The sequence below is a fragment of the Lysinibacillus sp. JK80 genome, from assembly GCF_027557635.1.
Taxonomy (GTDB): Bacteria; Bacillota; Bacilli; order Bacillales_A; family Planococcaceae; genus Lysinibacillus; species Lysinibacillus capsici.
Map to the genome: position 1 here is coordinate 381,804 of NZ_CP058997.1, position 57,671 is coordinate 439,474.

The window sequence follows — 57,671 nt, forward strand, 5'->3', positions numbered from 1 at the left end:
CATCAATTACGCCTCTTTTCTAAGGATATCAAACACTTGTCGTAAGTCTGCCATTAAATCTTCTGCTTCCTCAATGCCAACAGAGAAGCGTAATAAACGATCACAAACGCCACGCTCCACACGCTCTTCATAAGGCATATCTGCATGTGTTTGTGTAGCAGGATACGTAATAAAGCTTTCGACACCGCCAAGACTTTCAGCAAAAGTAATTAACTTTAAGTTACGAAGGAATGGGTCAATCCACTCAGGCTTTTGCAAGCGGAATGACAGCATGCCACCTTTTCCAGTATAAAGGACATCGGTCACTAACTCTTCTTCCTCTAAGTAAGCAGCAATCGCCTTCGCATTGGCATCATGTTGCTTTAAGCGTAGATGCATTGTTTTTAGACCACGAATAAGTAACCATGAATCCATAGCTCCTAGCACCATGCCACTACCATTATGAATAAAGCCAATGCGTTCGGCTAATTCTGTGCCTTTAGCAACCACTAGCCCAGCTAAAACATCATTATGACCACCAATATACTTCGTTGCAGAATGAAGCACAATATCTGCGCCTAATTCAATAGGGCGTTGGAAGTAAGGCGTATAAAAAGTATTATCCACAATTAACCATGCCCCATGCTTATGTGCTAACTCCGCATACACTTGTAAATCAAACTCCTGCATAAGTGGATTTGTTGGTGTTTCAATAAATATTGCACGTGTATTTTCATTCATTAATGCTTCCACCTGTTCAACCGATTCAAATTTTGAATAAACAGGCTTAATATTATAAGTATCTTGGAAGAAATTAAAAAGTCTATATGTACCACCATATAAATCATCTGGCACGACTAATTCATCGCCTGGTTTAAATAGGGATAACACCAATTGAATGGCAGCCATCCCGGAACTACAGGCAAAGCCCATATCGCCACCCTCTAAATCAGCAATTCCTGCTTCTAAAAGAGCACGTGTTGGATTTTTTGTACGTGTATAGTCAAAACCAGTAGATTCACCAATCCCAGTATGTTTATAAGCAGTCGATAAATGAATGGGTGGGCTCACAGCTCCTGTTGCTGGGTCACTTAAATTACCAAGTTGTACAAGCTTTGTTTCAATACTTCTGTTTAATGTCATGACGTCACTCTTTTCTTCAATATTATTAAAAGCAACAACTTTTGCTTTCAATTTAATAGTATTCTCAATAATTGTTACCAATTTAACATGGATACTAAAGAAGAACAAGGTGATTTCTGAAAATTAGCTAGATTATTTATAGTTAATCACCTAGGAATAGTAGGAGATTCCAGGATAAAGATAGAGCTAAAGAGAGGATAGTTTCAAGTTAGCGGATACAAGATAGAAAGTAGCGGATAGAACGTGAAAAGTGGCGAATAGAGCAGACAAAGTGGGGGATAGGTTCTGAAGTAGCGGTTAGAACGTGAAAAGTAGCGGATACAACGTAAAAAATGAGGGATAGAGCGGACAAAGTGAGGGATAGGTTTTGAAGTAGCGGTTAGAACGTGAAAAGTAGCGGATACAACGTGAAAAATGGTGGATAGAGCAGACAAAGTGAGGGATAGGTTCTGAAGTAGCGGTTAGAACACAAAAAATAAAGGAGACAAAATAAAAACATCTGCCTCCTTTGAGAGACAGATGCTTTAACAACATGTTAGGCTTGTTCTTTTTTTAGCAAGTCGCGAATTTCTTTGAGAAGCTCTTCTTTGGCATCGAGTTCAGGTGCTGGTTCTTCCACGACTGCTTCTTCTTTTTTACGTGTGAGCTTTGTCATAATTCGTAAGGCCATAAAAATGGCAAATGCTATGATTAAAAAATCAATGATGGATTGTAGAAATACACCAAAATTGATTTGGGCTTCACCTGAGCCAAAAACAAAACTCTTTGTTAAATCAATACCACCTGTTAAAACACCGACTAATGGCATGATGATATTTTCAACTAAGGAGGTAACAATTTTACCGAAAGCACCACCAATGACTACTGCTACTGCTAGATCGACAATATTGCCTTTCATCGCAAATTCTTTAAAGTCTTTCCACAAAATAAATTCCTCCCTATTATTATCCAATAAACGAATCAATCTGTATTTTACTATATTTTTAGCAAACCTTTCAACTGCTTTCATGGTGGAAATGATGTACTTTCATAGATGTGGAAGACTTCATTCTTTCAAAATGAAAAGATATACTGCACATTACGGAAAATTTGGTAATATAGAAAAAGAATACTAGATTAGGTGTGACGTATGGCAAAGAAAAAGAATAACAAACCTCTGTTATCACCCGCGACAAAATTGGGTATGATAGCATTATTGATTCCAATTGCAATTACCGTGTATGTTCTCACATTTTTTGCTTGGAAGGAGCTTCAAACATTACCGATATTCGAAAAGCTTGTCCAGCAAAAGGCAATTGAGGAGATTCAACAGCATTTCGATATGAAAATTCCTGAGCAATACATTCCCGTTTATGTAGCTGCAGAAGAAAAATATGGTGTACCCTGGACATTACTTGCTGCGCATCATCGTATTGAAACACGGTTTTCTACGGTAAAATCAATGGTATCCTCTGCTGGGGCGGAGGGGCATATGCAATTCATGCCCTGTACATTCGTTGGCTGGCAGCATCCCACATGCTCAGGTTTGGGAAAAGGAAGCATCACAAAAACTGAATTGATGAGTCCTGAGACGATTGCTAAATATGGAGGATATGGCGTTGACGCAAATGGGGATGGAATAGCTGATCCCTATGATATTGAGGATGCAGTATTTAGTGCTGCGAATTACTTATCCAAATACGGTGCTGCGACAGGGAATATTAAGAAAGCTGTTTATCAATACAACCATAGCGAGAAATATGTTGAGGATGTGTTATATTACTACCAGTTGTATGATGATTTTCACGATGAACTCCAAGCAGCTGTTCTCTTACATGAAAAAAAATAAAGAGCCATCACATTGGATGGCTCTTCATTACATATTTAAGTTGCTTTACGCATACCTTTTAAAATAAGGCTGACGATAAAGATCAACACGATGGCACCGATTAGTGCTGGGAACACGTAGAAATCACTTACTCTCCAGCCCCAGTTCCCTAAAACCATACTACCAATCCAAGAACCGACAATCCCTGCAATAATATTCCCGATGATGCCGCCTGGTACATCTTTACCTAAAATGACGCCAGCTAGCCATCCAAGAATTCCTCCAATAATTAAATACCAAATGAAACTAATCATTACTTTCATCTCCTTAAATTTAAGATATAATGGCGATTACTTAGTTATACCCTGAATGGAGTAGATTAAACACTGTGATTTTGTTTAGTAATTATTACATGTTGTAAATAAGGCTGTAGACAAGTGAATGCAGCTCCTTTGCTGTGCTCACTTTATAGCTAATCCACCTGCATAAACTACCGTGAAAATGTCCACATTAACTACAATTACTTCTATATTGTACATACACCGATTATCGCTTACTTCTATAGTATGTTCATGTATTCAATTCGTACCAGAAATGCATGCAACGCCCAATCGCCAGTAACAATAAAAAAACAGCCATTTAACTAAATTATTTACTACAATAACCTTTTCATTCGTGAAAAAATACATTATTTTTTATTGAAACAGAATGTCAATTCTATGTGCAATTCCTTATTTCTTTGGGAGAATTTTTTGTGTAGAAAAAGAAAAATAGGTAAATTTCCACTTTTTAATAGTTTGAAAATTCTGTATAAAGGGATTATAATGTAGAAAAGGAGCGTGGTCATATGAATATGGCTGTTATGAAACGTCTAAATCGTCAAGGCTTTTTAATTGCTGGTTTGCATTTATTAGTAATGCTAAATCTTGCAGCTGATTTCTTATACGCATCGTAACCAATTTAATAGAAAGGTGAATGAAATGTTTATCCCATATTAAAACAACCGTGTAGTCTTATTGTAAAACAGGCTCACGGTTGTTTTATTTTGCTTAATTAACTGAAAAAAGGAATTATTCTGCTAAATGTCAAATACATAGTTTATACAAGGGAGTGATGAAATGACGTCAAGATTGGATCAAGCATTTTGTGATTTGGAAAGACCATTTGCATGGTTAGATTTAGATGCACTAGATAAAAATATACAAATGGTTCAAGATGCTTGTGGGGGAAAACAAATTCGTATTGCAACAAAATCGATTCGTTCTATTGAGGTCCTTCGTTATATACAGAAAAAACTTGTGAATGTTGTGGGGTTTATGACATTTACTGCAGCAGAGACCCTTTTTTTATTAGAGCAGCAGTTTGATGACTTATTGCTTGGCTATCCAGTAATGGAGGAAGCAACGATTCGTCGATTGTTGCATTTTGTAAAGGAAGGAAAAATCGTCACCTTTATGGTAGACAGACAAGAACATATCCAACTATTGGCGAAATTAGGACAAGAGATTGGCGTACGTGTACAGGTTTGTATTGATCTTAATGTTTCTAATGATTTTAAAGTATTGTATTTTGGAACAAAACGTTCGTCATTGTCTTCTCTTGAAACGTTGACACCTTTTTTACAAACCATTCAAAACACCCCTGTAATTGAAGTGGTAGGAGCGATGGGCTATGAGGCTCAAATAGCAGGGGTTGGCAATCGTCCTGCAAATGCTTTAAAAGGTAGAGTCATAGAAGCCATGCAAGTACAAGCCAAAAAGCAAGTAACGCAGTTTCGTCGATTAGCGATCGCCCATATCAAGGCTTATTTTCCAAATCTACGCTTTGTTAATGGTGGAGGATCAGGAAGTATGACGTACACCAATCAACAGAAGGAAGTAACGGAAATTACAGTTGGCTCGGCTTTTTATGCACCAGCATTGTTCGATCAATTTACACATTTACAGCTAGAAAAGGCTGCTGGATTTGCCTTACGTGTAACAAGAATGCCTGAAAAAAATATCGTTGTTTGTCATGGGGGAGGCTATACGGCTTCTGGAGCCATTGGGATGGATCGTTTGCCTGTATTCTATGACCCTACCACTTTTGCATATCTTAGCCTAGAAGGCGCAGGGGAAGTGCAAACACCTATTAAGGTCAAAGGGAAGAGTATCCATATTGGCGATACCATTTATTTTCGACATGCGAAGGCTGGAGAGCTTTGTGAGCGTTTTCAGGTCCTGCATGCTATTCGCGGGGACAAGTATGCAGGACATTACACAACATATAGGGGGGATGGACAATGTTTTCTATAGAAAAATGGCGAAATGGTGAAAAGTGGACAAACTGGGCTGGGAATGTTATTTCCTATCCGAGTGAAATGTATTTACCACACTCTATTGATGAAGTTTCAGCAATTGTGAAGCATGCGTGTCAATCAGGAAAGACAATCCGTGTCACAGGTGCTGCTCATTCTTTTAGCGCTGTGGCTATGCCTGAGCATATAGCAATTTCCTTACATAATCTGCGTGGATTAATCGCTGTGAATGAGGAAAGGCAGGAGGCAACATTATGGGCGGGGACCTACCTATATGAAATTGGACCAATGCTAGCGAAACACGGTTTTGCGTTAATCAATATGGGCGATATACAGGAGCAAACCATTGCAGGGGCGGTGTCAACTGGCACACATGGCACAGGGGTTACACTTGGTTCTCTATCGTCAGCTGTCCAGGCATGGGGATTTGTAGACGGTACTGGTACTTATCAGGAACATAGGAGAGGTATGGATGATTTATCTGAAGCGCTGCATGTATCTCTTGGGATGCTAGGTGTTCTGGTCAAAGTAACGATTAAGGTCGTACCACTATATGGTTTGCATTATGTGGGGGCAAGAGAAACATTGACAAATGGTCTCTCGTTATTTGCGGAGGATATTCGTCAACATCGTCATGTGGAGTGGTTTTATTTCCCTGGTAGTGAAACAATTCAAGTAAAACGGATGAATGCGGTCGCGCCTGTTTTTCAAAGTGAATGGAATAAAAAAATAGAAACGTTAAAGCTACAAATAGTAGAAAACGGGGCTTTCTTTGCGATGTCAGAGCTTTGTAAGTGGAAACCTGGTTTAAGTAGTGCCATGAGCAAGATAGCGGCTGCCAATGTGGTAGAAAGTGAAAAAGTAGGGATAAGCTATGAAATTTATCCCTCACCTCGTAGCGTGAAGTTTCAAGAAAGTGAATATGCCATCCCTTTATCACAGTTTGAAGCTTGTTTGGAGGAAATCCATGCAACCTTTAAAAAAGGGACTTTTAATGTTCATTTTCCTTTAGAGTGTCGAACAACTGCAGGCGAAGCAGGTTTTTTAAGTCCAACACAAGGGCGTGAGTCGGCTTTTATAGCCTTTCATATGTATAAGGGAAAGGCAGAAGAGCCTTACTTTAAATGGGTGCATACATTGATGCAAAAATATGAAGGTCGTCCTCACTGGGGAAAACAACATCATTTAACAGCGCAAACGGTCTATGCGTTGTATCCAGAGATTGAAAAGTTTTTAAGCATTCGACACCAATATGATCCTGAACAAATATTTTTTACAGGATACTTAAAAAAGTTGTTTCTATTGTAAGCGTTATCTCTAGGATTGGATAACTTAGCTTATTCAAATATATGGAAATTTTTTATTTATCCATTTTTGTTTATTATTAAAAAATTAAAATTTGAACGAAATGTCAAAATTTTTATCAAAGCGAGATAAAACTGATGCTTAATCAGCATGTAAACGATTTCAATTTTGACAGATTTTTTGAATTGTTTAAACAATTCAAAAAATAGTGTTGACGAGACCTTTTTTTCGTACTATGATAACAACAATTTAACACGTTCGTTACAGCAGTAGTCGTCTAAGAGACTATTACTCTATAAACAAAAATTAAAAAGACAGAACATTTTGTCTATAGCAACGAACATAGTATGGATAGCAATGAGGGGCGTTTAAAATGAGAAGTGACATGATTAAAGTAGGCGTAGATCGAGCGCCACATCGAAGTCTTTTATATGCAACAGGCAAAGTAAAAGCAAAAGATCTAGGCAAACCATTTATTGGGGTTTGTAACTCTTATATCGACATAATACCAGGTCACGTTCATTTACGTACGTTCGCTGATGTAGTGAAAGAAGCTATTATTGAAGCGGGTGGTATTCCATTCGAATTTAATACAATTGGTGTCGATGATGGTATTGCAATGGGGCATATTGGTATGCGTTATTCCTTACCAAGTCGTGAAATTATAGCAGACTCTGCTGAAACAGTTATTAATGCACATTGGTTTGATGGCGTATTTTATATTCCAAACTGTGACAAAATTACACCAGGAATGCTTATGGCAGCAGTTCGTACGAATGTACCATCTATCTTTGTTTCAGGTGGTCCAATGGAGGCAGGAACTTCTGCAGCAGGGAAACAGCTTTCCTTAACATCTGTGTTTGAAGGTGTAGGAGCACACAAATCAGGAAAAATGTCTGCGGAAGAGCTGTTGGATATTGAGAATAATGCTTGTCCGACGTGTGGTTCATGCTCAGGCATGTTTACAGCAAATTCCATGAACTGCTTAATGGAAATGCTTGGTGTTGCTTTACCTGGAAATGGTACAATCGTTGCCACTTCTGAAGAGCGTCACAAGCTGATTAAAGAAGCAGCTAAGCAATTAATTCGCATGGTCAAGGAAGACGTTAAACCTCGCGATATTATTACAAAAGAGGCAATTGATGATGCTTTTGCTCTTGATATGGCAATGGGGGGCTCCACAAATACAGTTCTTCATACATTAGCAATTGCCAATGAAGCCGAAATAGATTACAACATTGAAGATATTAATAAAGTAGCGGAAAGAGTGCCTTATTTAGCAAAAATCATGCCTGCTTCAGATATTTCAATGGATGATATTAATAAAGCGGGTGGAGTAAGTGCCATTATTAATGAATTAACATCTATTCCAGGTGCTATTCATCCAGACCGTCCAACCGTAGCAGGCGTTACAATGGGTGAGCTTGTCAAAGATTATCACATCACGAATGATCAAGTCATTCGAACAAAAGACAATCCGTATAGTGCTGTAGGTGGATTATCAGTTTTATTCGGTAACATCGCACCAGATGGCTCTGTTATTAAAGTAGGGGCCGTTGATCCTTCTATTAAAGTATTCAAGGGCGAGGCAATTGTCTTTGATTCACAAGAAGCAGCACAAGAAAACATTGATAATGGAACGGTGAAAGAGGGCCATGTAGTCGTCATTCGCTATGAAGGACCTAAGGGTGGCCCAGGGATGCCAGAAATGCTTGCACCAACATCTGCCATTCAAGGTCGAGGCCTTGGTACAAAGGTTGCATTAATTACAGATGGTCGTTTCTCAGGTGCATCTCGTGGTATTTCAATTGGCCATATTTCACCAGAAGCTGCTGAAGGCGGTCCAATCGCTTTAGTAGAAAACGGAGATATTATCGAAATTGATCTACCAAATCGTACGATTAATTTACAAGTTTCAGATGAAGTTTTAGCTGAACGTCGTGCAAAATTACCAGTCTTTGAGCCAAAAATCAAACGTGGTTGGTTAGCAAGATATTCAAAATTAGTGACGAGCGCTTCCACTGGAGGCGTAATGAAAATTTAACAACTAGATAAATAAAAACGTTGATGAGGTTAAAGGTTCTAGAGCCTTGTATCTACCAGAGAGCCGGTCGTGCTGGAAGCCGGCGATACAACTAGATCCGACATCCCCTCGGAGTGGGCTATTAAACGTGTTTACACCATTAGATAGCTCCGGGCATAGTCGAAAGTGCTCGTTATTAATGAATAAATGTTTTATGGCACTATATTGGATGCGATGTCTTTCGCATTGGTGCATAAATGCTGTCATTTATTCGCGAGGTAGCAATTATTTGCTATAAAAAAGGGTGGTACCATGGAAAGTCTTTTTCATCCCTACGTAAGGTAGTTCTTTGCGTGTGGAGAAAAAGGCTTTTTATTATTTTCACGATGCAATTGAACAGCCTCTCAACGAAAAGGATGAGAGGAATAGTCAATCCAGCTATTGACACTTCACTAATCTACAACACTGATGTGTGAGTTTGAAAGAAATGAAGGAGGCATAATTTGATGAGTGCGAATGTTTCAATCAATGAACAAGAACAATTAGCTACAACAGCAACAGCTGAACAAACCTATCAAGCGAAGGACGGTGCAGATGTATTAGTGCAGGCATTGCACGATCAAGGGGTTGAAATTGTCTTTGGCTATCCAGGAGGAGCCGTATTACAAATTTATGATGCGATGTATAAAAACCCAATTCGCCATATTTTAACAAGACATGAACAGGGTGCTATTCATGCGGCGGAAGGCTATGCTCGTGTTTCAGGTAAAACGGGCGTTGTTATTGCCACAAGTGGACCTGGTGCAACAAACCTTGTAACAGGTATTGCGGATGCCATGATCGACTCTATTCCATTGGTTGTTTTTACAGGACAGGTTGCGACATCTGTGATCGGAACAGATGCTTTCCAAGAAGCCGATATTATGGGGATTACAACACCGATTACAAAGCACAACTATCAGGTGCAGGATGTCAATGATATTCCCCGTATTGTGAAGGAAGCTTTCCATATCGCTAGCACAGGTCGTAAGGGACCAGTTGTCGTGGATTTCCCAAAAAACGTTTCCCAAATGTTGTTTGATGTAGAGAATCCACCGCAAGCACCTGATGAAATTTATTTACCAGGCTATCAGCCAACATATAAACCAAATTATTTACAAGTCCAAAAGGCGATTCAAGCCATTTCATTGGCAAAAAACCCAATCATCTTAGCGGGTGCAGGTGTTCTTTTTGCGGATGCACGTGAGGAATTAACGACTTTCGCAGAAAAATATCGTATTCCAGTAACGAACACATTGCTAGGATTGGGCTCCATCCATGGTGAACATGACTTATTCCTTGGGATGGCTGGGATGCATGGTACAGCTACAGCAAATACAGCGATCACAAAATCGGATTTATTACTCAATATTGGGGCACGATTTGATGATCGTCTAACAGGTAATCTAGCTACATTTGCACCAAATGCAACGATTATCCATATCGATATTGATCCTGCTGAAATTGGCAAAAATGTACCGACAGATATTCCAATTGTTGCTGATGCCAAGGAGGCTTTAAAAGCACTATTGAAAAAGGATTTCCAAGGTCCTGATACAGCCGATTGGTTAGCTTATTTAAGGAATCATGCGATGGAATATCCATTATGGTATTGCAAGGATACAAATACGCAAGAAATCCTACCACAAGAGGCATTGCAATTAGTGCACAAGGTAACTGAAGGTAATGCCATTGTGACGACAGATGTTGGGCAGCATCAAATGTGGGCAGCACAATATTATCATTTAAATAATGATCATTCATGGGTAACGTCTGGTGGACTTGGTACGATGGGCTTCGGCTTCCCGGCCGCAATTGGCGCCCAATTTGCGAAGCCAGACAAAAAAGTTATTTCGATTGTAGGAGATGCAGGATTCCAAATGACGGCACAGGAGCTATCCATCCTACAGGAATTTAACTTACCAGTAAAAATAGTGATTTTGAATAATAGCTGTCTTGGCATGGTACGTCAATGGCAACAAACATTCTATGAAGAGCGCTATTCATCATCACTTATGCCGATCCAACCAGATTTTGTTAAGTTAGCTGATGCTTATAACATTAAAGGTTATCGTATTAACACAATCGATGAAGCAGAGTCTATTTTCCGTGAGGCACTTCTGTCTGATGAGCCAGTATTAATTGACTGTCGAGTGAAACAGCTTGAATGTGTTTACCCAATGGTAGCACCTGGCACAGGCTTACATGAAATGATTGGGGTGAAAAAAAATTGAAGCGAGTAATTACCGTAACTGTGATTAACCAAAGTGGTGTATTAAACCGTTTGACAGGTTTATTGATGAAGCGTCAGTTCAATATAGAATCGATTACAGTAGGTCATACGGAGCAACCGAATTTTTCAAAGATGACCTTCGTTGTCAACATAGAGGACGAACGCAAAATTGAGCAACTAGTGAAACAGTTATCCAAGCAAATTGATGTGTTAAAGGTCAATGACATTACCGATAAATCGATTGTTCTGCGAGAGCTAGCACTAGTAAAGGTGATTTCCCCACCAAATTTACGTTTGGAAATGAATTCAATTGTTGAACCGTTCCGCGCCCAAATTATTGATACAGCCAAAAATGTTGTGACGTATCAAGTAGTAGGGCATCCAGAGAAGATTGATGCCTTTATCGAACTCATTCGACCATATGGCATTAAAGAACTTACACGTACAGGGGCAACTGCCTCCGTTCGTGAAACACAAAAAGTATCAAACCCGCAGCTCTCTATTTTAAAATAGTTTGCATATAAAAATGAATAGCTTTATAGACAGAGCAAGTATCTAAAGCTATAAAAAACAAAACATATTCTAGGAGGAAATTAACAATGGCTACAATGTACTATGAGCAAAATATCAACGAGGACGTATTAAAAGGAAAGAAAATCGCAATTATCGGTTACGGTTCACAAGGTCATGCACATGCTTTAAACCTTAAAGAATCAGGTTTTGACGTGGTAGTAGGGGTTCGTCCAGGTGGATCCTTCGATGCGGCAAAAGCAGATGGTATTGACGTGAAAACAGTGGCTGAAGCAGCACAAGAAGCAGATGTTATCCAAATTCTACTACCAGATGAGCGCCAAAAAGCAGTTTATGAAGCGGAAATTGCGCCACATTTACAAGCTGGTAAAGCATTGATGTTTGCACACGGCTTCAATATCCATTTCGGTCAAATTACACCACCAGCAGACGTTGACGTATTTTTAGTAGCACCAAAAGGACCAGGACATCTAGTTCGTCGTCAATTCCAAGAAGGTGCTGGGGTACCAGGACTATTCGCTATTCACCAAGATGCTACAGGCCAAGCAAAAGATTTAGCGCTTGCGTATGGTAAAGGAATCGGTGCTGCACGTGGTGGGCTTCTTGAAACAACATTCAAAGAAGAAACAGAGACAGATTTATTCGGTGAACAAGCGGTACTTTGTGGTGGTGCAACACAGCTAGTAAGAGCAGGATTCGAAACATTAGTAGAAGCTGGTTATCAACCAGAATTAGCCTACTTTGAAACACTACATGAGCTTAAATTAATTGTTGACCTAATGTTTGAGGGCGGTATGGCAACAATGCGCTACTCAGTTTCAGATACAGCAGAGTGGGGAGATTATGTTGCAGGACCACGCATTATCGATGAGTCTGTAAAAGCTCGTATGAAAGACGTATTAACAGATATCCAAGATGGTACATTTGCTCGTCGTTGGATTCAAGAAAATGAAAATGGTCGTCCAGAATATACAAAATTCAAAGAAGCTGGTGCGAACCATCAAATCGAAGAAGTAGGCGCAAAACTACGTGCTATGATGCCATTCATCAACGAAGGTAAAGAAAAAGTTGTGAGAGAAGTGGCGACAAGTGCGAAAAATTGATATTTTCGATACTACGCTTCGGGATGGTGAACAATCTGCTGGGATCAACTTAAACACAGCCGAGAAGATTGAAATTGCCAAACAATTAGAGCGCCTTGGTGTGACAATTATAGAAGCAGGATTTCCTGCTTCGTCACCCGGTGACTTTGATGCAGTCCATCGCATTGCAGGTACAGTAAAAAATTCCATTGTGACGGGGTTAGCTCGCTGTATCCAAAAGGATATTGATGCTACATGGGAAGCGATAAAAGTAGCACAACAGCCACATATTCACATTTTTCTAGCCACATCACCTATTCATATGGAATACAAATTAAAAAAATCCCCTGAGCAAGTGGTGGAGCAAGCGGTAGAGGCTGTTAAATACGCTAAAAAGTACTTCCCACTTGTACAATGGTCTGCCGAGGATGCATTCCGCTCTGATCGTGAATTTTTAGTGCGAATTATGAACGAAGTGGTTGCTGCTGGTGCAACAACGATTAATGTTCCAGACACTGTAGGGTATGCATCCCCGCAAGAATATGGTGCATTATTTAAGTTCCTACTGGAAAATGTCAAAGGTGCTGACAAAGTGAAATTCTCTGCCCATTGTCATGATGATTTAGGGATGGCAACAGCTAACACGATTGCCGCAATAGAAAATGGTGCTGCACAAGTCGAAGGAACAATTAATGGTATCGGCGAACGCGCAGGTAATGTGGCACTCGAGGAAATTGCTGTAGCACTTCATATTCGCAAGGATATTTATCAGGTGCAAACGGGCATTCAGTTGCAAGAAATTAAACGTACGTCTCAATTAGTCAGTAAATTGACAAATGTTGTGATTCAGCCAAATAAAGCAATTGTAGGAAGAAATGCATTTGCACACGAATCGGGCATCCATCAAGACGGTGTCTTAAAAAATCCAGAAACCTATGAAATTATTTCACCTGCTTTAATCGGCGAAGGTGAGATTCCATTAGTTCTCGGGAAACATTCTGGTCGTGCAGCCTTCCGTGATCGTGCGGAAACAATGGGCTTCCATCTTTCTGATGAAAAGTTGAACAAAGCATTTGTGGAATTTAAAAAATTGGCTGATCGTAAAAAAGAAATTACAGAGGAAGATTTACTTACTCTTCTTACTGAGCAACAAGTTCAAGTAGAAGATGTACCACTCTTTGAGTTGAAAATGGTGCAGGTGCAATATGGTACTGAAAATATTCCTACAGCTACAGCCATTGTGCTTACACCTGAGGGACTAGAAAAAACCGTTGTAGCTACTGGCTCTGGTTCTGTAGAAGCAATTTTTAATACACTGGAGCAACTTGTACCTGGAGCTGTACATGTCATTGATTACCGTGTGACTTCGGTTGGCAAAGGACGAGATGCACTGGGTGAAGCGGTTATTAATATTCGCTATGATGAGGTTTCGACTACAGGCCGTAATTCCTCTCAAGATGTTTTAGAAGCATCGGCAAAAGCTTATTTAAATGCTATTAACCGTCATTTAATTCAAGCAAGCCTTCGCGCACATCCTGTATAGGTTTCTGAGGTAGTGAATTGTATGAAGTACCATTCACAAGTCGGATGCAATGATGTCATGGCGTATTGTATCAATTAACCAAAAATTACGCTTAGACGTAATGACTACGCTCACCTCGATAAAAGGTAGGTGAGCGTCTTTACTAAATTAGCGAATACGCTATACAAAGAAAGGTGTTTTGACGATGGAGAGAAAAATTACAGTACTTCCCGGTGATGGAATTGGGCCAGAGGTTGTTGCTTCTGCTGTACGTGTATTACAGGTGATTGGTAAACGATTTAATCATACATTTCATTTAGGATATGCAACAATTGGTGGTGCTGCGATTGACCAGCATAATAATCCATTACCTGATGAAACAATCGAGATGTGTGAAAATAGTGATGCGATTTTATTAGGAGCTGTAGGTGGTCCAAAGTGGGATCAAAACCCTCCTGAATTGCGCCCAGAGAAAGGGTTACTACGAATTCGGAAACACTTCGATTTATTTGCCAATCTACGTCCAGTAAAGGCGTTCCCGAGTTTACTAGATGCTTCACCATTAAAGCGTGAAGTGGCTGAAAACGTTGATTTAATGATTGTACGTGAACTAACAGGCGGCGTATACTTCGGGGAACCACGTATGCGTACTGAAAATGGCGCAATTGATACAACGGTTTACTCTAAAGCAGAGGTAGAGCGTATCGTTGAAAATGCCTTTGAACTAGCACGTTTACGTGGTGGCAAATTATGCTCTGTTGACAAGGCGAATGTGCTTGAAACAAGTCGCTTATGGCGTGAAGTTGTAGAAGCAAAGAAAAAAGAGTATCCAGATGTAATCGTAGAACATAACCTAGTAGACTCTGTCGCAATGAAACTTATTACAAATCCTGGACACTATGATGTAGTCGTTACTGAAAATATGTTTGGTGATATTTTAAGTGATGAAGCATCTGTTATTACTGGTTCTCTAGGTGTTTTACCATCAGCATCCATTCGTGGTGATAATTTTGGCTTATATGAACCAGTACATGGCTCCGCACCAGAAATTGCAGGGCAAGGTGTAGCAAATCCTGCTGCAACCATTTTATCCGTAGCGATGATGCTGCAATATTCATTTGGCTTAAAAGAAGAAGCAGCAGAAATTGAACGCGCGGTAAGTGCAGTATTTGATGATGGCTACTTTACAGCAGATCTTGCTCGTGACGGCAGTCGTATTTTATCAACTAATGAATGGACAGATAAGGTAATTAACGAAATTGATACTAGCTTTGTATCACAAAGTATTATGACAACATATATTTAAAGAAATAGGTGAAGACAATGGGTAAAAATATAATTGAAAAGATTTGGGATAAACATGTTGTTTATCAGGAAGAGGGCAAACCGGACCTGTTATATATTGATCTTCATTTAATTCATGAAGTAACATCTCCGCAAGCTTTTGAAGGGTTACGCATGAACGGACGTAAAGTGCGTCGTCCTGATTTAAGCTTTGCGACAATGGATCATAACGTACCAACAAAAAATTTACCAACTATCCATGATCCCATTGCGCGCAATCAAATCGAAACATTAGCTAAAAATGCTGAGGAATTTGGCGTTGAGTTAGCAGGCATGGGTCACCCTGACCAAGGGATTGTCCATGTGATTGGGCCAGAGCTTGGATTAACACAGCCTGGTAAAACCATTGTTTGTGGTGATTCTCATACATCGACTCACGGTGCCTTCGGGGCCATTGCATTTGGTATTGGAACATCAGAGGTGGAGCATGTATTATCGACGCAAACATTATGGCAAAATAAGCCGAAAACGATGGAGATTCGTGTTGAAGGGGAGCTACCAGTTGGGGTAGCGGCAAAGGATATTATTCTAGCCATCATTGCCAAGTTCGGAATAGGTGTTGGTACAGGACATATTGTGGAATTCACTGGAGAGGCTATCCACAAACTATCTATGGAAGAACGCATGACGATTTGTAATATGTCAATTGAAGCAGGCGCAAAAGCAGGGCTTATCTCACCTGACCAAACAACAGTCGATTATATTCGTGGACGCAAATATGCACCGCAGGGAGAAAAATTGGAAGAAGCAGCCGCTTACTGGTTAAGTCTTGCTTCAGACGAAGATGCAACGTACGATACGGTTCGTATTATAAAAGCTGAAGAAATTGAACCAATCATTACGTGGGGAACAAACCCATCGATGGGTACTGGTGTTTCTGGGCATGTTCCAACACAAGCAGATTATGAGGATGAATCAGACAAGGCGGCACTTCAAAAAGCACTTGCCTATATGGGCTTAGAGGAAGGCCAGCCATTAACATCCATTGACATCCAGCATGTCTTCATTGGCTCCTGTACAAACTCACGCATTAGTGATTTGCGTGCAGCTGCTGATGTCATCAAAGGGCGTAAGGTGCATGACAAGGTCACAGCCATCGTTGTCCCAGGCTCACATACAACGAAAAAACAAGCAGAGGCAGAAGGTTTAGATAAAATATTTATGGATGCAGGCTTTGAATGGCGAGAGTCTGGTTGCTCGATGTGTCTTGCGATGAATGATGACGTCGTACCAGCTGGAGAACGCTGTGCCTCTACCTCAAACCGCAACTTTGAAGGACGTCAGGGCGCTGGAGCTCGTACACATTTAGTGTCACCACCAATGGCAGCAGCCGCTGCGATTGCAGGTCACTTCGTCGATGTACGTGAATTTGTGAAGGAAACAGTGTAAGTCTTGCTTTACTCGGGAAGGGATGATTGAAAAATGGAACCAATTAATATCGTAAATAGTGTCATCACACCACTTGATCGAAAAAATGTTGATACCGATCAAATTATTTCAAAAGAATTTCTAAAACGTATTGAGCGCACAGGTTTTGGACAGTTTTTATTTTACCATTGGCGTTTCGATGCACAAGGGAATGAAATAGCTGACTTTGTATTAAATAAACCTGAATTTAAAGAATCTAAAATTCTAGTGGCGCAAGATAATTTCGGCTGTGGCTCCTCTCGTGAACATGCGCCATGGGCAATTTTAGATTACGGTTTTAACGTTGTGATTGCACCTTCTTTTGCAGATATTTTCCATAATAACTGCTTCAAAAACGGTATCTTACCGATTAAGCTAACAGAATCGGAATGTGATGCTATTTTAGCAAAAGGCTTAGCAAAGCCCTATAGTATGGAAGTAAATCTTGCAGAGCAAACCGTAACAGGGGAAGATGGTATAGTCTATCATTTTACAATTGACCCATACTATAAAGAAACGTTACTGAATGGCTGGGATGAAATCGCCTTAACCTTTAAATATGAGGACCACATTGCCGCATATGAGGCGAAGCGAGTAGCCTATTAATTGATAGGACTGAAGACAAGTTTTATGTTGTCTTCAGTTTTTTTGTGTTTGTAGTGCATTTCCTATATGAAATTATTTATAATAAAGGAAACATCAAATGCGAAGGTGGCACTATGTTATCATTATAAAAATATTTGTATATTAAAGGACAAATCCAGCCAGTTTTTGAAAGCGTCATCTCAAGCATTGCTTCGCATAACAGGAAGATAGCCTGAGTGACTAGATCGTTTTCATTTAACGAGTAAAAGAAGCTCGTATCGATTTACAGTAAGTGAAAGAATTTAGGGCATCCATAAAACAGTCGATAGGTTTTTAGTTTATACGAATTTTTATATTGTTAAGCTACTGAAATGATACTGCTCATTTCAGTTGTTTTTTGTTTGATCAAAAGATGAAAGGTGGAATTCCATGATTACAGTTATAGGAAGTTTAAATATGGATTTAGTTGTACAAATGAATGCTTTTCCAAAGCAGGGGGAAACCATTCTAGGTAACTCGTTTCAAACAGTTCCAGGAGGAAAAGGGGCTAATCAAGCAGTTGCCGCAGCTCGTCTTGGCAGTGAGGTGGCGATGGTTGGCTGTTTAGGGAATGATCATTTTGGTGAGACATTACATGCCGCTTTACAGCAAGAGCAGATTCAGACAAACGCCATTGCAAAAAGCACCACTGCTCCTACAGGCATTGCTAATATACTTATTTACAATAACGATAATCGAATTGTTGTCGTACCTGGAGCTAATTATGACCTAAGCATATCCCATCTTGAAGCTTCAAAAGAGTTGATACAAAAAAGTCACTTGGTAATTATACAGCTTGAAATCCCTAAAGAGACGACAGCCCATGCCATTCATTTATGTAAAGAAGCGGGTGTTCCGATACTGTTAAACCCTGCTCCAGCAGCCAATTTTGATGTGCAGTGGATGGACGATATTACCTATTTAACACCTAACGAGACAGAATGTGCTGAAATTTTTAACGAGCCAGTGGAACAAGTTTTAGAAAAATATCCTAATAAATTAATCGTGACGCTAGGAAGTGATGGTGCACGTTATTTCGATGGCTCCTATCCAATTCATGTTCCAGGTTATATGACAACAGTCGTGGATACAACGGGCGCAGGTGATACCTTTAATGGTGCTTTAGCCTATGCTTTAGTAGAAGGGCAATCGTTGGATGAGGCTGTATATTTTGCTAATATCGCTGCTTCCTTATCTGTAGAGAAACTAGGTGCCCAAGGTGGAATGCCATTACTTGGAGCTGTTTATGCACGTATGGCTGGTTTGGAGGGATAGGACAAAGGTCAGCTATTCAGCAACCTTGGAGAGAAATCTCCAAGCCTAATACTTCTAAACTCATAGCTGGGACTATTCCCTTTAGTCTGTGTAGCAATCATATATGAAGCATACAGGAAATAGGTGTAAGGATGAATTCCTATTTGTCGTATAAACGTATAAGTATATTGTCCTCTTTTCATCAATCCATGTATTAGAAAAGCCATAGTTTCATTTATAATGGTCTTATAGATACATACGAAAAGAGGTTTTGAGGATGACGAACATTGACAATACGCCAATCGAAAATACAACCTCAGCGAATAATATTTTGCCCCAATTTGTTGACCAACTACGACACTTGTATGGCATCATCGTCCAAAATACATATGTGAAAGATACAGCAAAACATTTAAATCGAATCATTCAAGATGCCAATAACCAGACGATGATTTTAATAGTTGGAAAAGAGCGGGTGGGCAAAACAACACTTGTGAATGGACTTCTAGGACGCGAAATATTATCGGTAGATGATCAGCATCCAACAAGTGTAAATACGTTTATACGCTACGGCGAGCAAGAAGAGATTAAAGCTTATTTTTTAGATGGTGTTGTCGCTGTATTTGATCTCAGTAAATTAGAGCTACTAACAACTGGCGATACGTTTGCTTCCCAGATTTTACGTGAACACTTAGATTATCTAGAAGTCTATTTGAAAAATGATTTATTAAAATCCGTGACAATAATTGATTCTGTGTCATTAGAAGCAGGCGGAGGAGAAATGGCTTATTTTTCAGAGGCGCTTATGAACCGTGTTGATGAAATTTTCTGGGTGTTACGCGCTGGTTCAATGGCAATGGATGCTGAACTTCTCTTGATTGAAACGTTAAAGAATAAAGGTGTTGAACCTTTATGTGTCATCAACGGCATCGATGATGAGGAACATGCTACAGCATTTATGGACTCTGAACAACAACGTATTGGTCATTTGATGAGTGATTTTATAGGGATTTCAGCAATTAATGCACTAGTAGCCAAACAAACAGACAGTCATGAGCTTTGGCAAAAAAGTCAGTATGATCAATTAATTGCTCACATTCATCGTGTGGCTGAAAATAGTGATAAAAAAACATATGCCATCCTAATTCGCTTCTTACAATGGCTTGAACGATTCCGCTTCGAATTAACTGTAATTCCACAACGAGATCCATTTCAATCTGCTGTAGAGAATATAGAAAAATATGCAGGCGATACCCAATATGAATATTCTCGCTATCAACGTGACTTAGCAATTGTCAAAGAATATGAGCAAGAATATGAACAGGTAGCGAACACGTTTAAACAGGTTCAAACACTGTATCAGCTATTACAAACGATAGCGCAACATGATTATTTACACGATTCCAAGGTGGAAGAATTTACTGAAATTGCTGTGCACTATCAACAAATGTTGCGTGAATACCGCAACATGCACAGTGAGTATTTACGCGAATATGAGCGTTTAGATGCACAACATAAAAAAATTCATGGTAAAGGTCTTATGAAAGCTTTCTTTGGCCAACATACGCAAAATGAATTTTTCAAAGAGCGTGTTCAAAAACTCAATGAGCAGCAAGAGGTTTGTGTCGCCCAATATGCCAAGGTACAACAAGCAGAGGTTTCAATGCTACAGGCGATTCGAGATACACAGCCTTTTTTGATTGATTTAGTGAAAGTACGCATGAGCCGTATTGAACAAAAGGTACAGAAACTAAATCAACAGCGTGCAAAAGATAAGCGTCAGTTAAAGCGCTATGCTGAAAAATTAAATGAATTTTCTTGCTTAATCGAAGCACAGGGTTATATAAAAGAGCATCTTCAACCATTTTTAATGAATGAGCAAATGCCGTTGAAATCGAAGGATACTGCCATGCTTGAGGAAACTGTGCAGGCTATTTTAGCCATTGATTTATCAAACAATGGCTTACTCGCAAGAAGTCAAATGAATAATAAAATGGAAAGTATTGCAATACCTTTTGAGGTGCAAGAAAAATATCCCCTGCAAATGCTTGACTTAAGGGAAGAAGATGTAAAATCAAATGATATACCCGAAATACCTAAAAAATTAGTTGTACAATATGAAGATTAGGTTTTCACCAAACGTTCTAAAAGTAGCATGCTTTTAGAACGTTTTCTTTATGATATGAAACAAATCATTCCAGTTTTACGTATAAGTAGTAAGGAGGGATACACTTGATTGAAATAAATGGACGCTTCACGAATGCAAAAATCTTTGCGCAAACAGCATTACAAACAGCTGTTGATCAGATTCAAGAATTAACAGACCAGGCTTTTATGGCAGGCACTAAAGTACGTATTATGCCAGATTATCATGCGGGTAAAGGATGTGTCATTGGCACGACCATCCAATTGCAAGACCGTGTTGTACCCAATCTTGTCGGCATTGATGTGGGGTGTGGTGTATTTGTAGCACAACTTGACGTAACAACAGTTGATTTTGCTCAACTCGATGCCATCATTCGCACATATGTACCAAGTGGGCAGGATATTCATAAAGAAGTATCGCCAAGCCGACATTTTGTAGAGTTTGAAGGTAAACAATTTCGAGCAAGCGGCTTGAAAGACGACTATACGAACTTGTCATTAGGTACACTTGGGGGAGGCAACCATTTTATTGAACTTGCCAAAGATGAAGATGATCAGCACTATTTGCTCATCCATACGGGGTCACGCTATGTAGGGGCAAAGGTTGCTAATTGGCATCAAAAAAGAGCTTATGAAAATTTACGTCGAGAAGATTTGACAGAAAAAATAGAGGCAATGAAACAGCAAGGACGACAACAAGAGATTCAATCCATGATACAAGCCTATAAAGAACAAAGACCGTTCGTTCCGAAAGACTTGTCATATTTAGAGGGGGAAGCTTTCCATGATTATATCCATGATATGAAGATTGCACAGCAATTTGCACGGATGAATCGTTGGACCATTGCAGAAACCATTGCTAAACAGATGGATTGGCATTTTACAGATACGTTTGATACGATTCATAACTATATCGATACAGAAACGATGACGCTTCGCAAAGGGGCTGTTCGTGCAAATAAAGATGAAAAGCTAGTTATTCCAATGAATATGCGGGATGGATCTCTGATTTGTATAGGGAAAGGCAATGCGGAATGGAATTATTCAGCCCCCCATGGAGCAGGACGCATGTTTTCACGACGCGCAGCGAAAAAAGCTTTGAATATGGCCGATTTTAAAGATACGATGCAGGGGATTTGGACAACATCAGTCAATGAAGAAACATTGGATGAGGCACCAATGGCCTATAAGCCGATGACAGAAATTACTTCTGCGATTAGGGAAACTGTAGATATTGTCAAAGTTATTAAACCTGTTTATAACTTTAAAGCGAGTGAAGCTGCAAAGCCATATGAGCGAAAGCGTTAAGGTCGAGAAGGAATCATCACTATAATCAGTATTCTATAGATGATATAATATAGCTTCACAATGATGAAATGGGTGGTTTTTTTGGTATCTTCAAAAGATGTGGCGAAGCATGCTGGTGTCTCACAAACAACTGTATCTAGAGTATTGAATACACCAGAGCTTGTAAAGCCAAAAACAATTGAAAAAGTAATGCAGGCGATAGAGGAACTAAACTATGTGCCAAATGATATAGCAAGATCGCTTGTTCAGAAAAAAACAGGTATTATTACATTGATTTCGGGGCCCTTACACAACCCTTTTTTTGTTGATACAACTACAGCCATCGTGAATTATGTTAATGCACGTGGCTATAAAGTTAATGTCTATTTTGGCACAGAGGATAATCTTAATTCAATCTACAATGCCGTTTTAGAAACGAAAGCAGACGCAATTATATTGTCTTCTATGTTGTATCAAGATGATTTATTTTATAAACTAGAAAAACTAGCTATTCCATTTATTATGTTTAACCGTAAGCATAAAGAGAATAGACATTTTGTAGAAATTGATAATGTTCAAGCAGGTTACCTTGCGACCAAGCATGTCCTATCATTAGGGCATGACTCTTTATGTTGGATAGGGGGTCCACATCAAATGAGTACCTTCTATGGACGCTATCTGGGATTTGAACAAGCTTTACAGGATTATGGGCTAGATGCAAAATTAGTGCCTACTTTTTTAACGAACACCAATAAAATGGATATTGAACGTGCGTTTGCAGAGCTTTTACAACTCGAAAAAAGACCAACAGCTATTTGTGCTGCTACGGATGCCATTGCCATTGAAATATTGAATCTTTGTTTAGAGAGAGGTTTTCAGGTTCCGAGAGATTTTAATATCATTGGTATTGATAATGTAGAGCTTAGTAAACATCACTCTATTGCCTTAACAACAGTAGGTTTAACATCAGAAGAGAACTTAGGTTTTATTGCTATCGAAAAATTATTTGAGGTAATGGAGAAAAAAAGTACTTGCATTAGACAAACAGAGTCTGTTAAGATTTTCCCAAGAAATACAACGTGTAAAATAAACTGATAGACCATCAGTTTATTTTTTACACCAAAATGGTTACGTATTCATTTCTTTATTTTCTGAAATGAATACGTAACCATAAAAAGAAAGGAGTGAATTACGATTGAAAAAGGGCTTATGGATTAATGGAGAATGGAAGATGACTGCTGAATGGATGGAGATCCATGCTCCCTATTCACAAGAGGTATTGGCACACTTTGCGATGGCCACTGAAAAAGATGTACAGGAGGCCATTGAAAGTGCGCATGCTGCAGCTCCTCAAATGGCTGCATTAACTGCTTTTCAACGAGCAGAGATATTAGAGCAGTTATCCACCCTTTTTGCAGAAAATAGAGATGAAGCAGCAAGTATCATAGCAATGGAATCAGCCAAACCGTTAAAGTATGCTTACGCTGAAATTGATCGCACAGTTGAAACCTATAAATTTGCGGCAGAAGAAGCAAAGCGACTTACTGGTGAAATGGTTCCAATGGATGCATCAAAAAATGGAGAGGGGCGCTTTGCTTATACATTAAGAGAGCCAATCGGTGTTGTGGCTGCGATTACACCATTTAACTTTCCGCAAAATCTAGTAGCACACAAAGTTGGGCCAGCATTAGCTGCAGGCAATACGATTGTATTGAAACCTGCCACACAAACAGCATTATCCGCCCATTTTTTGGCAAAATTATTGGCGCAAACAAATTTACCAGCAGGTGCCTTTAATCTTGTAACTGGACAAGGTAAATTAGTAGGCGATGCATTTTTAGCACATCCAAATGTTAAGATGATAACGTTTACAGGAAGTCCAGCGGTAGGGATTTCTCTACGCAATCGTGCAGGCTTGAAGAAAGTAACCTTAGAATTAGGTTCCAATGCAGGCGTAATTATCGATGAAGGGGTACAGCTAGAGCGTATTATGGATCGCATTGTGATGGGGGCCTTTTCCAACCAAGGTCAAGTCTGTATTTCTTTACAACGTATCTATGTCATGGAAAGTATGGTGGAGGAATTTTTAATACGGCTGAAGGAAAAAATAGAGCAGCTTACAATTGGTGATCCAATGGATAATCAAACAGATCTTGCTATGATGATTTCACAAGCTGAACAACAGCGTGCTTATCAATGGATTGAAGAGGCAGTAGCTGAAGGGGCACAAGTAATTACAGGTGGTCACATTGACAATCATATTTTATTGCCCACTGTTTTATATAATGTTCAACCACAGAGTCGTGTATCCTGTGAAGAAATTTTTGCACCTGTTGTTATCGTCAATACGGTATCCACCATTGATGAAGGGATAGCGGCTATCAATGATTCTCACTATGGCCTACAGGCAGGCATCTTCACTCCTTCTATTCAGACAGCTTTTCAGGCTACAAAAGCATTGCACGTTGGTGGAGTCATCATTAATGATGTACCTACTTATCGAGTAGATCACATGCCATATGGTGGTGTAAAGGAAAGCGGCACAGGCCGTGAAGGCATTAAATATGCGTTAGAAGAAATGACGGAAATGAAGCTAGTAATTTGGAATAACCAATAACTAATAATCACGAATGGAGATGGGAAAATGAAAATGATTAAACAACATCCAAAATTGTATGTGATGGACAATGGTACGATGCGAATGGATAAAAATTATATGATTGCGATGCACAATCCCGCAACCATCGATCATCCAAACCAGCCAAATGAATTTGTTGAATTCCCTGTTTATACAGTATTGATTGATCATCCAGAAGGCAAAATTCTATTTGATACTGCATGCAATCCAAACTCGATGGGTCCAGAAGGGCGATGGGGTGAATTTACGCAAAAAGCATTTCCTATTAATATGCCAGAAGAATGCTATTTACATCATCGTCTAGAAGAATTAAATGTTCGTCCAGAGGATATCAAATATGTTGTTGCTTCCCATTTGCATCTCGACCATGCAGGGTGCTTAGAACTCTTTACAAATGCCACAATTATTGTACAGGAAGATGAGTTTAATGGCACATTACAAACATATGCTAGAAACGTGAAAGACGGTGCCTATGTTTGGGGTGACATTGATATGTGGATTAAAAACAATCTACAATGGCGCTTAATCAAACGTGGCGAGGATCATGTAAAACTAGCTGAAGGGATACAAGTATTAAATTTTGGTAGTGGTCATGCTTGGGGAATGCTAGGTTTGCATATTCAAATGCCTGACACAGGTGGTATTATTTTAGCCTCAGATGCCATTTATACGGCAGAAAGCTTTGGGCCTCCTGTCAAGCCACCAGGCATTATCTACGATTCTGTAGGCTATAATTCAACAGTGGAACGGATTCGAAGACTAGCAAATGAAACAAATTCACAGGTATGGTTTGGCCATGATCCTATTCAATTTAAATCATTTAGAAAATCAACGGAAGGCTATTATGAATAGATAGGAGTAGAGAAGCCATGCATAAATTAACCTTTACGCCTGCTAGCTATACTGGCTGGGGCTGTTTGAGTCAGCTTCTGCTAGAGGTAAAGAAGTTTAACGCTCACAATATTTTGATCGTGACAGATCCATTATTAAAAGAAATAGGTCTAACGGACAATGTTGAAAAGCCTTTGATTGAGAAAGGCTATACAACGACCATTTATACGGATATTGCACCAGAGCCTCCGCTTGCAATTGGCGAAAAACTGGTTGATTTTACGAGAAAGCATCCATTTGATTTGGTGATTGGTGTAGGTGGGGGCAGTGCACTGGATTTAGCGAAGCTTGCCGCCGTATTAGCAAAACATGATGGAAAAGTTGCAGATTATTTAAACCTAACAGGAACGAAAACATTAGATAATAAAGGGTTACCTAAAATCTTAATTCCTACCACTTCTGGGACAGGCTCGGAGGTAACAAATATTTCTGTGCTATCACTGGATACAACCAAGGATGTCGTGACACATGATTATTTATTAGCGGATGTAGCGATTGTAGATCCTGCCTTAACGATTTCCTTACCATCGAAGGTGACAGCGGCGACTGGGGTAGACGCGTTAACTCATGCGATAGAAGCCTACGTATCAGTAAATGCGAATGCAGTAACGGATGCACTTGCACTACAAGCTATCCGATTAATTAGCCAGTCAATCCGAACAGCTGTCCATAATGGACAAGACAAGCAAGCGCGCACAGATATGAGTTATGGCAGCTATTTAGCAGGATTAGCCTTTTTCAATGCCGGTGTAGCAGGCGTCCATGCTTTAGCCTATCCCCTGGGAGGTCAGTTCCATATAGCTCATGGTGATTCCAATGCAGTACTATTACCATATGTCATGGGGTATATTCGTCAAAGCTGTGAAAAACGAATGAAAGATATTTTAGATGCCATGGGAATATCATCATCCTATTTATCGCAAGAAGAGGCTTCCTATAAATGTGTTGATGCCTTACAACAACTCGTTCAAGATGTGAAAATTCCCTCAACATTACAAGGATTCAATATCCCTGCATCAGCACTTGAACAGCTAACAGAGGATGCTACAAAACAAACGCGTATTTTAGCGCGAAGTCCAATGCCATTAGAGCGTGAAGATATCTATCAAATCTATCAAGCTGCCTTTGATGGAGTGGTAAGAGAACCATAAAGAACCTGAGAAACGTTGATTTTTCAACGTTTCTCTTTTATTGCATCTTTTGAAAATCCCACAAGCAAGATAGATACCTAAAAAAATCTGCCTTAATGGCAGATTTTTTTATAAGAAATATTATGCTTCTGTATCTGGTGTAAATGTACGTGTAGCCAATTCTGCATCTAGCATAAAGATTGCGTTTGAGTCAGTTTCGATACGCTCGATTTTACGAATTAATGTATCAAATGTAGATTCTTCTTCTACTTGCTCGTCGATAAACCATTTTAAGAAGGCCATTGTCGCATGCTCACGTTCATCTAAAGCAATGTCTGATAAATTGTAAATACGGCGTGTTACTTCTTTTTCGTGTGATAGAGCCGTTTTAAAGGCATCTAAAATGGATTCGAAATGATTGCCTGGGCTTTCAAAACCTTGAATTGTTGCGCGGTAGCCCATATCACTTAAGAAATTATAAAATTTCATGGCATGGAAGCGTTCTTCTTCTGCTTGTACTAAAAAGAAGTTAGCGAAGCCATCATAATCTTGATCTGTGCAATAGGCTGCCATTGCCATATAGGCATGCGCAGAGTAGAATTCAAAATTCATTTGTTCATTAAGAGCTGTGTGTAGTTTTTCAGATAACATAAAAGTTTTCCTCCTTTTGCAGTAAATGACTTCCTTACTAGTATACAGCGTAGAGGCAGTAACATACAAAAAATTTAATTTTTAAAGCAATTCATGCAAAAAAATAATTGATATTCGTTCTCAATTAGAAAATAACTTCTTTTATATTTTTAAGAAAATAAAAAAATCGCCCCGATCGTAATCGAAGCGATTTTTCATTCTTATTGTTCTTGTTTCTTTTGATTTTTGACACCGATTAGGTAGCCACCTAATGCGATAGCAATTAAGACAATCCAGAAAATAGCTTTCCAAAGAGTGGAGTGGGGGAATTCGTGTGGAATCACACCCAATTTTTCATGTGCTAATGTTAATACAGCTAATTTTACACCAACCCAGCCGACAATTAGGAAAGCAGCTGTTTCAAGTGATGGGAATTTGTCGAGAACCTTTACAAACCAACGAGCTGCGAAACGCATCATGATGACACCAATAATACCACCTAAGAACATTACTGCGAACTGACCTGCGTTAATACCGCCAATATCAAAATCACCGATATGTGGAAGTGTGACAGCAATGGCGACCGCCGCAAGAATAGAATCCACAGCAAATGCGATATCAGCAAGTTCTACTTTTACAACCGTCATCCAGAAGCCAGATTGTTTTTTCGGCTCTTGAATTTCTTCGGAGTTTTGAGATGCTTTCCGCGAATCATAAATATGCTTAATAGACATAAACAGTAGATAAGCTGCACCTATTGCTTGAATCTGCCAGAAATTAACGAGCGTTGTAATAAGGAATAATGCGGCAAAACGGAAAACAAATGCCCCCACCAATCCATACAATAAAGCTTTTTGTTGTTGTGCCTTTGGTAAATGCTTAACCATAACAGCCATTACGACGGCGTTGTCTGCTGCTAACAAACCTTCTAGTACAATTAATACGACAAGTACCCATGCGTATTCTAAAAATATTGCCTCCAAATTTATTGCCTCCTTTAATTGTTGAACAGAAATGAATGGCTTGCTAACTTATTCTTTCCCTATTTTAAGCAAAAGAAAAAGACCCCTGCCTAAAAAATAGGCAAAGGTCTTGCTAAGCAATTAACTGTTCGTTGCACAGAAAGTGTTCTGTGTGACAAGAAATGCCATCACACCCGATGGTAATATACCATGTAATGACGAATGTGAATCAGATGCTTCGATCGCATCTGCTAGCTACTCCCCTTTGACAATAAAGTCAAAAGCTATTCAATTCTTACTAACATAGTAACATGCAACATTTTAAAAGTAAATAAAAATATACTGCTATGGAGAAAAAATACTTTTCCGTTACGTTTGCACAAATGGTACTATTAAAAGATAGGCAAAATTTTTACAACTTAGAGAGGAGACAAACATGTATAGAAAATTTTTTTCCTACTACAAGCCACATAAACGATTGTTTGTCATCGATTTTTCGAGTGCCATTATTGTAGCAATCTTAGAGCTTGCGTTTCCATTGGCTGTTCAATGGTTTATCGATGAGTTATTGCCAACAGGGGATTGGGGCATGATCGTGAAAATAAGTGTCCTATTACTGCTTGTTTATGCCATTAGTACATTATTGAACTTTATCGTTAACTATTTAGGGCATAAACTAGGCATAAATATCGAAACGGATATGCGTCAGGAATTATTTACGCATGTACAAAGGCAATCTTTCCGATTCTTTGATAATACGAAAACAGGTCATATTATGAGTCGTATTACCAATGATTTGTTTGATATAGGCGAGTTTGCCCATCATGGACCAGAGGATCTCTTTATTGCGATCATGACCTTTGTTGGGGCCTTTGCCATTATGTTTAATGTCAATCCAACACTCGCTTTGATTGCAGCGATTATGGTGCCATTTTTAACATGGCTTGTGACATTTAGTAATATAAAAATGAACAATGCTTGGAAAACGATGTATGGCAAAATTGCTGATGTGAACGGACGTGTAGAGGATAGTGTATCTGGTGTCCGTGTTGTGAAATCCTTTACAAATGAAGATTTTGAAATTAAACGCTTTAAGGAGCAAAATGGATTTTTCCGTACGGCTAAATTATATGCCTATAAAATTATGGCAGGGACACACTCCAGTATTTACATGATGACGCGCCTCCTTACATTAATGGTGTTAGTGGTCGGCGCTTGGCTAAGCTTTAATGGGAAATTATCTTATGGGGAGCTAGTGAGCTTTGTTTTATATACGAATGTCCTGATTAAACCAATTGATAAAATTAGTGCTTTATTAGAGCTTTATCCGAAAGGAATGGCTGGCTTTAAGCGCTTCCGTGAATTAATTGAACAGGAGCCAGAAATTCAAGATCGTGAGGATGCAAAGGTTATAAAACATTTAGATGGAAATATTGCCTTCAATCACGTTCATTTTAATTATGATGCATCCAAACAGGTTTTACATGATATATCATTTGATGTAAAAGCTGGCCAAACCATTGCCTTTGTAGGGCCTTCGGGTGCTGGTAAAACTACAATCTGCTCATTGATTCCTCGATTTTATGAGGTGACAAAAGGCGCTATTACGATTGATGGTATCGATATACGTAATATGACACAAGCGTCATTACGTGCTCAAATTGGTATCGTACAGCAGGACGTCTTTTTATTTACAGGTACGATTCGTGAAAACATTGCCTATGGAAAATTAGATGCAAGTGAAGCGGAAATTCGAGAGGCAGCGAAAAAAGCACATCTAGAGGCATTTATTGCAGAGCTGCCCGATGGCTATGATACACAAATAGGTGAACGTGGCTTAAAATTATCAGGAGGACAAAAGCAACGACTAGCGATTGCTCGTATGTTCCTAAAGAACCCGCCTATCTTAATTTTAGACGAGGCAACCTCTGCCTTAGATACAGAAACAGAAATGATTATTCAGCAATCGTTAACAGAGCTTGCTGAAAATCGTACAACACTAGTTATTGCCCATCGACTGGCAACTATTCGCAATGCTGATCGTGTATTAGTTGTGACACCGAAGGGCATTGAAGAGGATGGTACCTATGATGAGCTAGTGGCTCAAAATGGGATTTTTGCAAAGCTTCATCATATTCAATTTCGCAAGGGACAAATAGAACAAAGCGTTCAGAAAGAGTTTGTGGAATTGACGTAAATGAAGGAGGGGGAGATTGTTTTTTAAAACAATCTCCCTTTTTTGGTTGCTTCCCTTAGTTACTTGTACAACTGCTCATGTGGTAGCCAAAGGACACTGACATGCATAGTGAAGGTTTATGTGGAAAGAGGGAATCGATTGAAGGTAATGCCATCGAATATGCATAGGGTAACAGGTCAAATCTTTAATATGGAAAATGGAACATTCATTTATGAATCATAGAAGGAATGTTTAGCAGGTAAATCGAATAGAACATTACAGTTCACAATAAAGGTCATAAAATAGAGGTGAAGCAATGGATAACGAAAAAATTATCGGTCAAACGAAAAGTGTGGGTTTTCAAATTGGGGTTAGAAGGACATTTCCAATTTCGCAGGAGCAAGCATGGGCATTGATTACGACAACAGAAGGAGTACGTACATGGCTGGGGGAAGACACTTCAGTTATATTCGAACCTGGGTACAAATATCATTCAAAGACAGGGACAGGCGAAATCAGGATTGTTAAACCATTAGAGCAGCTTCGATTGACTTGGCAAAAGGAAGAGTGGTCAAAACCATCTACCGTACAAATCCGTATTTTACCCAAGGAGCATAATAAAACAACCATTAGCTTTCATCAAGAACATCTTTCTAATCAGACAGTACGAGAAGAAATGAAAGGTCATTGGGAAAGTGTACTGAACCTTATAAAAGAAAGAGTCCAAAATAGTTGAGCGAATAAAAATAGCATCCCTTCACAATCGATAGGGATGCTATTTGTTTTTATGTGGAGAATCTTTGTTCTCATGCCCTTTTGAAGTTCGTGTATAATCCTGAGGAGCAAGCGCTTTGTTCCGCTCTGTATAGCCTTTGGGTGATAATCGAAAGATGGATTTTTTAATGGTTGCCCAATTTAGATCTGTTGCTAGATTCATGTAAGAGTAGCCGTAAATTCGAATATTACTTAAATAAAGCAGTGTCAGGTATAAAGAAACAAAGAAGCCAAATAACCCGAAAAAGGCACTAGCAAAGATAAAGGCAACGCGTAATATGCTAACTGAAGTAACAAGTGACTGATTCACTAATGTAAAGGAAGCAATGGTAGAAATGGCGATGACAACGATCATTTCAGGACTCGTTACACCTGCTCGAATGGCTGCATCCCCAATAATTAATCCACCTACAACACTGATGGTCCCACCAATAACGGAAGGGAGACGCAAGCCTGCTTCACGAAATAATTCAAACATCAGCAACATCAGTAACATTTCAAGCGAAGAGGGGAGCGGTAAGCCAGCCTTCGCTTGCACGACGGTTGCGAGTAGTTGAAGCGGCAATTGGTTTTGGTGATAGGTTGTCAAGGCAAGCCAGAATGCAGGAAGTAGTAAGCCGATTAAAATACCAAATATTCTTAATAATCGTTCGAGTGAACTGAAAATAATAGGATATTCATTATCCTCAGCTGATTTCAGTAAGAGAAACAAATTGACAGGGTAATGATGGCATAGGCGACGCCATCTACAAAAATAATAAAGCGTCCTCTTGCTAAGGCCTGAACCGCATAATCAGGTCGTCCAGTATAATCAAACTTCGGAAAAAGCTTGGAATTTTTATTCACCCGTTCCATCAATAAATCGCCACTAAAAACAATATCTGTATCAACAGCAGCAAGCTGCTTTTTGATGCCATGTAAAATATCCATATCCACAATATCATCAAAATAAAGAATGGCTATCGTAGTTTTTGATCGTTTCCCAAGCTCCACTTTTTCCACACAAAATGAATTGGTCGGCAAACGTTTTCTTATGAGTGCGATATTGACGCGAATATCTTCAATGAAATTATCTCTGGGCCCTTTAACAAGAACCTCCATGCGCGTTTCTTCAGGCTGGCGATTCGGCTTTTGGGCAATATTGCTTGCATATAAAAGATTGTCTTCGTCAAAATACAACAACAAGAAGCCACTATAGACAAAAGTTATCAGCTGTTCCTTGTCTTGTACTTTTTGAATACTTGGAACATGAAGATGCCTTGCGATATTCTCTTCAAAGGGAACCTCATCCAAATGATCATATAAATATTGAATACGTTGAATAATCACTTCATTAAGCATTTGTTGATCAATCATAGCATCACACGTAATAAAGTGTACTTTCTGCTGATTAAACATATATTCCTGAAATTGAATATCTGCTGATTTTTGAAATAATTTTCTGAGCGTACTAAGATCTAGCGCTTGTTCTTGCTGAGGCATTATGATTCACCACTTTTCTTATCTTGTTTTTCAGTTTTCCCCTTTTTAGAAGATTTATCCGACAAGAAAGCTACGACTACGAAAAATATTGACAGTAAAAAGAAAAAAATAAAAGTGGCTGCCAGAATATAATTTCCTTTTACTTTTAAAAATAGGCTTTCATTTAGCATGATTAATGGTAAACAAAGAATAAAGAAGGGAGGAGCAAGCATTTGCCATATACGCTTGGGATCTCCTGTCATCTTCAATAAATCTGCCACAATGTACAAAAGGAAGCTAACACGAATAAAGGTTCCTGTCAGCCATTGATAAATGGAGAAAAAGTCAAGATGCTCGATATAGCGACCGATTGTCACTAATCCCCATTCTTCGTAGGCAGGATAGCGTTGCTTAGCCGCTTCATTCGGTCCAAATTCTGTAATGGCTCCAATTAAAGGTCCTAATGTCAGTCCTACTAAAATAGCCAGCATAATAGCAAAGTGGTACCAGCGAATACGTTCCTTAAATTGATGCTGTAAAAATAGCAACATTAAAAGCTCAATAAACCCTGATGCAGGAAAAATCATGCCTCGCAAGACAGGCTGGAATCCATGTTCAAAAAATGGACGTAATAATTCATAATCTTTTACCTGCATGTTCGTAAAGGCCACGAAAAAGCCAAAGATAACTACTCCGAATAATACAAAAACGTTTAAAATGACGAGCGTCTGTAAGCTAGTCGTCACAAGAAGAATACACAGAATGACGTAGATAAATAGTAAGATAATTACAGGGGTTTGCGGTAAAAATGTAGTATTAATCCATTGCAGTGTTTCAACCATTGTAAAAGCTGCGATAATCATTAAAAAAATAGCAACTGTATAAATAACAATAGTAGAGCCAATTTTCCCGATTTTTGAATCGAGCCAATCTCGGATGGGCTCTTGATTAGATTTTGATTGAATATATACTAATAAAAATAGCCAAAAGAAAATAATTCCTCCAGCAAACAATACCGATAGCCAGCCATCTCTTTTGGCCACATCTAGTAGTGGAGGAATAATGGTTACATGATTTTTTAAGCCAATAACAGTCATTGATAGGAAGATGACATGTAAAATACTGATTGATCCTACACTTTTCATGTTGAAAACCCTCTAACATTGATTGATACATATTAGCTTTGACAAAAAAAGTCGGCTTTATAAGCAGAAAATGGTATGGTTTCATGAAAAAACGAGGTATTGGATGACACCATCATCCAATACCTCGTCATAGGAAAAGTAAGCTAAATTAATGAATATATTTTGTGCTTACAAGATCTTCTTTTAAGACATCTGTTGGGATTTCAAACTCTACAACGCCCATATAGCCAGGTGCCACTTCATATTTATCAAAGGAAATCACAAGCTTGCCTTTATCAGAAATGTAGAATTGCTGATCAGGTTTAATAGTTGTAAATTCCTCCATTAACTCTTCATCGGCAAGGCCAGCACCCTTTACCCAATAAACTTTATCTTGATTCGATTCAGCTATTTGTGTACGCATTTGTTCTTTAATATTTTCACTAATTGTTTCAATATAGTGTTGATCTTTAAAGAGCATTGGTAAGGTAATTAAAATTTCGTTTTCTTTATCGATCGTATCGTATTCCATCACCGTTGAAGAAGAAGCAACGGTATTCACTACATAGCGGCCAATCGACAAAATTTGTTCGTTATCAGTTTTGATTTCGTAGCCACTATCAATACCTAAATGACCACCGCCATTTAATTTTAAATCGCCCACTTCTGCCATAAATTCATCGTAAAGTGTCTTACCTTCTGCACGATATTTTTCATTTAATGTATTCGCCAGATCTTGATTTTCTAAGTTTTCAATAGAAGGTACTTTAATGTTGGCATCATAATTATCTTCAGCCACTTCATATTCTGTCCAAGTCAATACTTTTATCACACTACCAACCACGGGAATTTCTGAGAGTGTGCGTGCCATTGCAGGACTTACATTTAAACCAGCTGTAAATAGCATGGCTGCAGCGGCAGATCCAAGGACCCATTGAGGTGTACGATTTTTTTTCTTTTTTCGACCTTGCTTAAGTGCTTTTTCAACCACGAAGTCTAGCTCTTTTGGAATCGGGACTTTCATATATTGTTTTTCTAACTCCTGTAATTTTTTATCCATGTGCAGTTTCTCCCTTCACATCTTCCAATTGGATTTTCAATAGTTTTAATGCTTTATAAAGACGCGATTTGGCTGTACTCAATTTAATGTCGAGGATGTTCGCCACGTCAGCGAGTTTTAAATCCTCGAAATAATGGAGAATGACAACCTCTCGATACATTTGCGGGAGTTCATCCAACGCATGCTCCAAGTCAACATTCTCATAAACATCCTCTTGAGCAGGTGTTAAATATTGTAATGTATCATCATCTGTCACTTGTAAGCGTTTATGCTTACGTAAAAAATCTATGGCTGTACGGACAACTATTTTATAAAACCAGCTTTTCATATAGGTCACATTCTCAAGTCGATCTAATGAAAGCATGGCTTTTTGGATACTGTCTTGTACAACATCTAGTGCGTCCTGTTCATTTTTTGTATAGCTATACGCGAGCAAATAAAAACGCTCTTTTTGTTCTCGAATGAATTGGACAAACACCTCTTCATGTTGAAATGCATTTCTTGTTCTCATGTCCAAAGAAGCTCCTTTTTAACATTATCAAATTGTATACATTTACTAGACGTACGAGGAGAGGGAAAAAGTTGATACCATGAAAAAAACTTACCCCAATTGAGATAAGTTTGATCCTTCTATAGTATTGGCATACGTTAGTATAACGGCTGATCATGAAAAATAGTCATATGTATTTTTCAAGAGTAATAGAATGGTCACAACGATAAATAATTTACGTACATAGCCACTGCCGCGTTTAATGGCAAATTTTGAACCAACAATAGCTCCTGCAATTTGCGCAAGACCCATTGGTAGTCCATAGGCATAATTTATTTGTCCTAAGTATATAAACATAAGGAGGGCAGCTACATTACTGCCGAAATTTAAAAATTTGGCGTTTCCTGCTGATTGTAAAAAATCAAAGCCAACTATGAGAAAAGCAAAGAGTAGAAACGAGCCTGTCCCAGGACCTAAAAAGCCATCATAAAAGCCAATAAGTGTAATCACGAAAACAAAAATAATAGAACGCTTAGGGGTTAATTGTTTAAAGGTGGTCATACTGCCCCAGTCTTTTTTAAAGATGGTATAAATGGCAACGACTGCAAGCATAATCAGCATTAATGGCTTCAGTACACTTGGGTCCATTAAGTGGACAATCCAAGCACCCAGCATAGAGCCAAAAAAGACGAAGGGGAATAGCTTATAGACGGCTTTTATATCTAGTTTACCAGAGCGATAAAATGTCACTGTGCTAGTAAGGGAACCCATTGTACCTGCCAATTTATTGGTTGCTACTGCAGCAGAGGGAGGAAGGCCAACGAACATAAGAGCTGGTAATGAGATAAGCCCACCTCCTCCAACCACTGAATCAATAAAGGCTGCTAAAAAACCGAAGAGGATTAAAATTAATAAAATATTTACATCTAAATCAAAAGGCACAAAAGGTCATCTCTTTTCTATCATAATAATCTGATAGTAGCGAACTGAGGATAGGCTGTAAATACTCTAGCTGCTATTTTTTAATAGAAATAAATGAAGTGATTCAATAGGGAATGACGATAATTTCTACATAACTCAAAAAAATTCTACTTGGAGTCATTATTTTGATGTATTATGTAGATAATGGTGTTTTTACGTAAAGGGGACGTGATGACATGAGTTTAGGAAATCATATACGTGTATTTCTCTGTGTTGTGTTTATGGGAGTACTTGTAGGGTATGTCTTTAATGCAAAAAAAGATATAACAGATCATGAGTATATTGATACCGTAAAGGAAGGCTATTTGGAGAATTTTTCAGATGTCACAGTTCGAAATGCGTTTAATTACGCTTTTTATGAACCTTACTGGCACTATTATGAAGCAAAAACTGGGGAGCAAGTTGTAGAATTGTCAGGTGATATTACGTTTCAAGACGAAAAAGGACATGCTATTCTCCAATTTGTCGTGAACGAACAAACGCAGCAATTTTCCCTAGAGGCAATGAAATTTAAAGATGTCGTATTAAACCAGCAACAACAACAAAAGCTTGTTGGCATGGTCTATCACACTTGGGAAAAGAAACAACTAGCTTATGAGTAAGGTTTTTTATTTTGTAAATCATCCAAACTGTATTACAGTAAAAGGGGGAGCTAGAGACAGAGAGGATGTTTTACATGAGATTAAGTATTTTAGATCAAATGCCGATTCCAAAAGGTCATTCTGCAGAAGAGGCCTTCCAACGTACAGAACAGCTGGCATTGCTAGGTGAAGAGCTTGGCTATCACCGTATGTGGCTTGCTGAACACCATAATAGCCAGTCATTGGCGAGTTCAGCTCCTGAAGTAACTGCTGCTTTTTTAGCTGCTAAAACACAGCGGCTTCGCATTGGTACGGGTGGTGTCATGATGATGCATTATTCACCCTATAAGCTAGCAGAGGTCTTTAAAACATTATCGGGGCTGGCACCCAATCGTATTGATTTTGGTGTGGGGAGAGCTCCTGGTGGTGATCATGCCGCTATCTATGCCTTGGCAGAGGGAAGACGACAACGCTTCACAGAACAGTATGACAAGCTAGAAATCATATTAAAACTAATGAATAATCAAAAAACAGGTGAACATGTCTATGATCAAGTCGTTGCAGCTCCTGCTCATATTTCATTACCAGAGGCTTGGTTACTAGGTTCTAGTGGTCAGAGCGCAATGCAGGCTGGCCAGCTGGGAGTAGGCTATTCGTATGCACAATTTTTCACGGGCAATATGTCAAAGGATATCTTTGATGCCTATAAAGCCTATTTTACGCCTTCTTATTATATGGATAAACCACAAATCATTGTGACATATGCAGCAACAGTTGCCCCAACCCTAGAAGAAGCGGAATATTTAGCTAAACCGATTGATATTTCTCGTCTTCAATTAATGAAAGGGCAAATCATTCAAACAATGTCACCCGAAGAAGCGAAAGATTATCCATTAACTGAAATGGATAAATTGACGATTGACAATAATCGCAAGGCGAATCTTGTCGGGACACCCCAAGACATTGCTGCTTTTTTAAGCGCTGAGCAAGAACGCTATGGCTTTGATGAAGTGATGCTAAATTGCAATCAATATGAATTAGAAAGTCGTTTAAATACCTATAGATTCCTTGCAAAGGAATTAATTGGATAAGAGAAAAAGCCATATTCATCTGAATATGGCTTTTATGTATTTAGCTGAATTAGAATAACGGCTTTACAATTAGAAAAACCCGGAAATGAATTTCCGGGTCTGATTACCACTTACATTTTCTGCTCCATGACACACTGCCTCGCTTCCGCATAGGATCTTAAGATATTCCTAAGAAATCTGTACTTTAGCTTATTCAGTTTTGATGGTCCTTCTGAGTTATCGATCAATCGCACTCATCGGGTTAACCCTCCTAGTCATTGGATTTGAAGTGAAATCTTTAATAGTATAGCTCAACTTCTATTTCTTATACCTCTTGTGAACATAAAATATTTTTTGTGCTAAAAAATAATTACAAGAAAACATACAGTCATTACCAGTTAACAATGAAGATAAAAACACTCGTCTGTTTGAAGAAAAGTATATTTGCATCCATGATGTATGCTACTTGTACAACTGGCTGTGATTTTAATTATTGATAGATATTTCCATAAATGTGGTTGACTTAAAATGTGTATTAAGCATATAATACATTTCAAGAAGTGTATTAACTGTTTAATACATTTTTTTATTGTCGGTGTATTAAGCACTTAATACGCTGAGGTGTTAACGAGAGAAAAAATATGTTCATGTTGATAGGTGCAACCCATCATTCTACATACTGTGTATTAAGTGTTTAATACGCGGAATTAATTTTTGAGGAGTTGAGTTATTTGACTATAAATTTTAATAATCGGGACCCGGTGTATGTCCAAGTGATTCGGCATTTGAAAGAACAAATTGCCAAGGGATTTTATGAGCCAGGTCAGGAGATTCCATCCAGAAGGGAATTAGCCAATCAGTTAAAGATTAACCCAAATACTGCGCAACGAGCTTATAAGGAAATGGAGGAACAAGGATTGATTTTTACAGAGGGGAATATGCCTAGCTGCATTACGAAAGATGAAGCAGTCCTTAAAAATGTCCGTGAGGAATTGATTATCGAAGCGGTTGACTTATTTTTAGGCTCTATTAAATCTATCGATGTGCCTTTAGCCGAAGTATTGGAACTTGTAAAGAAAAAACATGATGCCGAAAGCGGAGAAGCGGAGGAGTCGAAATGATAGAAGTAAAAAATGTTAACAAGAAATACGGCAGGAAACAAGTTTTAAAAGACATTTCTTTTACTGCAGAAAAAGGAGAGATTACTTGTTTAATAGGAATAAATGGTGTAGGTAAGACGACCATTATGAAAGCTATTATGGCGCTCACACCAATTAATAGTGGTGAAATTTTAATGGATGGAGAAAAAATCACAAAAGAAAGTTTTGAAAAAATAACCTTCATCCCAGACACAATAACGATGTTGCCACAAATGAAAATCAATGAAGCTTTTGCGTTCATGGCTGATTTTTATAAAAGCTGGAATCCTCAGAGGGCAGAAGAATTACTACAATTTTTTAAACTTGATCCGAATGAACGTATTGCTAACTTATCGAAAGGAAATACAGCAAAAGTGAATATGCTACTGGGATTGTCACTTGATGTCGATTATTTACTGATGGATGAACCATTCTCAGGCATTGATATTTTCTCTCGTGAGCAGATTGCAGAGGTGTTTACAAGCCATTTAATTGAAGAACGTGGTGTCATTATAACAACGCATGAAATTAGTGATATTGAGCATTTGATTGATAAAGCAGTCCTTATTGATGACGGTGCAGTATTGAGGGAATTTAGCGTGGAGGAAGTACGTGAAAATGAAGGGAAATCAGTGGTTGATGTGATGAGGGAGGTATATCGAGCATGAAAAACTATTTAAAACTTGTTAATTTTGAAGTAAATCGATTTTTTAAATTGTATTTGATTTTAATAGGCTTGACCATGCTCAGCCAGCTTATAGGAGCGGGAATTATCTCACAAACCTATATGAAAAATGCTAAACAGTTGATGGCAGAAAACCAGTTATCCATGAACCAGTATGTGGAACAATACGGGACTTTTTCTTTCGATCGATTCACTGATTCAGAATGGTTTCTGCTGCCAATCTTTTTTTGTATCGCCATGTTGATGATTTATGTTTTCTTTATTTGGTATCGAGATTGGTTTGGTAAAAATACATTTATTTACAGATTATTCATGTTACCAACTGAAAGAATCGCCATTTATTTTGCGAAATTAACGACGATTATGCTTTTAGTTCTTGGCTTGATTGCTTTGCAAATCTTGCTAATTTTGATGGAAAAACAAATAGTGAATAAGATTATACCAATAGACCTCCAATCAAATTTCTCAATTTATGCTAGTTCTACTTTAAATATGTGGAGGTGGCTGTATCCGACTAGCTTTACAGAGTTTATCCTGGTATATGCACTTGGGTTACTTTTCGTGGCAGTAATATTTACCGCGATTTTAATTGAGCGAAGTTATGGTTTAAAAGGGATTTTTTACGCTATTTTTTATGGCTTACTGTCACTTGGGGTATTTTTTGCTCCAATCCTATTAGTTAATGTTTATACAAATTACTTTTACCCACTTGAAATTTTCTTAATGGTACTGGTAACGAGCATGATCGTTTTAGGCAGCGCCATTTGGATTGCGAATCATTTATTAAAATATAAAATCAGGGTCTAGAGGAGGTATAACAATGAAAAAATATTGGAAAACAATCAGTATTAGTTTCTTCATCGTGGTGTTTATCAGTTCTTACTATATCCAAAAAACAGCAATGGCTTCTAAAAATGATAGAACCTATAAAATTGAAACGATCAGCGGAAATAAGGAAGAAATCGAAAATCTTATTCTTCAAACAAGTTATCAGAGTAATGATCTTTATCATATGTTGTACATATCAAAGGATGGTTCCACGAATCCCAATAATCAGTCTTTTTTTAGAGATTTGATGGCACCGAATGAACCTATGATTCTTCGAAAATATATTGAGGAACACCGTAATTTTATGCGTGGGAAAGAATTTGATCCAAGAAAATATTTTGAAGACAAATCACGTTTGATTTACACAACGTTTTTAGATGATGGTCGAAAAGAAGCTAGCAATGTCGTAACGCTTCAAATTGATACACTTGATAAAATTACAAATGACAGTTCTTCCTTTAAAATCGATATACCAGTTAAAGCAAGCTATGATTGGATTAATGTGAATGACGTTTACGTGGGAAATGGAAAAATAAATATATTAACAACCAACTATTTATCTGCCAATTATCTTATAAAAGGTAGGGAAGAGTTGCATGTCTATTCGATTGATGAGAACAAGAAGGAATTAGTAAAGGACGCCATCCTTGCAGAATTAGTGTCAGAAGAAAGAGGCACTTCCAGTCTCCGTATTTTTAATGAATACAATACTACTACTCAAAACGAAAATTATTATTTATATATGGTAGAAAAATACAGTGATCGAAAAGAAGATACTGAGCTAGAAGTTATCTCTAGTCAAATATATCTCTATAATAATGCCAAGAATGAAGCAGAGGAATGGACTATGCCAGAAGAATTAAAACCCTATCGGAAGTCAATGCTGATTCATAAAGAAACGATATACATTCCTGTTTATTCAGCCAATGGTCTAACATTGAACCGTTATCATATTGAAAAGAAGCAGTGGGAAGAACCCTTAACCCTCCAATATTCAAGCATTGCGAATGAGAATGATGCTCCATATTTACGTATAGCAGAGGGAAAATTTTATTTAGTATATCGTGTTTCTGATGGACAGTGGTTGTCTATCGTTGATTTACGTACAGGTGGATTGATTTATGAAGGGAAAATCATTTCCGAAGACAAAAAAAATCAAGAGGCGGATTCCTCTCTTAGGATCGAACAATTATATATGATGCATTAAAGAGCAGGCATAAGGACAACCTACAATTTATAACGCCATATGTAAAAGAAACTCCATGTTGATCAGTCTTTGTTCAACATGGAGTTTCTCTCTTTATCGATGAACTTATACACGAGCAGAGCCACTCACAAACGCGGCATCAGGATAATACATATTTTTAACAAGTACATTTGGCCCTAAGCATTTGACTGCTGGACAATGGCAGTTAAGCGATTTTGCCAAGTCGGTTGCCATCCATTTATCAAAAATCAATGGTAGTTCGTCATGCACAATATTGCCGAGGGCTGGTGTGTCACCAAAGTCGGTAACAATCACATCGCCTGTAAAGATATTGATATTCAATCGTGAACGACCGTCGGGGTCATTACGCATTGTGACATTCTTCGCAGTGCGGAGACGTTGTAACAGCTTTTGATCTTCTTCATTCATGCTACATGGGTAGAATGGTAGTGTACCAAACAACATCCATGTATTGTCATCTCGAATATCTAACAGGTGATGAATGGCTTCACGTGTTTCCTCTAGTGATAAAGAAGTAAGTGCACTTGCAAAGTCGGATGGGTACATTGGATGCACCTCATGACGTGCACATTTCATCTCATGGATGATTTGGTGATGAATATGTTCTAAGTATGGTAAAGTTTTTTTGTTTAACATTGTTTCTGCTGATACCATTACGCCATGTTCAGCTAGCATTTTTGAGTTATCAATCATGCGTTGGAATAAGGCTGCACGTTGGTCATATGTTGGTTTGCGTTCCATCATTGCAAAGCCCGTTTCCACAAACTCATCGATTGTTCCCCAGTTATGGGAAATATGAAGGACATCAAGATAAGGCGCAATCAGTAAATAACGTGCTGGTTCCAATGTTAGGTTGGAGTTAATTTGTGTCCGTACACCACGTTCATGCGCATATTTTAAAAGTGGCAGCACATAATTCTGGACTGACTTTTTACTCATCATAGGTTCTCCACCAGTAATGCTGAGCGTTTTTAAATGGGGTATTTCATCTAATCGTTTTAGAATTAATTCAATCGGTAATGCCTCAGGGTCTTTATTTTGTAATGTATAGCCTACTGCACAGTGGGCACAGCGCATATTACAAAGTGTTGTTGTTGTAAATTCAATATTTGATAGTGTCATTTGTCCGTGCTGTTCTACATCTAAATAGGCTTCCCAAGGATCATAGACAGGTGTTATTTTTTGTAAGGTCGTCATCTTTCGTACATCTTCCTTTCTAGCATTCTATTGTCTCATATTCAACGATAATTTCAAATATGAAATTGCAGAACGAGCTATTTTAGGGCTAGTCGAACATTTTTTTCAATATAGAAAAAGTTCCCTAGTTTCAATGGACGGATAATGTGTATAAAGCGCATACATGTTCTAATATTCTGTCATAGGACATTTTACTGTTATTTTTCATAAAAAACGTTATCATGATATAGAGTAAATAGTCACAATGCATCGAAGAAAGTGGGAATGAACATGACGAAATATGAGATATTATTGTTTGACGTAGATGATACATTACTAGATTTTGATTTAGCTGAAAATGCAGCACTTGACCGCATGTTCAGAGAGGAAAAGATAGCCACTACTCCCGAGATGATAGCGCGCTACAAAGAAATTAATGAATCGATGTGGCGAGCTTTTGAGCGTGGGGAAGTGACAAAAAATACACTACATAATACAAGATTTGCGGTTGCTTTAAAGGAATTTGGAATGGAGGTCGATGGCGTCTACTTTGAATCGCTATTCCAAAAATACTTACAGGAAGCACATCATTATGTAGAGGGAGCTTATGAAGTCATCGCTCAACTAGCCAATCACTATCATTTGTATGTCGTCTCAAATGGCGTAACGTTGACACAGAATAAACGACTAGTGGATGCCGATTTAGCACAATATTTTAAAGGCATCTTTATCTCCGAGCAAACGGGCTATCAAAAACCAATGCCGGCCTTTTTTGATTATGTATTTGAGCGGATTGAGCATTTTGATAAAGCTAAAACGCTTATAATCGGCGATTCTTTGACATCAGACATTAAAGGCGGATTGCTGTCAGGCATTGATACATGCTGGTTTAACATCCGCAATGTTGAAAATACGAGTGATATTGAACCGCATTATGAAATTAAAAAATTGCATGAGTTACATGAGCTATTGCATACAAAAATAGCACTATATTAAGACAGAAGGCACTTCCTTTGTTCCGTGGACAGAGGAGGTGTTTTTTTATGTCTTTAAGATTTATTTTTGAATATCTACTTTACAAAAAGTCATGAATCATTTAAAATTCGATTTTGAATGATAATAGTAATCATTACTATTTAAGTGAAGGGGAAAGTATATTGAAAAAAATAATGAGTTTACTAGTTCTATTGATTGTGAGTGGAAGTATGCTTGTGGCCTGCGGAAATTCAGATGACAAGACAAAAAAAGACAAGGCAAAAGGTGAAAATGAACATGTTTTAACCATTTCTTGGCCAAAGGATATTGGAGAAGTAAATCCACACCTGTATGCACCAAATGAAATGTTTGCTCAGGCCATGATATACGATCCGCTTGTACGCTATGGAAATGATGGGCAAATAGAGCCAGGATTAGCAACAGCATGGGAAATGTCTCAAGACGGTAAGAGCTACATATTTACATTACGAGACAATGTCTTGTATTCAGACGGCTCTCAGCTTACGGCAGACAATGTTAAACGTAATATCGAAACTGTAGTGGAGAATATTGCACCGCATAGTTGGCTAGAAGTGGTGGCAGTCATTGATCGGGTAGAAGTCTTAGATAAGCTGAAATTACAGATTCATTTAAAAGAGCCTTACTATCCATTTTTACAGGAGTTAACGTTGATTCGTCCATTACGTATGTTAGGGGATAGTGGCTTCCCAGCAAGTGGGACAACCAAAGATGGCATTGAAAAAGCGGTTGGAACAGGTCCTTGGATTTTAACTGATTACAAGCAAGACAATTTTGCTGAGTTTTCACGTAATGAGCATTATTGGGGAGAGAAGCCTAAGCTAGAAAAAGTCATCGTCAAAATTATTCCTGATTCACAAGCACGTATGATGGCACTTGAAAAAGGAGATATTGATTTAATTTTCGGAAGTGGTCAATTAGCACCTGAGGAACTCCGAGTTTTGGAGAAAAATCCCCAATATCAAACGCTAATTTCTGAACCTTCCTCTACTAGAATACTATCTTTCAATTCAGACTATGGCGTGACGCAAGATAAAGATGTCAGACTTGCTTTGCAGTATGCTTTTGATCGACAAACAATTATTGAACATGTATTAAATGGCATTGAACAAGAGGCCAAGTCTTTATTTGCTCCAGGATTTCCGTATAGTGATATTCCATTTGAGTCTTACAGCTATGATTTAGAAAAAGCCCAGCAACTATTGGATAAAGCAGGCTGGATCTTTGAAGAAGGGGCTCCGTTTCGATCCAAAGACGGTCAAGCACTGACCATCACAATTCCATATAACAGTAATGACCAAGTGCATAAATCTATATTTGAATATTTACAGGGCGCATGGCGTGAATTAGGCGTAGATGTCAAATTGATTGGAGAAGAAGATCAACTTTTCCGAACGCGAAGTAAAACAGGTGAGTTCAATGTCATTATGAATGATACGTGGGGGGCACCTTATGATCCCCATATGTATTTACGAATGATGACGGGGGAAAAGCAAATTGGCTATTATGCGTTAAAAGGCACAGCACATTCAGAACAATTAGCAGCGAATATTGCGAAAGTGATTCGCTCAACTGATGAATCAGAGAGACAGAGCCTGTATGAAACCATTTTACAAACCATTCATGAAGAGGCGATTTTCATGCCATTATCTTATCGGACAAATTATTTGGTGGCCAATCAACGTCTAGCCAATTTATCGTTTTCTATGCAGCAATTTGAAGTGCCACTCAATCAATATGAGGTGAAATAATCAAGATGTTTGCATTCTTTGTTAAACGGCTAGTGAGTATGTTACTTGCATTGTTTGGTATAACCATCATCGCCTTTGGATTAATCCGTTTCATTCCTGTTGATCCCGTTGAAGCATATTTTACAATCAATCAAATTCCAGCTACTGAAGAGGCCATGACAAGTATGCGTGAAGATATGGGTCTCGATCAACCATTAGGGACACAATATATTGTTTGGCTCAGCCATGCATTGCAATTAGATTTTGGAACATCCTTTGTATCGAAAAAGGCTGTGGCAACAGAACTGTTTCAACGCTTTGAGACGACATTTCTTTTAGCGGTAACAGCATTAGTCATAATTATTGTCAGTAGCTTGACTATTGGTATTTGGTCTGCAAGTAAAAACAGTGGGTGGCTCGATTGGCTTACACGTACTGCTATCTTTACAATCGCCTCCATGCCCAGTTTTTGGCTGGCCTTTCTCTTCATTTACACAGTGGCTTTGAAATGGGGCGTCTTACCACTCATGGGGTGGGGAAGTTTTGCTCATGTCATTTTACCATCGATAACACTGGCTTTAGGATTTATCCCTTATTACATTAGGCTCATCCGCTCAAGCATGAGAGAAGAAATGAAGAAACCGCATGTTCTATTTGCCCGTGCAAGAGGTGTAAAAGAAACGGTTATTTTGCGTACACATATTTTCAAAGGCATTTTACCACAACTTATCACATCCCTTGCCATGACCTGTGGAGGCTTATTAGGGGGTGCAGCGATTATTGAGAATGTTTTTGCCATTTCTGGCGTAGGGCACTTTATTGTGGAGGCTATGTTAGCAAGAGACTACGCTGTACTACAAGCCTTTATCGTCATCATTGGGGGATTATATATCATCGTCAATTTCATAGCAGATATACTTTGTGCGGTTATTGATCCACGTGTCAGGCTGAAAGGAGGCGCTCTTTAATGAAAAAGCATCTGTCACTCATCATCAGTAGCTTGCTTGTACTTGTGCTAGTTGTGATGGCTCTATTTGCTCCTTGGTTAGCGCCTCATGATCCTTATACAACAGATATAGCCAATAAATTACAGGGGTTTTCTATGCAGTACCCGTTAGGTACAGATCACCTAGGGCGCTGTGTGCTATCTCGTTTATTGTATGGTACACGCACCTCTCTTCTGCTAGCCTCTGGCGTACTATTCATTACCTTAATCATTAGCATCATTGTAGGGTGTCTGGCGGGGTACATCGGTGGGCTGGTTGATCTAGTATTAATGCGTATTTGTGATGTTCTTCTATCCATTCCTGACTTTATTTTTGCCCTTGTCATTGTAGGTGCGTTAGGTGGTGGCATTAAAAATATGTTTGTGGCAATTAGTTTTGTGTCGTGGGTAGGTTTTGCGCGTATCATTCGCAATATGGTGCGTTCTTTAAAAGAAAGCACTTATGTACAATATGCACGGCTGACAGGTGTACCGAAACGAAAAATTATTAGGAGGCATATATTGCCGTTTGTCTTTCCACAAATATTTTTGTTAAAACTAATCGGGCTTGGCTCCACAATACTTTTAATTTCGGAGCTGTCGTTTTTAGGGTTAGGTGTTACGGCACCGATGGCAGAATGGGGCATGATGATTAATGATAGTAAAACCTATTTAATGAGTGAACCAACGCTTATGTTTATACCAGGTATCATGATCTCATTAACCGTTCTTATTTTTAATTGGTTTGGGGATGCCCTTCGTACGGCTATGGACGCCAAAATATAAGAAGAAGAGGTGACAATATGTTAGAGATAAGGGATTTGTCAATTACGCTTCAAACAGCGCAGGGACCTAAAAAAGTTGTGCAGCATGTTGATTTCCAGATTCCAACTGGTACAACGCTTGGTATTGTCGGGGAAAGTGGTAGCGGTAAAACGATGCTATGTTATGCCATCCTGCAACTGTTTCGGGAGTCTCGACACTATGGGGGAGACATTTTATTGGAAGGCCGTTCCTTACTGGGAATGGATGAACAGCAGTTACGGTGTTTACGCGGCAATGACGTAGCATGTATATTGCAGAATCCTATGGCTATGTTTAATCCTATTATAACAATAGGAAAACATATGGTTGAAACATTACAAGCACACCGATCGCTCAGTAAAAAACAAGCATTGCACATAGCAACTGAGCAACTTGCTTTTTTTCAATTGACCGATTCAAGACTGTTAAAAAAATATCCTCACGAGTTAAGCGGGGGCATGCTTCAACGTGTCATGATTGCCATGGCTATGAGTCTTCGTCCAAAGCTTTTGCTTGCAGATGAGCCAACAACAGCCCTTGATACGATGACACAGCTCAAGATTTTAGAGGAATTGTCTCATTGTCAGCAACAATATCAGACAACGATGCTGATTGTGTCACATGATCTTGGCGTCATCGCCCGAATGGCAGATCAAATTGTTGTTATGCGAAGAGGGAAAATCATGGAATATGGTCCAGCCGAACGGATATTACAAAACCCTGTTCATTCCTATACCAAAGCATTAGTCGCAGCGAAAAGGAAGGATGATCAACTTGAAAAACTTGTGGATAGCTGGTCAGGTGATACAAATGGAATTCTATATGAACTAGACACGAACTATTGGGTAAGACAGGAGGAAAGCCGATGTTAAAAATCCAACAAGTATCTAAAACCTATCGAAAAAAGAGGTTGTTTGGGGAACATGAAACAATAGAAGCTGTGAAAAATATGTCATTCACCTTGAAGCAAGGGGTTTGCTTAGCCATTGTCGGGGAGAGCGGTAGTGGCAAAACCACACTAGGAAAGCTGATAATAGGTATGGAAAAGCCAGATAGCGGAATCATACAATTCGATCATATAAACCTAGCAACGACATGCAAAGAAGAGAAGAAGCAATTACAAAAAAATATTCAAATCGTTTTTCAAGATTGCCATAGTGCTGTTAATCCGAAAATGAAGATTCGAGACATCATTGCAGAGCCAATGAATTGTCATTTACAGTTGACGAAACAACAGCAGCTAGAAAAAATAAAGGAGCTTTTAGTACAGGTGGGACTATCTGAGAGAGATGCTCAAAAATACCCTCATCAATTAAGTGGTGGTCAGTTACAGCGAGTGACCATCGCAAGGGCGATAGCAACAGACCCTAAGCTCATTATCTTGGATGAATCCATTAATAGTTTAGATATATTGGTACAAATCAGTATCCTAAAACTTCTGAAAAAATTGCAACAGGAGAGAGGCTTCAGTTATTTATTTATTACTCACGATTTACATGCAGTTAGTTTGTTTGCAGATGAAGTAGCTGTTGTAGATCAGGGTGAAGTGGTGGAATTTCTTCATGATGTGTCTCAAATTCCATGTATGACCCATCCGATAAGCCAACGCTTATTAGCCTCTAGATTACCTATAAATCGTCAAGAAATTTCTTCGTTGCAAGGGGAGCAAGTATCATGAAACTTCAACCTTTATCCCTTCGCATGATGCAATTATATGGGCTTGCGGTTATTTTTTTTACCGCCAATGCCGTGTTGACAGTTATTTTTCCATTAGAAGCAGCGGATGGGGGGTACTTGGAGGGTGAAATTGGAGTCATGATGGCCATGTATATGCTTGTTTGTATGCTATTAAGGCCTTTTGCTGGCCAAATGGTCGCCAAGCATAGTCCTTATACGATTATGCAATGGCTGTTAGTAGGCCATGCACTTGCACTGCTTATCTATGTAATATTTGGTATTGATAGTGTCTTTTTAGTACGAGTCCTACAGGGTATCATCACCGCTTTCTTTTCTATGGCGATGCAGCTAGGTATTACAGTTGTCTTACACGACCATGATCGGGGGCAAGGCATGTCGATGTATTCCTTATCCAGTGTTGTACCTGGTTTATATGGACCTGCAGTAGCGCTACTCTTGTGGACGCAATTGGATAGACAGGATTTATTAATCTTTGTGGTTATGTTGGCTCTTCTGCCACTACTGTTTTTTATTGGCTCCCCTTTACCAAAAGCAAAGGAAGACACAGAAGTTGTGACAACAAGAGAGCTGTTAGCCGCCATGAAGGGGGTAAAACAACACAAGGGGCTAGTCATATCAGCAATCGTTATGGTTCTTGGTGCTGCTATTTTTGGCGCCATCACCACCTTTTTACCATTGTTTATGCTGACCGAGGGAGTGGGGAATCCAGCTATTTATTTAACGTTACAGGCATTGGTCGTGGTGGGTAGTCGCTTTGTATTGCGACGCTCTATTCCTTCAGATGGACAATGGCATCCGAAATTTATTGCATGTGTGCTTTTCAGCTCCATATTGGGCACAACGTTGCTTGCTGTTTTACCTGAAATAGGATCTTTTGTCTATATTTCCGCTGTTTTCAATGGCCTTGCCTCAGCGATGCTATATCCGACAATTACTACATATATGTCGTTTGTTGTACCACAAGAATCAAGAAATGTTTTGCTAGGTTTATTTTTAGCTACCTATGATTTAGGCTTTGGGTTGGGTGGGTTTTTGATGGGCTTTATTGTGCAATTTACATCCTATATGGTCATGTTTATGGTTTGTACGGTTTTAGCGATTATCGCACTCTGTGTTGTATTGCGTAACGGTAATCCTGAGAGGCAAATTATCACTACCATACTGACAAAATAATCGCGTGCTTGCTATGTATAAAATACAATAGAAAAGGCAAAACCTTTTATGAGACTAGTTTCCATGAAAGGGGAAATATTCGATGAATATGGTTTTAACTGCCAGTAAACGTCAAAAGGGACAACAATCTTCTTTAACACAGCTTCGACAAAATGGGGGCATTCCAGGTGTGGTTTACGGCTTTCAAATGGAATCAACGGCAATTATGTTAGATGCGAGAGCCTTTGCAAAAATGTTAGCTACACACGGTACGAAAAATGTTTTCCAATTAGATGTTGAAGGAAAACGCATTAATGCAGTTTTAACAGAGGTACAACGTTGTGCATTAAAAGGGAATGTTAAGCATGTGGATTTTAAATCAATCAATATGTCAGAGGAGCTAGAAGTGGATATTCCAGTGACTGTAATTGGGGATGCAGTTGGAGTTGCTGATGGCGGATTCCTGCTCCAGCCTAATCGTGAAGTGCGTATTAAAGTGAAGCCAACTGACATTCCAGAAACCATTGAAATAGATGTTACAAATGTTGCAATTGGGACTTCTCTATACGTCGGAGATATTCGTCAACAGTTCTCGTTTGAAATTTTACAAGAGGATGACTACACACTTGTGACGATTACACCACCGGCTGCTGAAAACGTACAGGAAGATGATACAGTGGACGATACACCAGAAGTGATGGAAGCAACAGGACAAAATACTGCTGAACCAGAAGCATAAAGGAAAGAGGAGCCTCCTTACACTACGTAAGGGGCTCCTTATTATTTGCTATAAAAATTGCTGTATGGATTTACGATAACGATAATAGAGTGTGATGTAAATACTACAAGTTGCTAAAAATAGCCATGGTGGAAGAAAGCGCATGATGGCAAAGGGTGTTTCAAATAAAAAAGCAAAAAGGAAGGCAGAACCTTCTTTATCCCATAAACCTGGGGTATAATATGCGCTTTTTATACTGAAAAAGGGAGCGACGTTATCGTTGCCATTAAAAATCATTAAGAAGATAAGTGAGAGTATTGCCCAATTGCTTGCATGTTTCATTAAACGTTTATATTTCGCAATGTGGGAATCATGATCTGAAAATAATTCATCATTACCATCTTTACTTTTTGTCCAATAAAAAGTGCCATCATATGATTTTTCTTTTACTATACGCCAGCCAAAATCTTCATGTAATTGCTTATAGGTAGCTTTCTTTTCTTTCCGAAGCTCCTGCTGACAATCAATCCGAATAACTTGTTCAAGATTTTCAGTAGGCTGAAATGTATAAATACCTGCTGAGTTTATGTGAGAGCATAGCCAACCCTTGGCTAACATTTCGTTTAACCAACGCTCTTCCTTTTCGATATCAAAAAAGATTTTAAACTTTATCATGTTCGCCAGCTCCCTCGTATAAAGATAAAATGCGCTGCAATCTTTGTTGCTCTGCCGCTAATATTTCTAGACCCTCTTCTGTGGTTTGATAAACTTTGCGTCTTGTATCCTGGGTCTCAACAGGCGCGATCCAATGATATTTTAATAAATTTTCAATGGCTCCATACATAGTGCCGGCAGCAATCCTTACACTACCTGCGCTCATTTCCTCGATTTTTTGCATCATGGCATAGCCATGTAGCGGTTCACGTAAGGCAAGTAGAATATAATGCATGGTTTCGGATAAAGGTAATAATTTATGTTTTTTCACATCTTCACCTCAAATATACAGTTGGACTATATAGTTTGATTATATATAGTTGAACTGTATATTTCAACTGTAAAAAAGACAATGCAAAAATGCATTGTCTTTAAAGTTTAGACAACAGCGCTTTTCACGCCTGTCCATCGCATAAATAATTTTTCGTTATAGGATAAGGCAAATTGTACGATTGGTCCAAGTCCAAATGCCATAAATACCGTACCGATGCCTATAGGACCGCCAAGTAGGAAGCCAATGATTGCAACTGTTACTTCCATTGTTGTACGAGAGCGAGTCACACTCCAGCCAAGCTTATGAACCATCATCAGCATGAGAGTATCACGCGGTCCAATACCTAAATTTGCTACCATATACATTCCACAGCCCCAGCCTAGTAACACTAGCCCTGTAAGGTAAGAAATAAGTTGCATCCAAAAACCATCAATATCAGGTAACCAATAGTTGAAAATATCAATAAAAATGCCTGCCAAAAACATATCGATAAACGTTCCAGGTAAAGGGAACTTTTTCGTAATCAGCATATCAAACGCTAAAATAGCAAGTCCCAAAATAATGGACCATGAACCGATTGATAGGCCTACTGTTTTTGTTAAGCCAATATGTAGTACATCCCATGAGCCCACTCCAAAGAGTTGGCCTTTAATTGTTAATGTGATACCAAAAGAAAGTACGATAATGCCTGTTATGAAAAACAAACAGCGCGTAAAAAAAGCTTGTTTCATTTTTAACCCTCATTCATTCGAAAATTCCTGTTGTCCATCCAGTTATTATAACAATAGATTTTCAATATGCCCGAAGATTGTCATTTCACATTTTTCAAAAAAAGACCGTTTAGCTTTCTTGGGAGAGGGCAAAATAGATATATAGATGAAAGGATGGGATATTATGACTTCTGTACGTGATGAAATTCTAGAAGTGTTAAATCGAGAAAAGATTGGCACAATGGCGACTGTAGAAAATGGCAAACCTTACTCACGATACATGACATTCCAGCATGAAGATTTTGTATTGTATACAGTGACGAATAAGCATTCAGAAAAAATGGAAGAGCTGCGCAAAAACCCATATACCCATATTTTATATGGCTACGAAAATGGTGGCTTTGGTGATACGTATGTGGAAATAGAAGGCAAACTTACGGAAGTACATGAAGAAGGGATAAAAAATAAACTAGCCGAATTTTTTACAAGTATCTTTATTGGCAATCAGGATGAAATGGTGACATTAAAGATTGAGCCTATTCGTATGCGCTTGATGAATAAAAAAGGGCAACCACCTAAAGAGCTAGAATTTTCGAACGACCATTGATCAATGGTCGTTTTTTACTGATGTAGCGATAAATAGTTGCAATGGCTAGCATCTTTTTGGCATGATAGTTCTTAAAAGAAAAAGGAGTATAGATTATGTCGATAAAATTACAGCAGCTAACACAAAATGTATTATCTTCTCAAGGAAAATTAGAGGCAGATTTTATACTTAGAAATGCGCAAATTGCAGATGTTTTTTCGTTAACATGGCAAAAAGCAGATATCGTCGTGAAGAATGGGATGATTGTGGCTCTAGATCGCACGAATAAGTTTCACGCTAAACAGGAAGAGGATGCGGCAGGAGGCTATGTCATTCCTGGTTTAATTGATGGTCATATACATATTGAGTCTTCTATGTTGACACCAGGGGAATTTAGTCGCGTTTTACTTCCTCATGGGATTACAACGGTAATGACAGATCCTCATGAGATCGCCAATGTCGCAGGAGCAGAAGGCATTCAATTTATGCTCGATGATGCACAAAAGGCAGATATGGATATTTTTGTGATGCTGCCATCAAGTGTGCCAGGTACACAGTTTGAAAATGCAGGCGCTACAATAACAGCTAAGGATTTGGCACCATTTCTACAACATGAACAGGTTCGTGGATTAGCTGAGGTGATGGATTTCCCAGCGGTATTAAATGGGCAAGAGGACATGCTTCAGAAAATTTTATTATCGCAGGAAGCAAATTTAGTCATTGATGGGCATTGTGCAGGCTTACAAAGCGAACAAATTACAGGCTATCGAGCTGCGGGTATTCACACAGATCATGAATGTGTAACGGCTGAGGAAGCCATTGACCGTGTAGAGCAGGGGATGTATGTGCTAATCCGAGAGGGCTCAGCCGCGAAAAACTTACGTGACTTATTGCCAGCTGTCCAGTCGCATAATGCTCGTCGCTTTGGATTTTGTACAGATGATAAATATGTGGATGAGTTAATCGACGAAGGCAGCATCAATTATGATATCGCCATGGCAATAGCTGAAGGGATGCAACCATTGCAAGCAATCCAGTTAGCAACCGTTAACACCGCAGAATGCTATCGTTTATTAGATCGAGGTGTACTTGCACCAGGCTATAAGGCAGATTTTGTGTTAATAGAGAATTTGTCAACAATGCAGGCAAAGGCCGTATGGAAAAATGGGCAGAAAGTGGCTGAAAATGGTAAAATGCTGACAAATCATCAAGAGCCAGTTGTGCCTGCTCATATCCATCAATCTGTCCATTTACCAACCATTACAAAGGATAGGCTACAACTAGCATTCACAAAGGGTACAAAGGCAAATGTAATGGAGATTGTGCCGAATCAGCTAATTACCAATCATGTAATAATGGATGTACCTGTAAAGGATGGTGTTTTCGTCCCTTCTGTAGAACAAGATCTACTGAAACTAGCCGTCATCGAACGTCATCATCAGCTACACACGACAGGTTTAGGAATTGTTAAAGGCTTTGGCTTACAAAAAGGAGCAGTAGCCACAACAGTAGCTCATGATTCCCATAATGCCCTTGTTGTAGGAACAAATGATGAGGATATGGTCCTGGCGCTTACACGCATTCAGGAAATCCAAGGGGGCTTTGTGATAGTTGCGGATGGCCAAATTCTAGCGGAGATGCCATTAACAATTGGTGGCTTGATGACAGATGTACCAGCTCAACAGGCAAAGGAGCAGCTAGCAGGCTTGCACAGGGCATTAAAGACGCTTAATCCAACATTAGATTTCCATTTTCTACTAACGTTTTCTTTTGTGGCATTACCAGTTATTCCTACTTTAAAGCTAACAGATACAGGATTATTTGATGTGACAACCTTCCAGCATATCTCAGTAGAAGCATAGATGAAAAAACGACCTACTAGCTTTCATTAAGCTTTTAGGTCGTTTTCTTATATTGCTTATTTAGTGCTAGCTCTCATTCACCATCATTTACGAACTATAAACATGCTTACAAGTCATTGTAATATGGAATTAGTCGTAAAATTAAGGATTGCGTGTTGATTAATTCAACCTCTTATTTGTAAGATATTTTCGTCTAAACATCCCTACTAAAAATACATACATTAATATATAAAAGGGGGTGAGATTGACAATGAAAAATAATGATCGATTTATGAAAATAGTTAGTATTCCTACTCCTTTATATGAATCATTATTAGGTCAATATTTTGTTGGGCAAACCGAATTAATTACCTTAAAAAAAGGAAGAAATGCGTGGGGAAGCTTAAGTAATCCTAAATATTCTAATGTGGATTTGTTTGTAAATGCGTTTACCATTACTAATTATTCTAAACAACCTATTCTGGCTGAAATTTGGTTTAATGCAATACCTCCTGGGGATTCAATGATTTCTAAAAATGTAACGCCTACTAATACAGCCATTTATCCACCACCAAATCCAGACGTTAAAATTGAATTTGCTGAACTTGTTGAAGGGCACCCCTATAAAGGAGTAAATGCGTTTAAACGAATTGTTCCACCACAAAGTACTTTAGTAAGCGATGAAGATGGAAAATTTATTTTTCCATCTGGTGAATCATTTGTAATTTTTTTAGTTACACAGGACAATGAATGTATAGAGGCTGAGATAGCATTTGGGTGGTTTGAAAAAATGAAAAAATACCATTAAATAATAAGGATATTGTTAGTAGAATATAATTTATAGTGATATTAATTAGTTAGAAAAAAGAAGCTAAAGCTCTCAAATATCTATTGAGAACTTTAGCTGCTGTATTATTGACTAGTTAAAGCATTTTTTCGAATCTATCAATGGCTTTATTAAATTCATTGTGAGTTTCTGTTACAACTTTCTTCAAATCATGTGTAATATTATCGACCTTTTCCGTATCACTTTCTATAGTCATTACATTATATTCGATATTTCGAAGTGCATTATCAACATTCAGTGCTAATTTTCGTACCTCTTCTGCTACGACTTTAAATCCGAGACCTTTTTCACCAACACGTGCAGCCTCTATTGCGGCATTCAGTGCTAGGACATTTGTTTGTTTAGCGATAGTATGAATCACTTTTACAGTATCTCTAATTGCGTCAACTTCTTTAGCAAGTGATGCTACGGCTTTTATGTTTTCTTCTGAATTGGATACAACAATTTCTACTAACTCCTGAGGCATACTTTTTAGTTTAGCAATAATCTCTAAAGTATTGAATTCTCGATTTGTAATATCTGTTGAAATTTTTAATATGGAACTTACCTTATTATTGTCATTGAAAATGGGTAGGTAAGTTGCTTCAAGCCATATAGAATCGTTCATTTTACTTATTCTTTCAATTTTTCCTTCATATTTTTCTCCATTTAATAAACCTTGCCATAGGAGATGATAGTCTGGGCTTTGTATAAAATCCGGTTTACAAAACTTTTCATGACCCATCCCAATAACTTCATCCACCTGATATCCTAGAACCTCTGCAAATTTTTTATTAGCCCAAATCACTTTTCTATTCAAGTTAAACTCTACAAGGGCTAAATTTTTTTTCATTGAATCTACAATTGCATTTTCATTCATATGTTTTGTCTGAATATTCATATTTTCAAATCCTTATATTAGGTAGCTAAGCTAAATTTAATTCATACTTAATGATTATTAGATATGCAACATTACTTTTTCACTAGGTTTGTTATTGAGTTCCGTATTAAAGAGATCTATTTTAGGTAAAGGTTTCACTGCTAATTGTGCTAGACCATGCTTTTGTAGAATTCCATTAGAAGTAATACGTGCAGACTCCAAGATAATCGGTAAACCACTTCCTGGATGTGTACCACCTCCAACTAACCAGCTATTTTTTAATTCTTCAAATTTATTGTGAGGGCGGAATGTCAGCATCTGTGTAAGCTGATGACCTAGGTTAAAAGTTGCTCCTTTATATACACCTAAATTCTCTTCCCAATTTTTCGGTGAAATTATGTGTTCTTCTTCAATGTATTGCTCTAGATTTTCAATGCCAAGTTTGTCCTCAATTAACCCAATTAGCATGTTACGATAATCTTGTTCACAGGTATCCCACTCAATATGACTGAAATTATTAGGTACTGGTGCTAATACATATAGCGTTGATTTCCCTTGTGGGGCAACTGTCGGATCTGTTACAACTGCATTTTGAATGTAGATAGATGGATCATCCGACAACAATTTATGGTTAGTAATTTCTTCAACATTTTTTCGGTAATTTTTTGCAAACCAGATCGTATGATGGGGCAAA

53 protein-coding genes and 1 pseudogene (2 of these 54 cut by a window edge) are annotated in these 57,671 nt (G+C 38.5%); 37 read left to right on the forward strand and 17 right to left on the reverse strand.

The genetic code is table 11. The features are described 5' to 3' along the window. From HXV90_RS01955 to mscL, 3 genes are all read right to left on the reverse strand, one after another. Positions 1-3 carry the 5' end (the start) of an aminotransferase class I/II-fold pyridoxal phosphate-dependent enzyme gene (locus HXV90_RS01955; protein ID WP_269898241.1) on the reverse strand. Its footprint begins 1,158 nt before the window's first position, so only the first 3 of its 1,161 coding nucleotides appear in the window; it begins with the start codon at positions 1-3; the stop codon falls past the left edge of the window. 3 nt (positions 4-6) lie between these two features. Continuing rightward, the gene (locus tag HXV90_RS01960; RefSeq protein WP_131521508.1) at positions 7-1,122 is read right to left on the reverse strand and encodes a methionine biosynthesis PLP-dependent protein; all 1,116 of its coding nucleotides are present in this window, start codon (positions 1,120-1,122) and stop codon (positions 7-9) included. Positions 1,123-1,657: 535 nt separating this feature from the next. Next, positions 1,658-2,047, reverse strand: coding sequence for a large conductance mechanosensitive channel protein MscL (mscL, locus tag HXV90_RS01965; protein WP_009370295.1), 390 nt, complete (start codon positions 2,045-2,047; stop codon positions 1,658-1,660). A gap of 204 nt (positions 2,048-2,251) precedes the next feature. On the opposite strand from mscL, the gene HXV90_RS01970 reads away from it, so the two are divergent. Continuing rightward, complete coding sequence (locus HXV90_RS01970) at positions 2,252-2,950, forward strand: lytic transglycosylase domain-containing protein (RefSeq protein ID WP_016995260.1); 699 nt, start codon at positions 2,252-2,254, stop codon at positions 2,948-2,950. A gap of 35 nt (positions 2,951-2,985) precedes the next feature. Here the strand turns inward: HXV90_RS01970 and HXV90_RS01975 are convergent, their stop codons facing one another. Further along, positions 2,986-3,243, reverse strand: coding sequence for a GlsB/YeaQ/YmgE family stress response membrane protein (locus HXV90_RS01975; RefSeq protein WP_004231402.1), 258 nt, complete (start codon positions 3,241-3,243; stop codon positions 2,986-2,988). An 804-nt stretch (positions 3,244-4,047) separates the two neighbouring features. Between HXV90_RS01975 and HXV90_RS01980 the strand changes: the two genes are divergently transcribed. From HXV90_RS01980 to HXV90_RS02060, 17 genes are all read left to right on the forward strand, one after another. After that, positions 4,048-5,223, forward strand: a complete 1,176-nt coding sequence (locus HXV90_RS01980) for an amino acid deaminase/aldolase (RefSeq protein ID WP_259950800.1) — start codon at positions 4,048-4,050, stop codon at positions 5,221-5,223. Then, positions 5,211-6,533: a D-arabinono-1,4-lactone oxidase gene (locus HXV90_RS01985; RefSeq protein ID WP_269898242.1), complete on the forward strand. Its 1,323-nt coding sequence runs from the start codon at positions 5,211-5,213 to the stop codon at positions 6,531-6,533. The genes HXV90_RS01980 and HXV90_RS01985 overlap by 13 nt, the downstream gene beginning before the upstream one ends. 370 nt (positions 6,534-6,903) lie before the next feature. Next, positions 6,904-8,574 (forward strand): dihydroxy-acid dehydratase, encoded by a 1,671-nt coding sequence (gene ilvD / locus HXV90_RS01990; RefSeq protein ID WP_004231412.1) that lies wholly within the window; start codon positions 6,904-6,906, stop codon positions 8,572-8,574. A 485-nt stretch (positions 8,575-9,059) separates the two neighbouring features. Further along, positions 9,060-10,826 (forward strand): biosynthetic-type acetolactate synthase large subunit, encoded by a 1,767-nt coding sequence (ilvB, locus tag HXV90_RS01995; protein ID WP_054550476.1) that lies wholly within the window; start codon positions 9,060-9,062, stop codon positions 10,824-10,826. Then, entirely contained in the window at positions 10,823-11,338 is a 516-nt protein-coding gene (ilvN, locus tag HXV90_RS02000; protein ID WP_016991907.1) for an acetolactate synthase small subunit, read from the forward strand. Before ilvB ends, ilvN begins: the two co-directional genes overlap by 4 nt. A gap of 86 nt (positions 11,339-11,424) precedes the next feature. Continuing rightward, positions 11,425-12,459 (forward strand): ketol-acid reductoisomerase, encoded by a 1,035-nt coding sequence (ilvC, locus tag HXV90_RS02005; RefSeq protein WP_016991908.1) that lies wholly within the window; start codon positions 11,425-11,427, stop codon positions 12,457-12,459. Further along, complete coding sequence (locus HXV90_RS02010; protein ID WP_048392386.1) at positions 12,446-13,981, forward strand: 2-isopropylmalate synthase; 1,536 nt, start codon at positions 12,446-12,448, stop codon at positions 13,979-13,981. The genes ilvC and HXV90_RS02010 overlap by 14 nt, the downstream gene beginning before the upstream one ends. 184 nt (positions 13,982-14,165) lie before the next feature. Continuing rightward, positions 14,166-15,266 carry a 3-isopropylmalate dehydrogenase gene (leuB, locus tag HXV90_RS02015; RefSeq protein ID WP_004231422.1) on the forward strand — a complete coding sequence of 367 codons (1,101 nt, stop codon included), beginning with the start codon at positions 14,166-14,168 and terminating at the stop codon, positions 15,264-15,266. Between the two features lie 17 nt (positions 15,267-15,283). Beyond that, positions 15,284-16,693: a 3-isopropylmalate dehydratase large subunit gene (gene leuC / locus HXV90_RS02020; protein WP_048392387.1), complete on the forward strand. Its 1,410-nt coding sequence runs from the start codon at positions 15,284-15,286 to the stop codon at positions 16,691-16,693. A 33-nt stretch (positions 16,694-16,726) separates the two neighbouring features. After that, a complete protein-coding gene (gene leuD / locus HXV90_RS02025; RefSeq protein WP_269898243.1) occupies positions 16,727-17,317 on the forward strand; it encodes a 3-isopropylmalate dehydratase small subunit in 591 nt (196 codons plus the stop codon). A gap of 408 nt (positions 17,318-17,725) precedes the next feature. Next, complete coding sequence (gene rbsK / locus HXV90_RS02030) at positions 17,726-18,610, forward strand: ribokinase (protein ID WP_269898244.1); 885 nt, start codon at positions 17,726-17,728, stop codon at positions 18,608-18,610. Positions 18,611-18,866: 256 nt separating this feature from the next. Then, on the forward strand, positions 18,867-20,717 hold the full coding sequence (locus HXV90_RS02035) for a dynamin family protein (RefSeq protein WP_269898245.1): 1,851 nt from the start codon (positions 18,867-18,869) through the stop codon (positions 20,715-20,717). A 104-nt stretch (positions 20,718-20,821) separates the two neighbouring features. Beyond that, positions 20,822-22,042, forward strand: coding sequence for an RtcB family protein (locus HXV90_RS02040; protein ID WP_269898246.1), 1,221 nt, complete (start codon positions 20,822-20,824; stop codon positions 22,040-22,042). Positions 22,043-22,114: 72 nt separating this feature from the next. After that, on the forward strand, positions 22,115-23,116 hold the full coding sequence (locus HXV90_RS02045) for a LacI family DNA-binding transcriptional regulator (protein WP_231595618.1): 1,002 nt from the start codon (positions 22,115-22,117) through the stop codon (positions 23,114-23,116). A gap of 100 nt (positions 23,117-23,216) precedes the next feature. Further along, the gene (locus HXV90_RS02050) at positions 23,217-24,638 is read left to right on the forward strand and encodes an aldehyde dehydrogenase family protein (RefSeq protein ID WP_112118388.1); all 1,422 of its coding nucleotides are present in this window, start codon (positions 23,217-23,219) and stop codon (positions 24,636-24,638) included. Positions 24,639-24,665: 27 nt separating this feature from the next. Further along, entirely contained in the window at positions 24,666-25,511 is an 846-nt protein-coding gene (ahlS, locus tag HXV90_RS02055; protein WP_048392394.1) for an AhlS family quorum-quenching N-acyl homoserine lactonase, read from the forward strand. 17 nt (positions 25,512-25,528) lie between these two features. Continuing rightward, positions 25,529-26,701 (forward strand): iron-containing alcohol dehydrogenase, encoded by a 1,173-nt coding sequence (locus HXV90_RS02060; protein ID WP_048392395.1) that lies wholly within the window; start codon positions 25,529-25,531, stop codon positions 26,699-26,701. Between the two features lie 120 nt (positions 26,702-26,821). Here HXV90_RS02060 and HXV90_RS02065 read toward each other — a convergent pair whose 3' ends face one another. Both HXV90_RS02065 and HXV90_RS02070 read right to left on the reverse strand, forming a co-directional pair. Next, a complete protein-coding gene (locus HXV90_RS02065) occupies positions 26,822-27,331 on the reverse strand; it encodes a ferritin (RefSeq protein ID WP_048392396.1) in 510 nt (169 codons plus the stop codon). 200 nt (positions 27,332-27,531) lie between these two features. Further along, positions 27,532-28,293 carry a TerC family protein gene (locus tag HXV90_RS02070; protein ID WP_016994674.1) on the reverse strand — a complete coding sequence of 254 codons (762 nt, stop codon included), beginning with the start codon at positions 28,291-28,293 and terminating at the stop codon, positions 27,532-27,534. Between the two features lie 415 nt (positions 28,294-28,708). Between HXV90_RS02070 and HXV90_RS02075 the strand changes: the two genes are divergently transcribed. Both HXV90_RS02075 and HXV90_RS02080 read left to right on the forward strand, forming a co-directional pair. Next, positions 28,709-30,469, forward strand: coding sequence for an ABC transporter ATP-binding protein (locus tag HXV90_RS02075; protein WP_269898247.1), 1,761 nt, complete (start codon positions 28,709-28,711; stop codon positions 30,467-30,469). A gap of 295 nt (positions 30,470-30,764) precedes the next feature. After that, positions 30,765-31,184 carry an SRPBCC family protein gene (locus HXV90_RS02080; RefSeq protein WP_269898248.1) on the forward strand — a complete coding sequence of 140 codons (420 nt, stop codon included), beginning with the start codon at positions 30,765-30,767 and terminating at the stop codon, positions 31,182-31,184. A 39-nt stretch (positions 31,185-31,223) separates the two neighbouring features. Here the strand turns inward: HXV90_RS02080 and HXV90_RS02085 are convergent. The 5 genes and pseudogenes from HXV90_RS02085 to HXV90_RS02105 form a co-directional block, all read right to left on the reverse strand. After that, a pseudogene (locus tag HXV90_RS02085) lies at positions 31,224-32,704 on the reverse strand (spore germination protein). Beyond that, entirely contained in the window at positions 32,704-33,828 is a 1,125-nt protein-coding gene (locus tag HXV90_RS02090; protein WP_048392400.1) for a GerAB/ArcD/ProY family transporter, read from the reverse strand. The pseudogene HXV90_RS02085 and the gene HXV90_RS02090 overlap by 1 nt, the downstream one beginning before the upstream one ends. 148 nt (positions 33,829-33,976) lie before the next feature. Beyond that, positions 33,977-34,867: an anti-sigma-V factor RsiV gene (locus HXV90_RS02095; RefSeq protein WP_054550465.1), complete on the reverse strand. Its 891-nt coding sequence runs from the start codon at positions 34,865-34,867 to the stop codon at positions 33,977-33,979. Continuing rightward, complete coding sequence (locus HXV90_RS02100) at positions 34,860-35,378, reverse strand: RNA polymerase sigma factor SigV (RefSeq protein WP_004230723.1); 519 nt, start codon at positions 35,376-35,378, stop codon at positions 34,860-34,862. The genes HXV90_RS02095 and HXV90_RS02100 overlap by 8 nt, the downstream gene beginning before the upstream one ends. A 153-nt stretch (positions 35,379-35,531) precedes the next feature. Beyond that, the gene (locus tag HXV90_RS02105; protein ID WP_048392402.1) at positions 35,532-36,299 is read right to left on the reverse strand and encodes a sulfite exporter TauE/SafE family protein; all 768 of its coding nucleotides are present in this window, start codon (positions 36,297-36,299) and stop codon (positions 35,532-35,534) included. Positions 36,300-36,514: 215 nt separating this feature from the next. Between HXV90_RS02105 and HXV90_RS02110 the strand changes: the two genes are divergently transcribed. The 6 genes from HXV90_RS02110 to HXV90_RS02135 all read left to right on the forward strand — a co-directional run bounded on the left by HXV90_RS02110 (position 36,515) and on the right by HXV90_RS02135 (position 41,848). Continuing rightward, the gene (locus HXV90_RS02110) at positions 36,515-36,940 is read left to right on the forward strand and encodes a hypothetical protein (RefSeq protein WP_269898249.1); all 426 of its coding nucleotides are present in this window, start codon (positions 36,515-36,517) and stop codon (positions 36,938-36,940) included. 74 nt (positions 36,941-37,014) lie between these two features. After that, positions 37,015-38,010, forward strand: a complete 996-nt coding sequence (locus HXV90_RS02115) for an LLM class flavin-dependent oxidoreductase (RefSeq protein WP_066037789.1) — start codon at positions 37,015-37,017, stop codon at positions 38,008-38,010. Between the two features lie 710 nt (positions 38,011-38,720). Further along, the gene (locus HXV90_RS02120; RefSeq protein WP_004230719.1) at positions 38,721-39,110 is read left to right on the forward strand and encodes a GntR family transcriptional regulator; all 390 of its coding nucleotides are present in this window, start codon (positions 38,721-38,723) and stop codon (positions 39,108-39,110) included. Next, positions 39,107-39,796: an ABC transporter ATP-binding protein gene (locus HXV90_RS02125; protein WP_066037788.1), complete on the forward strand. Its 690-nt coding sequence runs from the start codon at positions 39,107-39,109 to the stop codon at positions 39,794-39,796. The genes HXV90_RS02120 and HXV90_RS02125 overlap by 4 nt, the downstream gene beginning before the upstream one ends. Beyond that, positions 39,793-40,620, forward strand: a complete 828-nt coding sequence (locus tag HXV90_RS02130) for a hypothetical protein (protein ID WP_048392405.1) — start codon at positions 39,793-39,795, stop codon at positions 40,618-40,620. The genes HXV90_RS02125 and HXV90_RS02130 overlap by 4 nt, the downstream gene beginning before the upstream one ends. A gap of 13 nt (positions 40,621-40,633) precedes the next feature. Next, positions 40,634-41,848, forward strand: a complete 1,215-nt coding sequence (locus HXV90_RS02135) for a hypothetical protein (RefSeq protein ID WP_269898250.1) — start codon at positions 40,634-40,636, stop codon at positions 41,846-41,848. A 105-nt stretch (positions 41,849-41,953) separates the two neighbouring features. Here HXV90_RS02135 and yfkAB read toward each other — a convergent pair whose 3' ends face one another. Beyond that, entirely contained in the window at positions 41,954-43,066 is a 1,113-nt protein-coding gene (gene yfkAB, locus HXV90_RS02140) for a radical SAM/CxCxxxxC motif protein YfkAB (protein WP_054550461.1), read from the reverse strand. A 270-nt stretch (positions 43,067-43,336) separates the two neighbouring features. Between yfkAB and HXV90_RS02145 the strand changes: the two genes are divergently transcribed. The 8 genes from HXV90_RS02145 to HXV90_RS02180 all read left to right on the forward strand — a co-directional run bounded on the left by HXV90_RS02145 (position 43,337) and on the right by HXV90_RS02180 (position 51,167). After that, the gene (locus HXV90_RS02145; protein WP_004230713.1) at positions 43,337-44,041 is read left to right on the forward strand and encodes a YjjG family noncanonical pyrimidine nucleotidase; all 705 of its coding nucleotides are present in this window, start codon (positions 43,337-43,339) and stop codon (positions 44,039-44,041) included. A 161-nt stretch (positions 44,042-44,202) separates the two neighbouring features. Beyond that, on the forward strand, positions 44,203-45,810 hold the full coding sequence (nikA, locus tag HXV90_RS02150; protein WP_269898251.1) for a nickel ABC transporter substrate-binding protein: 1,608 nt from the start codon (positions 44,203-44,205) through the stop codon (positions 45,808-45,810). 5 nt (positions 45,811-45,815) lie between these two features. After that, complete coding sequence (locus HXV90_RS02155; protein ID WP_269898252.1) at positions 45,816-46,757, forward strand: ABC transporter permease; 942 nt, start codon at positions 45,816-45,818, stop codon at positions 46,755-46,757. Beyond that, on the forward strand, positions 46,757-47,560 hold the full coding sequence (locus HXV90_RS02160; RefSeq protein WP_269898253.1) for an ABC transporter permease: 804 nt from the start codon (positions 46,757-46,759) through the stop codon (positions 47,558-47,560). The genes HXV90_RS02155 and HXV90_RS02160 overlap by 1 nt, the downstream gene beginning before the upstream one ends. A gap of 17 nt (positions 47,561-47,577) precedes the next feature. After that, entirely contained in the window at positions 47,578-48,450 is an 873-nt protein-coding gene (locus HXV90_RS02165; RefSeq protein WP_269898254.1) for an ABC transporter ATP-binding protein, read from the forward strand. Beyond that, positions 48,444-49,256, forward strand: a complete 813-nt coding sequence (locus HXV90_RS02170) for an ABC transporter ATP-binding protein (RefSeq protein WP_269898255.1) — start codon at positions 48,444-48,446, stop codon at positions 49,254-49,256. Before HXV90_RS02165 ends, HXV90_RS02170 begins: the two co-directional genes overlap by 7 nt. Further along, a complete protein-coding gene (gene cntE, locus HXV90_RS02175) occupies positions 49,253-50,449 on the forward strand; it encodes a staphylopine family metallophore export MFS transporter CntE (RefSeq protein WP_269898256.1) in 1,197 nt (398 codons plus the stop codon). Before HXV90_RS02170 ends, cntE begins: the two co-directional genes overlap by 4 nt. An 82-nt stretch (positions 50,450-50,531) precedes the next feature. Then, positions 50,532-51,167, forward strand: coding sequence for a 50S ribosomal protein L25/general stress protein Ctc (locus HXV90_RS02180; protein WP_269898257.1), 636 nt, complete (start codon positions 50,532-50,534; stop codon positions 51,165-51,167). A gap of 48 nt (positions 51,168-51,215) precedes the next feature. Here HXV90_RS02180 and HXV90_RS02185 read toward each other — a convergent pair whose 3' ends face one another. From HXV90_RS02185 to HXV90_RS02195, 3 genes are all read right to left on the reverse strand, one after another. Beyond that, on the reverse strand, positions 51,216-51,821 hold the full coding sequence (locus HXV90_RS02185; RefSeq protein WP_259950783.1) for a DUF2812 domain-containing protein: 606 nt from the start codon (positions 51,819-51,821) through the stop codon (positions 51,216-51,218). Next, complete coding sequence (locus HXV90_RS02190; RefSeq protein WP_054550495.1) at positions 51,808-52,095, reverse strand: PadR family transcriptional regulator; 288 nt, start codon at positions 52,093-52,095, stop codon at positions 51,808-51,810. The genes HXV90_RS02185 and HXV90_RS02190 overlap by 14 nt, the downstream gene beginning before the upstream one ends. Positions 52,096-52,238: 143 nt before the next feature. Beyond that, the gene (locus HXV90_RS02195; protein ID WP_004230690.1) at positions 52,239-52,865 is read right to left on the reverse strand and encodes a YczE/YyaS/YitT family protein; all 627 of its coding nucleotides are present in this window, start codon (positions 52,863-52,865) and stop codon (positions 52,239-52,241) included. A gap of 163 nt (positions 52,866-53,028) precedes the next feature. Between HXV90_RS02195 and HXV90_RS02200 the strand changes: the two genes are divergently transcribed. The 3 genes from HXV90_RS02200 (at position 53,029) to HXV90_RS02210 (ending at position 56,079) form a co-directional block, all read left to right on the forward strand. Beyond that, positions 53,029-53,451 (forward strand): pyridoxamine 5'-phosphate oxidase family protein, encoded by a 423-nt coding sequence (locus HXV90_RS02200; RefSeq protein WP_048392416.1) that lies wholly within the window; start codon positions 53,029-53,031, stop codon positions 53,449-53,451. Between the two features lie 95 nt (positions 53,452-53,546). Then, on the forward strand, positions 53,547-55,292 hold the full coding sequence (ade, locus tag HXV90_RS02205) for an adenine deaminase (protein WP_269898258.1): 1,746 nt from the start codon (positions 53,547-53,549) through the stop codon (positions 55,290-55,292). Positions 55,293-55,542: 250 nt separating this feature from the next. After that, positions 55,543-56,079, forward strand: a complete 537-nt coding sequence (locus HXV90_RS02210) for a DUF6143 family protein (protein ID WP_004230683.1) — start codon at positions 55,543-55,545, stop codon at positions 56,077-56,079. Between the two features lie 115 nt (positions 56,080-56,194). Here the strand turns inward: HXV90_RS02210 and HXV90_RS02215 are convergent, their stop codons facing one another. Both HXV90_RS02215 and HXV90_RS02220 read right to left on the reverse strand, forming a co-directional pair. Beyond that, on the reverse strand, positions 56,195-56,998 hold the full coding sequence (locus HXV90_RS02215) for a methyl-accepting chemotaxis protein (RefSeq protein ID WP_269898259.1): 804 nt from the start codon (positions 56,996-56,998) through the stop codon (positions 56,195-56,197). A 57-nt stretch (positions 56,999-57,055) separates the two neighbouring features. Further along, positions 57,056-57,671: the end of a phytoene desaturase family protein gene (locus tag HXV90_RS02220; RefSeq protein WP_269898260.1), read on the reverse strand. The gene runs 956 nt beyond the window's last position; only the last 616 of its 1,572 coding nucleotides appear in the window; the start codon falls outside the window, past its right edge; it ends in the stop codon at positions 57,056-57,058.

Coding starts and splice junctions, on each gene's coding strand:
- HXV90_RS02110 (WP_269898249.1), top strand. CDS start 36,515: ATGAGTTTAGGAAATCATATACGTGTATTTCTCTGTGTTGTGTTTATG.
- HXV90_RS02165 (WP_269898254.1), top strand. CDS start 47,578: ATGTTAGAGATAAGGGATTTGTCAATTACGCTTCAAACAGCGCAGGGA.
- rbsK (WP_269898244.1), top strand. CDS start 17,726: ATGATTACAGTTATAGGAAGTTTAAATATGGATTTAGTTGTACAAATG.
- HXV90_RS02145 (WP_004230713.1), top strand. CDS start 43,337: ATGACGAAATATGAGATATTATTGTTTGACGTAGATGATACATTACTA.
- HXV90_RS01980 (WP_259950800.1), top strand. CDS start 4,048: ATGACGTCAAGATTGGATCAAGCATTTTGTGATTTGGAAAGACCATTT.
- HXV90_RS01970 (WP_016995260.1), top strand. CDS start 2,252: ATGGCAAAGAAAAAGAATAACAAACCTCTGTTATCACCCGCGACAAAA.
- HXV90_RS02065 (WP_048392396.1), bottom strand. CDS start 27,331: ATGTTATCTGAAAAACTACACACAGCTCTTAATGAACAAATGAATTTT.
- HXV90_RS02195 (WP_004230690.1), bottom strand. CDS start 52,865: ATGAAACAAGCTTTTTTTACGCGCTGTTTGTTTTTCATAACAGGCATT.
- HXV90_RS02095 (WP_054550465.1), bottom strand. CDS start 34,867: ATGGATAAAAAATTACAGGAGTTAGAAAAACAATATATGAAAGTCCCG.
- HXV90_RS02115 (WP_066037789.1), top strand. CDS start 37,015: ATGAGATTAAGTATTTTAGATCAAATGCCGATTCCAAAAGGTCATTCT.
- HXV90_RS02075 (WP_269898247.1), top strand. CDS start 28,709: ATGTATAGAAAATTTTTTTCCTACTACAAGCCACATAAACGATTGTTT.
- HXV90_RS02080 (WP_269898248.1), top strand. CDS start 30,765: ATGGATAACGAAAAAATTATCGGTCAAACGAAAAGTGTGGGTTTTCAA.
- yfkAB (WP_054550461.1), bottom strand. CDS start 43,066: ATGACGACCTTACAAAAAATAACACCTGTCTATGATCCTTGGGAAGCC.
- HXV90_RS02100 (WP_004230723.1), bottom strand. CDS start 35,378: ATGAGAACAAGAAATGCATTTCAACATGAAGAGGTGTTTGTCCAATTC.
- HXV90_RS02180 (WP_269898257.1), top strand. CDS start 50,532: ATGAATATGGTTTTAACTGCCAGTAAACGTCAAAAGGGACAACAATCT.
- HXV90_RS02155 (WP_269898252.1), top strand. CDS start 45,816: ATGTTTGCATTCTTTGTTAAACGGCTAGTGAGTATGTTACTTGCATTG.
- HXV90_RS02215 (WP_269898259.1), bottom strand. CDS start 56,998: ATGAATATTCAGACAAAACATATGAATGAAAATGCAATTGTAGATTCA.
- HXV90_RS02125 (WP_066037788.1), top strand. CDS start 39,107: ATGATAGAAGTAAAAAATGTTAACAAGAAATACGGCAGGAAACAAGTT.
- HXV90_RS02160 (WP_269898253.1), top strand. CDS start 46,757: ATGAAAAAGCATCTGTCACTCATCATCAGTAGCTTGCTTGTACTTGTG.
- leuD (WP_269898243.1), top strand. CDS start 16,727: ATGGAACCAATTAATATCGTAAATAGTGTCATCACACCACTTGATCGA.
- HXV90_RS02090 (WP_048392400.1), bottom strand. CDS start 33,828: ATGAAAAGTGTAGGATCAATCAGTATTTTACATGTCATCTTCCTATCA.
- HXV90_RS02170 (WP_269898255.1), top strand. CDS start 48,444: ATGTTAAAAATCCAACAAGTATCTAAAACCTATCGAAAAAAGAGGTTG.
- HXV90_RS02135 (WP_269898250.1), top strand. CDS start 40,634: ATGAAAAAATATTGGAAAACAATCAGTATTAGTTTCTTCATCGTGGTG.
- HXV90_RS01975 (WP_004231402.1), bottom strand. CDS start 3,243: ATGATTAGTTTCATTTGGTATTTAATTATTGGAGGAATTCTTGGATGG.
- leuC (WP_048392387.1), top strand. CDS start 15,284: ATGGGTAAAAATATAATTGAAAAGATTTGGGATAAACATGTTGTTTAT.
- ilvD (WP_004231412.1), top strand. CDS start 6,904: ATGAGAAGTGACATGATTAAAGTAGGCGTAGATCGAGCGCCACATCGA.
- leuB (WP_004231422.1), top strand. CDS start 14,166: ATGGAGAGAAAAATTACAGTACTTCCCGGTGATGGAATTGGGCCAGAG.
- HXV90_RS02185 (WP_259950783.1), bottom strand. CDS start 51,821: ATGATAAAGTTTAAAATCTTTTTTGATATCGAAAAGGAAGAGCGTTGG.
- HXV90_RS02190 (WP_054550495.1), bottom strand. CDS start 52,095: ATGCATTATATTCTACTTGCCTTACGTGAACCGCTACATGGCTATGCC.
- ilvB (WP_054550476.1), top strand. CDS start 9,060: ATGAGTGCGAATGTTTCAATCAATGAACAAGAACAATTAGCTACAACA.
- ade (WP_269898258.1), top strand. CDS start 53,547: ATGTCGATAAAATTACAGCAGCTAACACAAAATGTATTATCTTCTCAA.
- HXV90_RS02060 (WP_048392395.1), top strand. CDS start 25,529: ATGCATAAATTAACCTTTACGCCTGCTAGCTATACTGGCTGGGGCTGT.
- HXV90_RS02210 (WP_004230683.1), top strand. CDS start 55,543: ATGAAAAATAATGATCGATTTATGAAAATAGTTAGTATTCCTACTCCT.
- ilvC (WP_016991908.1), top strand. CDS start 11,425: ATGGCTACAATGTACTATGAGCAAAATATCAACGAGGACGTATTAAAA.
- HXV90_RS02200 (WP_048392416.1), top strand. CDS start 53,029: ATGACTTCTGTACGTGATGAAATTCTAGAAGTGTTAAATCGAGAAAAG.
- cntE (WP_269898256.1), top strand. CDS start 49,253: ATGAAACTTCAACCTTTATCCCTTCGCATGATGCAATTATATGGGCTT.
- HXV90_RS02130 (WP_048392405.1), top strand. CDS start 39,793: ATGAAAAACTATTTAAAACTTGTTAATTTTGAAGTAAATCGATTTTTT.
- HXV90_RS01960 (WP_131521508.1), bottom strand. CDS start 1,122: ATGACATTAAACAGAAGTATTGAAACAAAGCTTGTACAACTTGGTAAT.
- ahlS (WP_048392394.1), top strand. CDS start 24,666: ATGAAAATGATTAAACAACATCCAAAATTGTATGTGATGGACAATGGT.
- HXV90_RS01985 (WP_269898242.1), top strand. CDS start 5,211: ATGTTTTCTATAGAAAAATGGCGAAATGGTGAAAAGTGGACAAACTGG.
- HXV90_RS02035 (WP_269898245.1), top strand. CDS start 18,867: ATGACGAACATTGACAATACGCCAATCGAAAATACAACCTCAGCGAAT.